44 protein-coding genes are annotated in these 49737 nt (G+C 41.4%); 26 read left to right on the top strand and 18 right to left on the bottom strand.

What is annotated here, in order from left to right:
- Positions 1–54 precede the first annotated feature (54 nt).
- Complete coding sequence (locus tag H5162_RS17735) at positions 55–2211, top strand: YjbH domain-containing protein (protein ID WP_182779168.1); 2157 nt, start codon at positions 55–57, stop codon at positions 2209–2211.
- A 239-nt stretch (positions 2212–2450) separates the two neighbouring features.
- A complete protein-coding gene (locus tag H5162_RS17730) occupies positions 2451–4043 on the top strand; it encodes a hypothetical protein (RefSeq protein WP_182779166.1) in 1593 nt (530 codons plus the stop codon).
- Positions 4044–4529: 486 nt separating this feature from the next.
- Here H5162_RS17730 and H5162_RS17725 read toward each other — a convergent pair whose 3' ends face one another.
- Positions 4530–5909, bottom strand: a complete 1380-nt coding sequence (locus H5162_RS17725; protein ID WP_182779164.1) for an MBL fold metallo-hydrolase RNA specificity domain-containing protein — start codon at positions 5907–5909, stop codon at positions 4530–4532.
- Positions 5910–7685: 1776 nt separating this feature from the next.
- Between H5162_RS17725 and H5162_RS17720 the strand changes: the two genes are divergently transcribed.
- From H5162_RS17720 to H5162_RS17680, 9 genes are all read left to right on the top strand, one after another.
- Positions 7686–8165, top strand: a complete 480-nt coding sequence (locus tag H5162_RS17720; RefSeq protein WP_145236680.1) for a DUF721 domain-containing protein — start codon at positions 7686–7688, stop codon at positions 8163–8165.
- 403 nt (positions 8166–8568) lie between these two features.
- The gene (gene secA, locus H5162_RS17715) at positions 8569–11277 is read left to right on the top strand and encodes a preprotein translocase subunit SecA (protein ID WP_182732376.1); all 2709 of its coding nucleotides are present in this window, start codon (positions 8569–8571) and stop codon (positions 11275–11277) included.
- 696 nt (positions 11278–11973) lie between these two features.
- Complete coding sequence (gene mutT / locus H5162_RS17710) at positions 11974–12369, top strand: 8-oxo-dGTP diphosphatase MutT (RefSeq protein ID WP_149980579.1); 396 nt, start codon at positions 11974–11976, stop codon at positions 12367–12369.
- A gap of 453 nt (positions 12370–12822) precedes the next feature.
- Positions 12823–13278 carry an REP-associated tyrosine transposase gene (locus H5162_RS17705; RefSeq protein ID WP_182779162.1) on the top strand — a complete coding sequence of 152 codons (456 nt, stop codon included), beginning with the start codon at positions 12823–12825 and terminating at the stop codon, positions 13276–13278.
- Positions 13279–13941: 663 nt separating this feature from the next.
- Positions 13942–15489, top strand: a complete 1548-nt coding sequence (locus H5162_RS17700; RefSeq protein WP_182779160.1) for a PAS domain-containing methyl-accepting chemotaxis protein — start codon at positions 13942–13944, stop codon at positions 15487–15489.
- Positions 15490–15727: 238 nt separating this feature from the next.
- Complete coding sequence (locus H5162_RS17695; protein WP_182779158.1) at positions 15728–17797, top strand: M13 family metallopeptidase; 2070 nt, start codon at positions 15728–15730, stop codon at positions 17795–17797.
- Positions 17798–19076: 1279 nt separating this feature from the next.
- Positions 19077–19952 (top strand): NTP transferase domain-containing protein, encoded by an 876-nt coding sequence (locus H5162_RS17690; protein ID WP_182779156.1) that lies wholly within the window; start codon positions 19077–19079, stop codon positions 19950–19952.
- Positions 19953–20001: 49 nt separating this feature from the next.
- The gene (locus H5162_RS17685; protein WP_149980682.1) at positions 20002–21075 is read left to right on the top strand and encodes a phosphotransferase enzyme family protein; all 1074 of its coding nucleotides are present in this window, start codon (positions 20002–20004) and stop codon (positions 21073–21075) included.
- Positions 21076–21481: 406 nt separating this feature from the next.
- Positions 21482–22852, top strand: a complete 1371-nt coding sequence (locus H5162_RS17680; RefSeq protein WP_182719612.1) for a Gfo/Idh/MocA family protein — start codon at positions 21482–21484, stop codon at positions 22850–22852.
- A gap of 561 nt (positions 22853–23413) precedes the next feature.
- On the opposite strand, the gene yjgA is transcribed toward H5162_RS17680, so the two are convergent.
- Positions 23414–23941: a ribosome biogenesis factor YjgA gene (yjgA, locus tag H5162_RS17675; protein ID WP_145236713.1), complete on the bottom strand. Its 528-nt coding sequence runs from the start codon at positions 23939–23941 to the stop codon at positions 23414–23416.
- Between the two features lie 408 nt (positions 23942–24349).
- Here yjgA and pmbA point away from each other — a divergent pair, with 408 nt between their 5' ends.
- Together pmbA and H5162_RS17665 are read left to right on the top strand one after the other, a co-directional pair.
- On the top strand, positions 24350–25699 hold the full coding sequence (gene pmbA, locus H5162_RS17670) for a metalloprotease PmbA (RefSeq protein ID WP_145236716.1): 1350 nt from the start codon (positions 24350–24352) through the stop codon (positions 25697–25699).
- A gap of 214 nt (positions 25700–25913) precedes the next feature.
- Positions 25914–26330, top strand: a complete 417-nt coding sequence (locus H5162_RS17665; protein ID WP_145236719.1) for a VOC family protein — start codon at positions 25914–25916, stop codon at positions 26328–26330.
- Between the two features lie 605 nt (positions 26331–26935).
- Here H5162_RS17665 and H5162_RS17660 read toward each other — a convergent pair.
- A complete protein-coding gene (locus H5162_RS17660) occupies positions 26936–27592 on the bottom strand; it encodes a LiaF domain-containing protein (protein ID WP_145236722.1) in 657 nt (218 codons plus the stop codon).
- Between the two features lie 343 nt (positions 27593–27935).
- Between H5162_RS17660 and H5162_RS17655 the strand changes: the two genes are divergently transcribed.
- The 3 genes from H5162_RS17655 to H5162_RS21435 all read left to right on the top strand — a co-directional run bounded on the left by H5162_RS17655 (position 27936) and on the right by H5162_RS21435 (position 28915).
- Complete coding sequence (locus H5162_RS17655; protein ID WP_145236725.1) at positions 27936–28499, top strand: BON domain-containing protein; 564 nt, start codon at positions 27936–27938, stop codon at positions 28497–28499.
- Between the two features lie 64 nt (positions 28500–28563).
- Positions 28564–28722, top strand: coding sequence for a YqaE/Pmp3 family membrane protein (locus H5162_RS17650; RefSeq protein ID WP_064667813.1), 159 nt, complete (start codon positions 28564–28566; stop codon positions 28720–28722).
- A gap of 58 nt (positions 28723–28780) precedes the next feature.
- Entirely contained in the window at positions 28781–28915 is a 135-nt protein-coding gene (locus H5162_RS21435) for a hypothetical protein (RefSeq protein ID WP_259397404.1), read from the top strand.
- Positions 28916–29658: 743 nt separating this feature from the next.
- Here the strand turns inward: H5162_RS21435 and mgtE are convergent.
- The 12 genes from mgtE to H5162_RS17590 form a co-directional block, all read right to left on the bottom strand.
- Positions 29659–31017, bottom strand: a complete 1359-nt coding sequence (mgtE, locus tag H5162_RS17645; protein WP_145236729.1) for a magnesium transporter — start codon at positions 31015–31017, stop codon at positions 29659–29661.
- Between the two features lie 124 nt (positions 31018–31141).
- Positions 31142–31414 (bottom strand): HPr family phosphocarrier protein, encoded by a 273-nt coding sequence (locus H5162_RS17640; RefSeq protein WP_064667815.1) that lies wholly within the window; start codon positions 31412–31414, stop codon positions 31142–31144.
- Positions 31415–31442: 28 nt separating this feature from the next.
- Entirely contained in the window at positions 31443–32285 is an 843-nt protein-coding gene (rapZ, locus tag H5162_RS17635; protein ID WP_145236732.1) for an RNase adapter RapZ, read from the bottom strand.
- 183 nt (positions 32286–32468) lie between these two features.
- Positions 32469–32921 (bottom strand): PTS IIA-like nitrogen regulatory protein PtsN, encoded by a 453-nt coding sequence (ptsN, locus tag H5162_RS17630; protein ID WP_145236736.1) that lies wholly within the window; start codon positions 32919–32921, stop codon positions 32469–32471.
- Between the two features lie 4 nt (positions 32922–32925).
- A complete protein-coding gene (gene hpf, locus H5162_RS17625) occupies positions 32926–33213 on the bottom strand; it encodes a ribosome hibernation promoting factor (protein WP_145236739.1) in 288 nt (95 codons plus the stop codon).
- A 28-nt stretch (positions 33214–33241) separates the two neighbouring features.
- Positions 33242–34738 (bottom strand): RNA polymerase factor sigma-54, encoded by a 1497-nt coding sequence (locus tag H5162_RS17620; protein ID WP_145236743.1) that lies wholly within the window; start codon positions 34736–34738, stop codon positions 33242–33244.
- Between the two features lie 66 nt (positions 34739–34804).
- Positions 34805–35530 carry an LPS export ABC transporter ATP-binding protein gene (lptB, locus tag H5162_RS17615; protein ID WP_145236746.1) on the bottom strand — a complete coding sequence of 242 codons (726 nt, stop codon included), beginning with the start codon at positions 35528–35530 and terminating at the stop codon, positions 34805–34807.
- On the bottom strand, positions 35527–36060 hold the full coding sequence (lptA, locus tag H5162_RS17610) for a lipopolysaccharide transport periplasmic protein LptA (RefSeq protein WP_145236749.1): 534 nt from the start codon (positions 36058–36060) through the stop codon (positions 35527–35529). Before lptA ends, lptB begins: the two co-directional genes overlap by 4 nt.
- Complete coding sequence (gene lptC, locus H5162_RS17605) at positions 36050–36604, bottom strand: LPS export ABC transporter periplasmic protein LptC (RefSeq protein ID WP_182779154.1); 555 nt, start codon at positions 36602–36604, stop codon at positions 36050–36052. Before lptC ends, lptA begins: the two co-directional genes overlap by 11 nt.
- The gene (gene kdsC / locus H5162_RS17600) at positions 36601–37152 is read right to left on the bottom strand and encodes a 3-deoxy-manno-octulosonate-8-phosphatase KdsC (protein WP_182779152.1); all 552 of its coding nucleotides are present in this window, start codon (positions 37150–37152) and stop codon (positions 36601–36603) included. The genes lptC and kdsC overlap by 4 nt, the downstream gene beginning before the upstream one ends.
- A complete protein-coding gene (locus tag H5162_RS17595; protein WP_145236758.1) occupies positions 37152–38123 on the bottom strand; it encodes a KpsF/GutQ family sugar-phosphate isomerase in 972 nt (323 codons plus the stop codon). The genes kdsC and H5162_RS17595 overlap by 1 nt, the downstream gene beginning before the upstream one ends.
- Before the next feature lie 25 nt (positions 38124–38148).
- Entirely contained in the window at positions 38149–39120 is a 972-nt protein-coding gene (locus H5162_RS17590; protein WP_145236761.1) for a calcium/sodium antiporter, read from the bottom strand.
- Positions 39121–39375: 255 nt separating this feature from the next.
- On the opposite strand from H5162_RS17590, the gene mlaF reads away from it, so the two are divergent.
- From mlaF to murA, 7 genes are read left to right on the top strand one after another with little or no spacing between them, the layout of a single operon-like run.
- Complete coding sequence (gene mlaF, locus H5162_RS17585; RefSeq protein ID WP_182732390.1) at positions 39376–40191, top strand: phospholipid ABC transporter ATP-binding protein MlaF; 816 nt, start codon at positions 39376–39378, stop codon at positions 40189–40191.
- Positions 40191–40970, top strand: a complete 780-nt coding sequence (gene mlaE, locus H5162_RS17580; protein ID WP_145236765.1) for a lipid asymmetry maintenance ABC transporter permease subunit MlaE — start codon at positions 40191–40193, stop codon at positions 40968–40970. Before mlaF ends, mlaE begins: the two co-directional genes overlap by 1 nt.
- 14 nt (positions 40971–40984) lie before the next feature.
- Complete coding sequence (gene mlaD / locus H5162_RS17575) at positions 40985–41533, top strand: outer membrane lipid asymmetry maintenance protein MlaD (RefSeq protein ID WP_182732388.1); 549 nt, start codon at positions 40985–40987, stop codon at positions 41531–41533.
- A 6-nt stretch (positions 41534–41539) separates the two neighbouring features.
- On the top strand, positions 41540–42214 hold the full coding sequence (locus H5162_RS17570; protein ID WP_182779150.1) for a phospholipid-binding protein MlaC: 675 nt from the start codon (positions 41540–41542) through the stop codon (positions 42212–42214).
- A complete protein-coding gene (locus H5162_RS17565) occupies positions 42207–42500 on the top strand; it encodes a lipid asymmetry maintenance protein MlaB (RefSeq protein ID WP_145236776.1) in 294 nt (97 codons plus the stop codon). Before H5162_RS17570 ends, H5162_RS17565 begins: the two co-directional genes overlap by 8 nt.
- Before the next feature lie 5 nt (positions 42501–42505).
- Positions 42506–42763 (top strand): BolA family protein, encoded by a 258-nt coding sequence (locus H5162_RS17560; protein ID WP_145236780.1) that lies wholly within the window; start codon positions 42506–42508, stop codon positions 42761–42763.
- Between the two features lie 12 nt (positions 42764–42775).
- Positions 42776–44035 carry a UDP-N-acetylglucosamine 1-carboxyvinyltransferase gene (gene murA, locus H5162_RS17555; protein WP_145236783.1) on the top strand — a complete coding sequence of 420 codons (1260 nt, stop codon included), beginning with the start codon at positions 42776–42778 and terminating at the stop codon, positions 44033–44035.
- Positions 44036–44081: 46 nt separating this feature from the next.
- Here murA and H5162_RS17550 read toward each other — a convergent pair whose 3' ends face one another.
- From H5162_RS17550 to H5162_RS17540, 3 genes are all read right to left on the bottom strand, one after another.
- The gene (locus H5162_RS17550; RefSeq protein WP_145236786.1) at positions 44082–45164 is read right to left on the bottom strand and encodes a trypsin-like peptidase domain-containing protein; all 1083 of its coding nucleotides are present in this window, start codon (positions 45162–45164) and stop codon (positions 44082–44084) included.
- Positions 45165–45266: 102 nt separating this feature from the next.
- Complete coding sequence (locus H5162_RS17545) at positions 45267–46619, bottom strand: Do family serine endopeptidase (protein ID WP_182732389.1); 1353 nt, start codon at positions 46617–46619, stop codon at positions 45267–45269.
- Positions 46620–46827: 208 nt separating this feature from the next.
- Positions 46828–47268, bottom strand: coding sequence for a YhcB family protein (locus tag H5162_RS17540; RefSeq protein WP_145236792.1), 441 nt, complete (start codon positions 47266–47268; stop codon positions 46828–46830).
- Between the two features lie 150 nt (positions 47269–47418).
- On the opposite strand from H5162_RS17540, the gene zapE reads away from it, so the two are divergent.
- The 3 genes from zapE (at position 47419) to rpsI (ending at position 49642) form a co-directional block, all read left to right on the top strand.
- Entirely contained in the window at positions 47419–48507 is a 1089-nt protein-coding gene (zapE, locus tag H5162_RS17535) for a cell division protein ZapE (RefSeq protein ID WP_145236796.1), read from the top strand.
- Between the two features lie 305 nt (positions 48508–48812).
- Entirely contained in the window at positions 48813–49241 is a 429-nt protein-coding gene (gene rplM, locus H5162_RS17530; protein ID WP_002957960.1) for a 50S ribosomal protein L13, read from the top strand.
- An 11-nt stretch (positions 49242–49252) separates the two neighbouring features.
- Positions 49253–49642 (top strand): 30S ribosomal protein S9, encoded by a 390-nt coding sequence (rpsI, locus tag H5162_RS17525; protein WP_016710054.1) that lies wholly within the window; start codon positions 49253–49255, stop codon positions 49640–49642.
- Positions 49643–49737 lie beyond the last annotated feature (95 nt).

Here is a 49737-nt window from a genome sequence, read left to right as displayed (position 1 = left end):
TAGAACCTAGGGATTGATGGATTTAACAATACTAACTCGGACTCGGATCACACCATGCCTAAATTGAATATGTTGTTTTTAAGCTGTGCAGCTGCATTGAGCTTACCTGTTGCCGCTGATGAGGTAAAACACTTCCAGTCTTTTGCAGGCTATACCGGCTTAATTAACACTCCTAATGCTGAAGTAATGGATTCTGGCGTGGTGGATGTTGGTTATAACACTCAGCTTGATTTTGAAGGCAAAAGGTACATGGATGGCCATAACTTTATAGTCTCCGCAGGCTTATTTGAAGGCTTTGAGGTAAGCGGACAAGTTGCATCTAACTCTATGCATGACAATATGTTTTACTCTGAGGGCAGAGGCCAAACTCGTGATTTATCTTTTAATGCTAAATACCAAATACCTTACATACCACAAGATTGGTTGAGTGTTGCTATTGGTATGAAGGATATGGGGGGCGCGGCAAATAACTATAAAACAATTTATGCTGTTGCCTCAAAAGAGCTGTGGGATTTTAGATTTAGTGCAGGTGTTGGCTCAAGCGATCGTAAAACGGGGCAGATGGATGGGGCTTTTGCTGGTATTGAATGGCAACCGTTCAAGTGGTTTAGTGTACTCACTGAATACGACTCTGAGGCTGTTAATGCCGCTGCGCGACTAACCATTCCTAAAGAATGGTTATATGATATTGGTGAAATCACCTTAACCAGCCGTTTTTATAGCAATACTGAATTATCTGAAGATACCAGTAATTATTGGGGTATCAACTTTACCTTACCACTAAGTGATGAGTTAGGTTACCAACAGCCAGTTAAAGCTGCACCGAATGTGCAAAATAATACTGCTAATGTACCTGTTGCGACTAAAGGTGCGGCATCTATAAACCCTGATGCTGTAAAAATACAAACGCCAAATGATTACACTTTACCTACCGTTAAGCCAGAAGCGCGTACTACTGCAAAGATTACAAATAATACAGAGCAACAAGCTGAGTTAAGTCAGTTGAATTCTCAATCTGTTAACTTGAAATTAGCATTGGTGGAAGATGGTTTTGAAAATGTGAGTGTTGCTTTTAACAATAATAATCAGTTGTTTGTTAAATTTGAAAACTCAATTTTCAATCGTAACGATATTGATGCATTAGGATTGGTATTAGGGCGTGTTGCTGAGTTAATAACACTTGAGGGTGTTGAATTTAGCGTACAACTTAACAAATATGATTTAGCATTACTTAATGTTGTTGGTACCGTTGATAATTACAAAGAATTTATTACTAACAATATTTCGCCTGATTTATTAATTACCCTAGGGGCTGCTCTTGAGCCAAATGGTTTGGTTTGGGTAGGAACTACAGATGCTAGTTCGCCATACTTTAAACCGCGTTTAACTATAGCGCCAACCATAAGTAATACCTATGCAACTGAGCTTGGAGTATTTGATTACTCGGTTGCAGTTAGAGCCGATGTAGAGGTGCCTTTATGGCAAGGCGGCGGCATTATTTTAGGCGGCCAAGTAAATGTTGCTAATAGTGATGATTACGCTGAAAATAAGCCGTTTAAAAATTACCGTAAAGAAACCCAGTTTGATCGCGCTTTGTTCTATCAAACTTTTGAACTACCGTTTGGTTTTTACAACCAAACCCAAGTTGGCTATATCAAAGACTTTTATGACTACCGCGGTATTAGTAATGAAACAGCTTGGCTAAGTGATGCTGGTAGGCATAAAGTTAGCTTTAAATTTGGCTCTTTTCAGTACCAGGATTACCGCGGTAGCCGCAGTTACCAAATGTTTAATTATCAATATAATTGGGTAGAGCAAGATATTACTTTGCATGCCCAAGCTGGTGATTTTTGGTATGAAGATAGTGGTTATAAGCTAGAGTCACGTTTTTGGTTTGGTGATAGCTACTTAGCTGTATTCTTTGAAGACTCAAGTGCGCAAAGAGCCGGTGCTGCGATAAGCATACCGTTATCACCGCGTAAAGATATGTCGGTTACTCGTTTTGGCCAAGTTAAAGGTAATGAGGCTTACCGCCATAATATTGGTACGCAAGTCGGTAAGTCGCATAATCAATTGGTTTTTAACCAGTTATACGCACCAAGTTCAATAGTTGGCTTAGATAAAACATTCTTTAACCAAGGTCGCTTATCGAGTGATTATGTTTATAAACATTTACCAAGGTTAAAAGAAGTGTATTTAAAATATCGGTAACAAATTTTTATTAGACTAACTATTGTACAAATATGTAGTTAGTCTATATTATGTAACGAACTGATTAATTACTATAGAGCGATTAGCTCTATTTTTGACAAAAAGTAAAAAATGTTGTTTTTTTGCTCATTTTTGTTGCGTTAAGGCTATACTTTTCTAAAGTAAACGCTAAGATTGTAACGAGTATAAAAAACCTTAGTTTATTGATTGTTTATTATAAAGGAATAAAAGGACTCCCTATGTTTACTAACAAAAAATCGCTATTGGCATTGTCTGTAGCTTCTGCATTTGCTCTAACTGGTTGTTTTAGTGATGACGATGGTAATGATTACACACCACCTGGACCAGGACCTGATCCAGTAGTGGTTGTTCCACCTCAAACACCAGCTGAGCTTAACTTTATAGTTAATGTAGCAGTAGTTAATGGCGACTCAGATGCAATTGCAGATGCAACAGTAAGATTTGTGGAAAATGGCGCGCCATCAACTAACATCGTTGATGTAGATGGCAACGTGGTTCAAACTGCAACAACTACTGAAGATGGTGGCTTTATTGTTACTGTTAAGAGTGGCTCTGATTTATCAAGTGTAACAGCTGTAGTTTCTGCTGCAGGTTTTATAACTAAATCTTTCAATGTTGACTTATCTAACGAAGACGAACTATCTGTATTACCAGCTCAGTTCCAATTGACCTCAACAGATACTGCTGGCCTTGCAAGCGTTGCAACTGCTTCTACTGATATTAGCGGTTCAACAACAACAGCTGAAGTTAAGGCTGATGCTGTAGCTTCAGGTGCTTCTTTAGCTACTGCAACTCTACCAAGTGGTATTACGCTTCAAAATGCTGCAGGCGAAGCTGTAACTGGTGATTCAGTATCATTGAGTGTTGTAGGTACAGATCCAACATCTTCAACTAAATCATCAGTGATTCCTGAAGGTCTAAATGTTGGTAACACGAGCGCAAATGTTTTAGTGCCAGTTTCGGTTGCTGATGTAAACTTATTAGTTGGTGACACTAAAGTTAAGAAGTTTGCTGGTGACACATTAAAAGTAACACTAGCAGCACCTACCGATTTAGCAGCTGGCGAAACGCTTACTGTTAAGTCGTTCGATGAAGAAACAGGCCTATGGTCTGCAGATGACTTTGCAGTTACACAAGGTGCAGGTACAGTAAGCTTTGCAACAAATCACTTAACGTGGTTCTCTGTTAACCGCAATGCGAATACTTGTACTGACGGCTTTTCTGTAAATGTAACTTCAGGAACTATTCCTGCAGGTGGTTTATATCTATCAGCTTTATCTTCAGATGGATCTGTATCTAGCTTCATCCGTGGTGGTGCAACTTCAAAGACAGTCGTATCAGCTGCAACAACATCACGCTTTGGTATATATGATGGCGCAACTGCTCGAGTTAGACTTTATGACCGTGAAGGTGGAACATGGTTTGACTCACAAACAGAAGTTGGTGTTTGTGGCAGTGTTGATTTAACTCCTGTAGCACCATTTACTTTAGTTAATAAAGAATTAACTCTTACAGGTGCTTGTTCTAACGATGCTGATGTAGCGGTGAATGTTACTAATTCAACTGTTTCATTTAAACGTGCTGGCAAAGCTGCAAGAGCTGCAATTAAAGATGCGAATGGTAACTTCCAGTTAACTAACCTACGTGAAGGTGAAAACTACGATGTTACTGTTAACTTCCGTGGTTTACCTGTTGAAGGCGCGAACACATTCACAATTGAAGGTGCTAATGCTGACGCATTAACTCAAGCATTCCAGTTTACATGTCCAACATCTACTGGTGGAACTGGTGGTACTGGCGGTAATGGTTAATTTTTGTTAGTTCCTATTAGGGATTAAGCCTAAAAGCCGCATTTATGCGGCTTTTTTTCGTTTTGGGTTACCTGATCAACGGGGTATGGGCAGCGGGCTTCGGGGCACGAGCTTCGGGCTACAGGCCTAAAACCTAACACTTAAAACCTAACACCCACCTTTGACCTTTTCGCGGTGGCAAGCCACTCGCCTACACGTAATTAAACATCAGAATACAATTTAACACCGTAGGCGTTAAGCTTGCTGACGCGTATTCATTAACACCTTTATGAATAAATCAATTAAAATCTTTCGCGGCTAAAGCCGGCTCCTACGATAAATTTACCCCCTGTAGGAAATGGCTTTAGCCATGAGTTTTATAAACCACGCGGCATAAAGCCCCGCCTACTCTTAACCCTAACACTGTGCTTGGTTTAATCTCTACCTCACACCTAACACCTAACACCTAACATCTAAAACCTAAAACCTAAAACCTGACTGCCCCCCTCATTTTCCAATCTCAACCTTCATCTCATCTCCTAGTATTTCTTTGTATTTTGCTGCTAGCGCATTTTTGGCGTTATCATCACCGTGCACTATTTTTATATGGCTGGGTTTTTTACGCATACCGGTTACAAATTTTATTAAGCCGTTTTGATCTGCATGAGCACTGTAGCCGCTGATTGTGTGTACTGCTGCGTTAATGGTGATTTTATGGTCATTAATATGCACATAACCATTACTTGGTCCATAGGTTTGAATATCTCGGCCGAGCGTGCCACGGCCTTGGTAGCCAACAAAAATCACATCGGTAGTTTCATCAGGTAAAAATCGCTCTAGGTAATTCACAATTCGTCCGCCGGTGCACATGCCACTAGCGGCAAGAATAATTGCGGGTTGTTTGCGTTTGCTTAGGTAATTAATTACGGCAATATGCTCTTGGTGGCTGTCGATAGTATGCAACTGCGCAAAGTTTAATGGATGGCGACCTTTGGCTAAGCGTTTTTTTGCTTCATCGTCCCAGAGGGTTTTAAATTTTCGATATTCTGTGGTGAAGTTAGCTGCCATAGGGGAGTCCACAATGACCTCTATGCTTTGCCATGGCGAATTTTTAGCTGCGTTGTGAATTATTTGCTCCAGTTCGTACAGTAACTCTTGCGTACGGCCAATGCTAAACGCTGGCACAAGTACAATGCCATTATCGGCAACGGCTTTTTCAATCACCTTTTTCAGTGTTTGCGTGCGTTCTTTTCGGCCTTGATGGTTTTTATCACCATAGGTTGACTCGATCACTAAAGTATCGGCTTTGTAAGGCGCTTTGGGGGAAGGCAGTAGCGGAGTATGCGGCGCTCCTAGGTCACCAGAAAATACTACGCGATGGGAATTTCCCTTGCTAGTTTTAGTTTTTATATCGATTTCAACATAGGCGGAGCCTAAAATATGCCCGGCACGTTGTAAGCGAGCTTTCGCGGTGGGCTTGTTGTTGGTGGTTGGTAAGTCAAACCAGCTATTAAATTCGATAGCGACAATACGCTTGGCAAGTAAGCTTAAACAGGCGTTAATAATTTTTTGATCTCGCGTTACCCCGACTTTAAGTGCATCTTCAATCACTAATGGTAATAGACTTGCCGATGCCTTCGAAGTAAAAATAGGGCCAGTGAAACCAGCAGCAAATAAGTAAGGTATGCGGCCAACGTGGTCAATATGACAATGCGTAACAATCAGCGCTGTTACAGTAGAAATATCAAAGTTGATAGCTAAACTTGGCCCGGCGTCTTCTCCTTGAAAAAGCCCACAGTCAATTAACACCGATGAGTGTTGATCATAATCCAACTGATGGCATGACCCCGTAACCCCATTCACCGCTCCATGATGGGTAATTTTCATGGTTGATCCTTGTTGATTAAATTATACAAATTAGAAACAAGGTTAGGATAAAAAATGTCAAATTAAAAGGTTGAAGAGAGAAGGTTAGAGGTTAAAGGTACTCGGAGGCTTTATGGCTCGGGGATTATAAAATTCATGGTTAAAGCCATTTCCTACGTTTTGTACAATTTGCCTGGCATTAACCTTTTGTGTATATGCTTATGTAGGCGAGTGGCTTGCCACCGCATTTTAAATGTGGCTCCGTGTTGGTGCGTCAGCAAGCTCAACGCCTACGGTGTTAAGGTTTGCCTCGGTGTTAAATCACTTGTAGGCGAGTGGCTTGCCACCGCGATATTCAATATTGTTTCGATATTTATGCGTCAGCAAGCTCAACGCCTACGGTGTTAAGGTTTGCCTCGATGTTAAATCACTTGTAGGCGAGTGGCTTGCCACCGCGATATTCAATATTGTTTCGGTGTTTATGCGTCAGCAAGCTCAACGCCTACGGTGTTAAGGTTTATCTCGGTGTTAAATCACTTGTAGGCGAGTGGCTTGCCACCGGGTTTTAAATGTGGTGTGGAGTTTGTGCGTCAGCAAGCTTAACGCCTACGGGTGTTAAAGTTTGCCTCGATGTTAAATCACTTGTAGGCGAGTGGCTTGCCACCGCATTTTAAATGTGGCTCGGTGTTGGTGCGTCAGCAAGCTCAACGCCTACGGTGTTAAGGTTTGCCTCGGTGTTAAATCACTTGTAGGCGAGTGGCTTGCCACCGCATTTTAAATGTGGCTCGGTGTTGGTGCGTCAGCAAGCTCAACGCCTACGGGTGTTAAAGTTTGCCTCGATGTTAAATCACTTGTAGGCGAGTGGCTTGCCACCGCGTTTTAAATGTGGCTCGGAGTTTGTGCGTCAGCAAGCTTAACGCCTACGGGTGTTAAAGTTTGCCTCGATGTTAAATCACTTGTAGGCGAGTGGCTTGCCACCGCGATATTCAATGTTGTTTCGGTGTTTATGCGTCAGCAATCTCAACGCCTACGGTGTTAAGGTTTATTTCGGTGTTAAATCACTTGTAGGCGAGTGGCTTGCCACCGCGATATTCAATATTGTTTCGGTGTTTATGCGTCAGCAAGCTCAACGCCTACGGTGTTAAGGTTTATCTCGGTGTTAAATCACTTATAGGCGAGTGGCTTGCCACCGCGTTTTAAATGTGGCTCCGTGTTGGTGCGTCAGCAAGCTCAACGCCTACGGTGTTAAATTTTACTTTGATGTGTAATTAATTACTTGTAGGCGAGTGGCTTGCCACCGCGTTTCAAAATGTGGCGTGGTGTTTGTGCGTCAGCAAGCTCAACGCCTACGGTGTTAAGGTTTGCCTCGATGTTAAATTACTTGTAGGCGAGTGGCTTGCCACCGCATTTTAAATGTGGCTCGGAGTTTGTGCGTCAGCAAGCTTAACGCCTACGGGTGTTAAAGTTTATCTCGGTGTTAAATCACTTATAGGCGAGTGGCTTGCCACCGCTAAAAGGTTAAAGGTGCTAGGAAGGCAAAGGTGCTAGGGAAGTGACTAGGACCTAGAGCCTAAAACCTAGCTCCTATGTTTTAAAGCGTAGGCGCGGCTTTATGCCGCGCGGTTGTATTGAACCATCAGTCATTAGATTTCAGGTGTAGCTAATCTCTGCCTTTAACCTTTAACCTAATACCTAATACCTAATACCTATTACCCCGTATCTTTCATTTCTCGAGGTAGCTTTAACCTTTGCATTCAATTAAACTCAGTCTCTTCAATGTAACTTTTGGTGTTTTGCATGGCTAAAGATAGGTTCGCGCCAAAACCTTTAAACGATATTATGGCTGGCCTGAGTGGTCGATTGTCGTCGTATGCAGGTAAAAGCCAAGCATTAGATAAACAACAAACTTTATTGAGTGAGTTTTTGGGCGCTAATTTAGGTGGAAAATGTCGCGTTAGTAATTATCGCGATGGTACGCTGATGATTGAGGCGGTATCTGCACCTATAGCACTGCGTTTAAACTACTTAAAAATGGATATGCTGTCACACTTTCGTAGTGCCGGTATGGCAGAACTTGGGCAAATTAAAATTACCGCTAATCCACAAGCCAGCCAACGATTAAGTCCAAATAATGCGTTAAAAACAGCTAACGCCACTCCCGCGAATAAATTAGCGATGAGTGAACAAACAGCTGATTACCTTAATGCGATTGCACAAAGTGCACCACCGTCACTAAAAGAAAAGCTAGAGCGTCTAGCGAGGCATGGTAAAAAATAAAGGTTTTAGGCGCTAGGAAGAAATAGGCGTTAGGAAAAGTTTACCATGTATATTTAGTTTGCAACTGTATTGAAGAACCTAGAACCTAAGTTCTTATACTCCCCTTGATTTTCTTTTATCCACCTCCATATCTTCATAGTTAATATAATTTTATAGTCTTAATTAAAGTTATGTTTACGGCTTATTTTAAATTTTCTTGCAGAAAACTGATATCTTAACTACGCGATGGTTTGATGTTTCGCAGAGTCTGGTATAGTAGCGCACGTATTGAACGCTGTATTTCACAACGTTTCTCGAAATTGCTAATTAATATGTGCTCGTGTGAGTAATCTATTAATTAGTAATTATAAAAATGGGTTAGCTGATACTCGGCTAGCAAAGAACACATTGTAACGGTTTTATCATGATATCTAATTTATTTACCAAGATTTTTGGTAGTCGCAATGACCGCACTATTAAAAATTTAAGAAAGACGGTCGCGCTGATCAACGCGCTTGAAACGCAACTTGAAGCGCTTTCAGACGAAGATTTAAAAGCCAAAACAGCAGAGTTTAGAGAGCGTTACGATAACGGACAAAGTCTTGATGACATTCTACCAGAAGCATTTGCTGTGGTACGTGAAGCATCAAAACGTGTAAATGGTATGCGTCACTTTGACGTGCAGTTGCTAGGTGGTATGGTTTTACACCAAGGCCGCATCGCAGAAATGCGTACTGGTGAGGGTAAAACCCTTACCGCAAGTTTACCAGCATACTTACGTGGTATAACGGGTAAAGGTGTTCACGTAATTACCGTGAATGACTACCTTGCCAAGCGCGATGCTGAAACTAACCGCCCATTATTTGAATTTTTAGGTTTAACTGTTGGCTGTAACGTACCGGGTATGATGCCGCAACAGAAAAAAGAAGCCTACGCCGCTGATATTACCTACGGTACCAATAACGAATTTGGTTTTGATTACCTGCGTGACAATATGGCGTTTAGCATTAACGAACGCGTGCAACGTCCACTTTACTATGCGGTAGTCGATGAAGTTGACTCGATCTTAATTGATGAAGCCCGTACTCCACTGATTATTTCCGGCCCCGCTGAAGATAGCTCGCAGCTGTATGCTGAAATCAATACCATAGTTCCGCTTCTTGAGTTACAAGAGAAAGAAGACGAAGAAGGTATTGAAGGCGATGGTGATTTCACTATTGATGAAAAAGCCAAGCAAGTTCATTTAACTGAACGTGGTCAAATTAAAGTTGAAGAATTACTGATTGAACGTGGTTTGATAGCTGAGGGCGACTCGCTTTATTCTGCTGCGAGTATTACCCTGCTTAGCCATATTTATGCGGCATTACGTGCCCATAAGCTGTATCAAAAAGACATTGATTACGTTGTAAAAGAAAACGAAGTAATCATTGTTGATGAACACACTGGCCGTACAATGGAAGGGCGTCGTTGGTCTGAAGGTTTACATCAAGCTGTTGAAGCAAAAGAAAATGTAAAAATTCAAAACGAAAATCAAACGTTAGCGTCAATTACATTCCAAAACTACTTCCGTATTTACGATACCCTTGCAGGTATGACCGGTACTGCCGACACTGAAGCATTTGAGTTTCAGTCAATCTATGGTCTAGATACTGTTGTTATGCCAACTAACAAGCCGATGATCCGTGAAGATCGCGCTGATTTAGTTTACTTAACGCAAGAAGAAAAATACGAAGCCATTCTAATCGATATTAAAGATTGCCAAGAGCGCGGCCAGCCAGTATTGGTGGGTACGATTTCAATCGAAAGCTCTGAATATTTATCGCAATTTTTACGTAAAGAAAAAATCAAGCACAACGTACTTAATGCTAAATTCCATGCCCAAGAAGCAGACATCGTTGCCGATGCTGGTTTACCAGGCACAGTAACAATCGCAACTAACATGGCTGGTCGTGGTACTGATATCGTGTTAGGCGGTAACTGGAATAGCGAAGTTGAAAAACTTGAAAACCCAACTGATGAGCAAATTAAAGCGATTAAAGAAGCATGGCAAATTCGTCATGATGCAGTAATTGCTGCTGGTGGTTTACATATCATTGGTACTGAGCGTCACGAATCACGCCGTATCGATAACCAGTTACGTGGTCGTTCTGGCCGTCAAGGTGACGCCGGTTCAAGCCGTTTTTATCTATCGATGGATGACGCATTAATGCGTATCTTCGCTGGTGAACGCATGACTAATATGATGCGTAAACTAGGTATGCAACGTGGCGAAGCGATTGAGCATCCATGGGTTAATCGTGCCATTGAAAACGCGCAACGTAAAGTTGAAGCACGTAACTTTGATGTGCGTAAACAGTTGCTTGAATACGATGATGTAGCAAACGACCAACGTCGTGTTGTTTACTCACAACGTAATGAGTTGCTTGAAGAAGGCGATATTTCAGAGACGATCACGGTTATTCGTGGCGACGTATTGGGCAACACTATTGACCAATACATTGCACCACAAAGTTTAGCTGAAATGTGGGATATTCCGGGCCTTGAAGAGCGCTTAAAACAAGACTTCTTAATTGAGTTACCGATTACACAATGGTTAGCTGACGATAACAAACTTTACGAAGAAAAGTTACGTGAGCGTATTGAAGAGTCAGTAGAGCAAGCTTATAAACAGAAAGAGCAACAAGTTGGCGATTCTGTACTTCGTCAGTTTGAAAAAGCAATCATGCTACAAAGCTTGGATCAACATTGGAAAGATCACCTTGCTGCGATGGATCACCTTCGCCAAGGTATTCATTTACGTGGCTATGCGCAAAAGAATCCTAAGCAAGAGTACAAGCGTGAGTCGTTTGAGTTGTTCTCTGAAATGCTTGAGAACCTGAAAATTGATGTAGTTAGTATTTTAAGTAAAGTACAAGTACGTGCTGAAGAAGATGTTGAAAAAATTGAAGAGCAACACCGCCAAAGTGAAAATGCTCCTCGTGAATATCAACATGAAGAAGTTGAGCACGTAGGCGGCGAAGCACCAAAAGGTGCGGTCGTAACATCACGCGCAGAGCCAAAAGTTGGCCGCAACGAACCTTGCCCATGTGGCTCGGGTCAAAAGTTCAAACAGTGTTGTGGTAAGTTAAAATAACCAAATGTTATAATTAACAATTAAAAAGCGACGCCTGCGTCGCTTTTTTTGTTTGTAAGATTAAATATCGGGCGAGTGGCTTGCCACCGTGATATTCAATATTGTATCGGAGTTTGTGCGTCAGCAAGCTTAACGCCTACGGTGTTAAATTGTATTCTGGTGTTTAATCACTTGTAGGCGAGTGGCTTGCCACCGCGATATTCAATATTGTTTCGGTGTTTGTGCGTCAGCAAGCTTAACGCCTGCGGTGTTAAAGTTTATCTCGGTGTTAAATCACTTGTAGGCGAGTGGCTTGCCATCGCGATATTCAATATTGTTTCGGAGTTTGTGCGTCAGCAAGGTTAACGCCTACGGGTGTTGCATTTTACTCTGGTGTTTAATCACTTGTAGGCGAGTGGCTTGCCACCGCGATATTCAATATTGTTTCGGTGTTTGTGCGTCAGCAAGCTCAACGCCTACGGTGTTAAATTTTACTCTGGTGTTTGTGCGTCAGCAAGCTTAACGCTTACGGTGTTAAATTGTATTCTGGTGTTTAATCACTTGTAGGCGAGAGGCTTGCCACCGCGATATTAAATGTGGCTCGGTGTTGGTGCGTCAGCAAGCTTAACGCCTACGGGTGTTGCATTTTACTTTGGTGTTTAATTAATTGCTTGTAAGCGCGGCTTTATGCCGCGCGGTTTTAATAAAGGTATTATGATGAATAAAAAAATTGTGCATGTAGCGGTGGGGGTTATCAAAGCAGATAACACACTATTTATCTGTAAGCGCCCTGACGATAAACATCAAGGTGGTTTGTGGGAGTTTCCGGGCGGCAAAGTAGAAGCTGGCGAAACCGTATTCGAAGCACTAAAGCGCGAACTTCAAGAAGAAGTAGGTTTAACAATTAATAGTTCAAGCGAGCTGATGGTTATTGAGCATGATTATGGCGATAAATGTGTAAAACTCGACGTGCATTTAGTTACTGATTTTAGCGGCCAAGCCCATGGCGCAGAAGGTCAGCAAAGTGCATGGGTCGCGATTGATAAGTTAGACGATTACAATTTTCCTGCCGCCAACGTAGAGATTATCGAAAAAATAAAAGTGGATGTTTAAATTTACCTAGGCGAGTGGCTTGCCACCGCGTTTTTAAAATGTGGTGTGGTGTTTTGCGTCAGCAAGCTCAACGCCTACGGGTGTTAAATTTTACTTTGATGTTTAATTAATCACTTGTAGGCGAGTGGCTTGCCACCGCGTTTTAAAATGTGGTGTGGTGTTTTGCGTCAGCAAGCTCAACGCCTACGGGTGTTAAATTTTACTCTGGTGTCTAATTAATTACTTGTAGGCGAGTGGCTTGCCACCGCGTTTTTAAAATGTGTTGTGGTGTTTGTGCGTCAGCAAGCTTAACGCCTACGGTGTTAAAGTTTACTCTGATGTTTAATTGATCACTTGTAGGCGAGTGGCTTGCCACCGCGTTTTAAAATTCCGTGTTTATTAAGAAAGCTCAATCTTTACTGGAGGGATCTCGATTAATTGCTATATTTACTTGTAGTTAATTGGGGGAAAGTAATGGTTGATACAAGTAAGTGGACTAAAGGGCGATGCTCGATAATTAATCATTATTACTCAGTTACAATTTGTACTGAAAATAGAATGCAGCTTTTTTGTGATTTTGATAGTAGCTGTTTAATTATGAGGGAGTTACATTTTTTTTCGCATTCGGGAAACCTTAAGACAATTTGTTTTTCATTAATGCCTGATCACTTGCATTGGCTATTTCAGCTTAGAAATACTGATGATTTATCCAAAGTTATTGGTCAATTTAAAAGTATTACTACGATTAAATTGAACCGTTATTTACTTTCTAGCGGAAAAATTTGGCAAGCTAACTTTTATGATCACAAGCTTAGATCTGATGAAGATTTACTTAACCAAGCTAGATATATAGTTGCAAACCCGCTCAGGGCTGGCTTGGTTAAAAGTGTGGGTGATTATCCATTTTGGAATTGTGTATATTTAAACTAATCACAGTACATCTAATCTACTCTTTCGTAATATGCCACCGCGTTTTAAATGTGGTGTGGTGTTTTGCGTCAGCAAGCTTAACGCCTACGGGTGTTAAATTTTACTTTGATGTGTAATTTATTACTTGTAGGCGAGTGGCTTGCCACCGCGTTTTAAATGTGGTGTGGTGTTTTTGCGTCAGCAAGCTCAACGCCTACGGTGTTAAATTGTATTCTGGTGTTTAATTACTTGTAGGCGAGTGGCTTGCCACCGCGTTTCAAAATGTGGCGTGGTGTTTTTGCGTCAGCAAGCTCAACGCCTACGGGTGATAAATTTTACTTTGATGTTTAATTAATTACTTGTAGGCGAGTGGCTTGCCACCGCGTTTTTAAAATGTGTTGTGGTGTTTTGCGTCAGCAAGCTTAACGCCTACGGGTGTTAAATTTTACCTGGTGTCTAATTAATTACTTGTAGGCGAGTGGCCTGCCACCGCGTTTTAAAATGTGTTGTGGTGTTTTGCGTTAGCAAGCTTAACGCCTACGGGAGTTAAGTTGTACTTTGGTGTTAAATTAATTACTTGTAGGCGAGTGGCTTGCCACCGCGAAAAGAGTTGTTTTTTTAGATAATTTGGTGTGCTGTGCTTTTTAGACTATATTTTAAGCAAGGATAATTTTAGGAATAAGCATGCGCGAGAACCTTCCTGTCACGAAGACTGAAAGAACATTTCCAGATGATTCTAAGCTCATTTCTGTAACAGACTTAAAAGGTCAAATTGTTGATTGTAATGATGAGTTTGTAGCCATTAGTGGTTTTACTAAAGAGCAATTAATAGGTCAGCCCCACAATATTATTCGTCATCCAGATATGCCCTCTCTTGCTTATAAAGTTATGTGGGAGCATTTAAAAGCTGGGAAGTCTTGGATGGGCTTAGTTAAAAATCGTTGTAAAAATGGTGATTTTTATTGGGTTGATGCTTATATAACTCCTGTGACTGAGGGTGGTAAGGTCACGGGTTATGAGTCGGTGCGTTCTTGTCCTAGCAGAACTGATGTTAAGCGGGCAGAGGCGCTATATAAAAACATAGTAAAGAATAGCAAACAGCTAAGTTTGCCGATTGCGGTGGAAAATATCGCTTTGATTATTGTCACTATTGCATCAGTGTTGTTATTTACTATGGGTTGGCAAAGTCCGGCATTATTGCTTTTTATTGCTGCTATTTTAGGTTATGTAATATGGGGACTAGTAGCCAAAAAACGTATGGTTAATGCACTTTATGAAATGTTATCAGGGGCATTTTCTCATTCACTGGCGGTTAGCAGTTACACTGATGACACGGGGGAGTTGGGTCATTTAAAAGTGGCAATTAAAAGTCAACAAGCACACTTAGGAGCTGTGATCACACGGATTGAGAATGAGTCAAAAAGAGTGTCGCAGCAGTCAGATATTGGTGAACGCTTAACCAAGACCATGCTTGATAAAATTGAGCAACAGCAAAATGAAACCATGCAAGCTGCGGCGGCAATGAATCAAATGGCCACCACGATTGCTGATGTGGCAAAGCATGTTACTGATACCGCATCACATGCTGATATTGCAAACGAATTGACTATTAAAGGCGGTCAAATTGCGAATGCCACACAGCAAGCTATTGAACAGCTCCGCGATACTGTTCTTGAAATCAGCGAATCCGTACAGCGAGTTTCTGAGCAAACCAAAAATATTGCCGAAGCTGCGCAAATAATCGAACAAATTGCTGAACAAACCAATTTATTAGCACTCAATGCCGCCATTGAAGCTGCGCGTGCTGGTGAGCAAGGGCGTGGCTTCGCAGTGGTAGCCGATGAAGTTCGTAATTTAGCTAAACGTACTCAAGATTCCACTAAAGATATTTATGACATAGTGAATGAATTAACAACACGGGCTACAAGAGCTGTCGATGTTGCAGAAAAAGGTGGTAAAAATGCCCAGCATGGTCTTAATCAAGTGCTGCAAAGTAGCGAAATGCTTCAAGGTGTATCTGAAGCTGTAGGTGAAATTGCGAGTATGTCGACCCAAATGGCGACTGCTGTTGAACAACAGTCACATGTTGCTGAGGACGTGAATCAGCAAATTCTTCGCATTTCAGAGTTAGCTAATTACAGCTTTACTGATGCAAAAGATACCGCTGAGGCTATTTCATTATTAAAAACAGTATCGGAGGCGCTGCACGAGCTAGTGGTAAGGTTTAAATAATCAGCCTGAGCTTCAGATAATAAATTAATACGTTTGTAAGTTTTTTTAACCCAATCTTAGATAATCAATGATTGCTAAAGCAGTGTGATAGATAACCGTATTAGAGTTTTGATACGAATTGTTACATATTCGATTTTATTGTTGCTCCGATGAGGTTTATGATGGGATCAGCGAGCAGCTTATTATTAAGCTGCTTAAACGGTTTGTATTATCAACAATAATGATTTACGGGATTCCCATGAAAAAAATATCGCTCACTGCAGCAAGTATTGCACTTGCGCTGGGCCTAGTTGGCTGTGGTGAACAACAAGATGTTAAAGCGCCAGAAAGCAATGCTGTTAGTGAAGTGAAAACAGCTCTTAATTCAGGTATTGAATTAGCAAATATAGATAAGTCGGTCCGTGCGCAGGATGATTTTTATTATCACGTTAATGGTCAATGGTTGGCGACGACTGAAATCCCTGGTGATAAATCAAATTACGGTTCATTCTCACAATTGTATGACGACTCGCAAGCCGCAATGAAAACAGTGCTTGAACAAGCGGCTGCTAATACAGCTGCTAAAGCTGGAACTGATGAATATAAGCTAGGTGCGTTCTTTAAGAGTTACATGAATGAAGCCAAGCGTGATGAATTAGGTGTAACACCGCTAAATGGCCCGTTAACTGCTATTGATGGTGTTAAAAATAAGTCTGATTTAGTTGCACTTATGGCGCAAATACGTATTCAAGGTGGCGCGGTGCCATTTGGTTGGTATGTAAATAATGATGCTAAGAACTCGAGTGAAAATGCATTATATGCGTATCAATCAGGCCTTGGCTTACCGGATCGTGATTATTATTTAAAAGATGACGAAAAGTTCACTAAAATTCGTGCCGCATACCAAGTTTACATTGCTGACGTTCTAAAACGCGCTGGTGTAGAAAAAGCCGATGAAGCTGCTAAAGCAATTATTGCACTTGAAACCAGTATTGCTGATGCACAGTGGACGCGTGTTGAAAGTCGTGATGCTACAAAGTCTTATAACAAAATGAGCGTGAGTGATGCAAGTAAGCTAACAGGTGAGTTTGACCTTGCTGAATACTTCAAAGCGTCTGGTGTAAATGTACAAGATATTATCGTCAGTCAGCCTAGCTACTTTGAAAAATTTGCCGATATTTATAAAACAACAGATCTTGAAACGTGGCAACAATATCTTAAATTTCATTTAGTAAGTAACTACGCTGGTATATTAGATAAAGATCTGGTTGATTTAAACTTTAACTTTTACAGCACCACATTACGCGGCGTAAAAGAGCAAACACCGCTTTGGAAACAAGCCGTGGATGCATCAAATGAAGTGTTAGGTGAAATTTTAGGAAAAGTGTACGTTAAAGACAATTTCCCGCCAGAAGCAAAAGCGCGCATGGAAGAGTTAGTTGATAACGTGATCAAAGGCTATGGCGTTGCGATTGAAAATCTTGAGTGGATGAGCCCTGAAACCAAGCTTGCTGCGAAAGAAAAGCTCGACAAATTTACCCCAAAAATTGGCTACCCTGATAACTGGAAAGACTATTCACAGTTAAGCATTAATGCGGATGATTTAGTTGGTAACTATATTCGTCATAGTGAATGGGCTTATGCTGATATGATTGACAAGCTAGGCAAGCCAGTGGATCGTTCTGAATGGCACATGACACCACAAACAGTAAATGCTTACTATAACCCGGTGAATAACGAAATTGTATTTCCTGCGGCAATTTTACAACCACCATTTTTTAACCTTGAAGCTGATGATGCGGTTAACTACGGTGCAATTGGTGCGGTAATTGGTCACGAGTTAGGCCATGGTTTTGATGACCAAGGTGCTAAGTATGATGGTGATGGTAATTTACGTGATTGGTGGAGCGAGTCAGACCTTAAACAGTTTGAAGAGCGCACTGGTCAGTTAGTTGCACAGTATAACGAGTATCAACCATTTGCAGATGCCAGCGTTAATGGTCAATTGACCTTAGGTGAGAATATTGGCGATTTAGGTGGCCTAACGGTTGCTTTCACTGCTTATCAGTTATCGCTAGGTGGCGATAAAGCGCCAGTGATTGATGGTTATACCGGTGATCAGCGCTTCTTTATGGGCTGGTCGCAAATTTGGCGTCGTAAATACCGTGACGAAGAGCTACGTAACCGCCTAATGACAGATCCGCATTCACCAAGCCATTACCGCGTGATCGGTATCTTGTCGAATATGCCTGAGTTTTATCAAGCATTTGACGTTAAAGAAGGCGACAAAATGTATATCAAACCAGCTGATCGCGTAAAAATTTGGTAATTAGTTTTTATTAGTTTGATGATTAAACGGTGGCTTAGGCCGCCGTTTTTGTTTTGAGGGGGAGTAAAAGGTTAAAGAGAAAGGGGCTAGGTGCTAGGGAAGTGACTAGGAGCGCGTTGCTCGAAGCCCATGGCATTTACCCTCATTGTCTTCTCTTTGTGCGTCAGCAAGCTTAACGCCTACGGTGTTAAAGTTTACTTTGATGTTTAATTAATTACTTGTAGGCGAGTGGCTTGCCACCGCGTTTCAAAATGTGGTGTGGTGTTTGTGCGTCAGCAAGCTTAACGCCTACGGTGTTAAAGTTTACTTTGATGTGTAATTAATCACTTGTAGGCGAGTGGCTTGCCACCGCGTTTTAAATGTGGCTCGGTGTTGGTGCGTCAGCAAGCTCAACGCCTACGGTGTTAAATTTTACTTTGATATGTAATTTATTACTTGTAGGCGAGTGGCTTGCCACCGCGTTTTAAATGTGGCTCGGTGTTGGTGCGTCAGCAAGCTCAACGCCTACGGTGTTAAAGTTTATCTCGGTGTTAAAGTTTACTTTGGTGTCTAATTAATCACTTGTAGGCGAGTGGCTTGCCACCGCGTTTTTAAAATGTAGCTCGGTGTTTGTGCGTCAGCAAGCTTAACGCCTACGGGTGTTAAATTGTACTTTGGTGTTTAATTAATTACTTGTAGGCGAGTGGCTTGCCACCGCGTTTTTAAAATGTAGCTCGGTGTTTGTGCGTCAGCAAGCTCAACGCCTACGGTGTTAAATTTTATTTGATGTTTAATTAATTACTGGTAGGCGAGTGGCTTGCCACCGCGATATTCAATATTGTTTCGGTGTTTATGCGTCAGCAAGCTTAACGCCTACGGGTGTTAAATTTTACTTTGATGTCTAATTAATTACTTGTAGGCGAGTGGCTTGCCACCGCATTTTAAATGTGGAACGGTGTTTGTGCGTCAGCAAGCTTAACGCCTACGGGAGTTAAGTTGTACTTTGATGTTTAATTAATTACTGGTAGGCGAGTGGCTTGCCACCGCATTTTTAATGTGGCGTGGTGTTTGTGCGTCAGCAAGCTTAACGCCTACGGGTGTTAAATTTTACTTTGATGTGTAATTTATTACTTGTAGGCGAGTGGCTTGCCACCGCGAAAGGTTAAAAAAAGGTACTGGATGCTAGGGAAGTGACTAGGTGCTAGGCTAGAACCTATCCCCTAAAACCTAGCTCCGATAGCTAGATCTGGCGGTTGAAACTGGTAAACTCAGCTTTATTAAACGTTAAAGCTGATTAAAAATGAAAAAACATCATCTAAGTTTAGTCGTCCTCGCGGGTGGCTTGGGTACTCGCTTTGGTGGCAATAAACAAATCGCTGAGATTGCTGGGTTGGGTTGTACCATTATGGAGTTGAGTATTGCTGATGCTGTTGCCGCAGGAGTAACTCAGGTTGTATTAGTGATCAATCAGGCTGTGCGCAGCGAGATTGAGCAAGTGATTTTACCGCGCTTACCAATGGGGATTGATGTTGTGTTGGTTGAACAACGCATTGATTTAGTGCCAGAACAATTCCAATTACTTGCACAACAGCGAAGTAAGCCTTGGGGCACCGGGCATGCTTTATTATGCGCTAAAGATCATGTTCATAACCCCGCGATCGTCATCACAGCCGATGATTATTATGGCGCGTCGTCATTTTTATTACTCGCTGAACATTTTAAAAACCTGACTAGTTGGGCTATGGTGGGTTACCCAATTATTGATACTTTGTCAGATCAAGGAGGGGTGAATAGAGGCGTATGCCAAGTTAAAAATAACCAATTAATTGATGTTGTTGAGTATTTAAATATTCAGCACGAGAACGGTCAAATAATGGGTGACAATCCGCAGGGGCTCCGTGAGAAAATTGCCGTGGATGCGTTGGCATCAATGAGTTTTTGGGCAATTACGCCAACATTTTTTGACTGCCTAGAAGCAGGCTTTGACGAGTTTCTGCAAAAGTATGACAACGGTGTCAGAATGGAGTATTATTTACCCGATCAAGTTCAACAAGCGATCACATCTAATCAACAAATAGTTACCATATATACCGCAAAAGAGTCGTGGTATGGAGTGACTTATAAATCAGAATTACAGGATGTTACAGGTAAATTATATGAATTACGTCACGGATGAACTAGCCCCGATCTTGCCTTTTCCAGGGCACAACAATAGCGAAGTAAGTATGAAGTCAAATTCCATTGCGGTTTACTTGTCTGAGAGTTTTGGTCTTGGTAGTGAAAAAATCAGCATGAAGCCAATTGGTAGTGGTCACATAAATAGCACTATGCTATTAACTGCACCAAAAAAATCATTAGTTGTTCAAAAACTAAATACCGAGGTTTTTCCTGAACCAGATATGTTAGTTAAAAATGCTCGTTTAATTGAACGTCATTTAACTAAAAAACGTCAATTAGGCGAGTATGATTTAGCAATCATCCGCCATGTTCCTACAGTTGAAAATAACTATTTAGTTGATTGTGATAACGGTGTTTGGCGCGCACTCGAATTTATTGGCGGCAGTTATAGTGAAGATGTAGTTTTAAATACTTCACAAGCGCAAACTGCAGCCAATGCATTTGGTCAATTTGCTGTTGCTTTAGAAGATTTTGATGCCAAGCAACTACATCATGTTATTCCTGATTTTCATAATTTAGCGATGCGCGCTGAAAAGCTCAAAGCTGTGGTTGCAAAAGATCCACAGCAGCGCTTAGCCAGCTGCCAAGCTGACGTTGATTTTTGTTTCGCGCAATTTGGCTTAATTGATGAGCTTAAAGCATTGACGGGCATTGTACCGGTTCGACCATGTCATAATGATACTAAAATTAATAATATGCTGTTTTGTAATACATCAAATGATGCCAAAGCAGTGATTGATTTAGACACCTGTATGCCTGGTTATTGGTTGTATGATTTTGGTGATATGGTGCGTACTTTTTGCTCTCCTGAACAAGAAGATTCAACGGATTTAGCTAATGTATGTGTGCGTGAAGAGATTTTTGCAGCGGTAGTCAAAGGTTATGTAGAGCCTTTGAAAGACTTGATTACCGAACAAGAAAAACAAAGCTTTTGGTTAGGCACCAAAGTAATGACCTTTATGATTGGCCTACGTTTTTTAACGGATTACATTGACGGTGATCATTATTTTTCAATCAAGCATGCTAACCATAACTTAGAACGTGCGCAAAATCAGTTTGCTTTATATCGTGATATTCTCGCAAAAAAAACCACGCTTAAAGCTATTTTAAGAGATGTGTGATTTTTTCAGTTAAAGGGCTAGGTTGTAGGTTTTAGGGGGAAGTGAAATATCTTCTCACTAACACTCATTCACTTCTCTTTGTGCAAAAATGGTTTTCGTAGGAGCCGGCTTTAGCCGCGAACGAAAGATTTAAAAGATTCATTCACAAATAGTTTAAGAGGCGCGTTTAAAATTGCGCGAGGTAAACTCCTGCCTACGGTTGGCATTGGTGCTTGGGTTGTCGTAGGCGCGGCTTATAAAATTCATGGCTAAAGCCATTTCCTACATCGTCGATTGAGATTGGTTAAATACCAAGAGTTAAGGTTAATTCTAACCCCTTATTTTCCTATGCTATCCATCCCCATCTGCTTTACCTCCCAAGCTGTTTTAGGTAAGTTAAAACTAGATTAGTTCTAGGATAATAATAATGAAGCAGTTTAATCGTCGAGATTTTTTAAAAGCCGCGAGTGCTACGGCAGCGGCTAGTGTGATTTCAGGATGTGCCACGGGTACTCAAAGTGGCGTTATTACTCCCCCAGCGCAAGGGCGCTCTGTAATTGGTCTTGTCGCGCCAAAAATGGATGTAGTACGGGTTGGGTTTATAGGCTTAGGGCAGCGTGGTTTTGGCCACGTAAAGCGTATGAGTCATATTGCTGGTACAGAAATTAAAGCAATATGTGATACCCATGACGAAGTATTACAGCGTTCAGCTAACTACCTCACTGACAAAGGGTTGACTAAGCCTGCACTTTATACTGGTGCTGATAATGCCTATCAAGCAATGCTTAATCGCGATGATATTGATATTGTGATTATTTCTACGCCATGGTCATGGCATGCACCGATGGCAATCGATACCATGAATAGCGGCAAGCATGCTTTTGTTGAAGTGCCATTAGCATTGACGGTTGAAGAAATGTGGCAACTAGTTGATACCGCTGAGCGCACGCAAAAGAACTGTATGATGATGGAAAATGTCAACTATGGTCGTGATGAGTTAATGGTATTGAATATGGTTCGCCAAGGCGTGTTTGGTGAGCTGCTACATGGTGAGGCGGCGTATATTCATGAATTACGTTGGCAAATGAAAGAAGTGGAGCATAAAACTGGTTCTTGGCGTACCGCTTGGCATGCAAAACGAAACGGTAATTTGTATCCAACGCACGGTTTAGGCCCTGTGTCACAATATATGAATATTAATCGCGGCGATCGGTTTGATTTTTTAACCTCGATGAGTTCACCTGCACTGGGCCGTAGCGCCTATGCAAAGAAAGAATTTCCAGCCGATCATCAACGTAATCAGCTTAATTATATTGCTGGCGATATGAATACCACGCTTATCAAAACAGTAAAAGGGCGCAGTATTATGGTTCAACATGATACCACTACGCCACGGCCGTACTCGCGCCATAATTTAATTCAAGGCACTAACGGTGTGTTTGCTGGTTTTCCAAATCGTATTGCGCTGGAAGATGGTGGTTCGAAGAGCTTCCATGAGTGGGATTACGAAATGGCTGATTGGTATAAAAAATACGACCACCCACTGTGGACCAAAATGGGCGAAGAGGCAGAGCGTAACGGCGGCCATGGCGGCATGGACTTCTTAATGTTTTGGCGGATGATTTATTGTTTACGTAATGGCGAGGCGCTTGATCAAGATGTTTACGACGGCGCGGCTTGGTCTGTTATATCGCCGCTATCGGCACAGTCAGTTAGTAATCGTAGTGCGTCAATTGATATTCCAGATTTTACCCGCGGGGCATGGCAAAGTGCCAAACCGCTAGGAATAGTTGGTTAAATGCTAAGAGCTGCGCGAGGCAAACTCGCGCATATTGTATTTGCGTCAGCAAGCTCAACGCCTACGGGTGTTAAATTTTATCTCGGTGTTAAATTTACTTTGATGTTTAATTAATTACCTGTAGGCGAGTGGCTTGCTACCGCGTTTTGAAATGTGCTCTGGTGTTTTTGCGTCAGCAAGCTCAACGCCTACGGGTGTTAACGTTTATCTCGGTGTTAAATTTACTTTGATGTTTATTACTTACTTGTAGGCGAGTGGCTTGCCACCGCATTTTGAAATGTGGTGTGGTGTTTTTGCGTCAGCAAGCTTAACGCCTACGGTGCTAAAGTTTATCTCGGTGTTAAATTTACTTTGATGTTTAATTAATTACCTGTAGGCGAGTGGCTTGCCACCGCGTTTTAAATGTGGCGTGGTGTTGGTGCGTCAGCAAGCTTAATGCTTACAGGGTTTTAATTTGCTGCGAGGGAGGCGTTACTGCTTACTAAACGGTAACTGCCTATAAATAGCGGGTGTTTCTACCCAGACTGAATATAGGCAATTCATTACTACACTAAATGTAGTTTAGCGCATGATACTTTCTTTAAGATATTGAAATAGCTCTTTATAGCCTTTAGCTGGCTTTTCAATTTTTACTTCTTTTGCCGCATTACGCACCAATTGACGTAACTTTTGACGATCAATAGTCGGGTATTGCTCAATGGTTTGATTGACTAAATCATCACCTTGGGCAATTAAATCATCGCGTAATTGCTCAATCTTTTTAATCATCACTTCGGCTTGATTATTTTTATTCAGCATAATGTCGATAATAGCGTTGATCTCTTCGATATTCTCAACGGTACGTAAAGTTTTTGCGATGTAATTTAAGTGACGACGATATGCATCACTTTTGTTACTGATTTTGTCTGCAACAACCATTGCCGCTTTTAAATCGTCATTTAAGGGTAAGCGCTCGCGCTGTTTTTTCCCCATTTTGGCAATTTCAGCACCTAACTGATGAAACTCTTGCGCTTCGCGCTTGAGCTCACTTTTTGATATATAGATAATTTCTTCTTCAATTTCAGCAGGCTTGCCTTTTTTCTTCGCCATGGGGTACTCATATGATAACGTTAACTGCAGTCATTATACCCAAACCACCTCAAGATGCGAGTTTCAGTTGGAGTTAAAAGCGATTTAGGCAAGGCATTGATTGCAAGTAATAGTGGTTCTATTGTTAAAATCAATAACGCAGTATAAATCGCTTTTAAACCAACCCGTTGGGCGTTTCACAGGCACTTACTCTCATCGTTGTTACTTCTTAAAAGGGATTGCCATTCTTGCAAAGTAACGCCTTGATATTAAGCCCCTGTGAAACGCTGAATTCTGTATCTTGAGGTGGCTTGGGTATATACGTGATTCTTTTAATGATTAATATTAGCTGATGCAATGCAGTGAGTGTGTTAGCATTTAAGTATTATGATTGCGCATGCAAAACGCTCCAAGCTCAGGACTAAAAATATGAAAAGCCAACAGCAAGATCCTATTTATACTCAAATTTCTCAAATAAAAGATGCCGTTGCAGAGGTTTTAGAACACGCGAAAAAACTCGGTGCTACTGGCGCTGAAGCGGCGATGTCGAGCACCTCAGGTTTATCAGTTAGTACCCGCATGGGTGAAGTCGAGACCATTGAATTTAACCAAGATGGTGGGCTGGGGATCAGTGTGTACGTTGGTAATCACAAAGGCTCTGCGTCAACAGCTGATTTAAACCCAAAAACACTGCGTACAGTGGTAGAGAAAGCCATTGATATCGCCAAGTTTACTTCAGATGATCCACATAATGGCGTAGCCGATAAAGACCTACTTGAATTTGCTCCGCTTGATTTGGATTTATACCACCCGTGGGATGTCAGCCCTGAGCAGGGCATTGAATTGTGTCATGCTGCAGAGCAAGCGGCGCTAAATGCCGATGCACGTATTGTTAATTCAGATGGCGCCAGTTTTTCATCGCATCAAGGTTTACGTGTGTATGGTAATAGCCATGGTCTTATTACAGGTTACCCGCGTACTCGCCACAGCATTAGTACTATGGTGATTGGTAAAGATGGTGAGCAAATGCAGCGGGATTCAGCTTATACCGTAGCGCGAGACCAAGCTGGTTTGAAAGATGCTGCGGCAGTAGGTTTAGAGGCTGCGAGTGAAACTCTTGCTAAGCTCAATAGCAAAAAATTAGGTACCATGAAAGTCCCAGTTGTTTTTCGTGCAGATATCGCTAATTCATTGTTTGGTCACTTGGTGTCTGCAATAGGTGGTGGTGCGCTGTATCGTAAATCGAGCTTTTTGTTGGATAGCCTTGGCACGCAAGTATTTAATAAGTGCGTTAATATTTCAGAGCGCCCGCATATTTTAAAAGGTTTAGCGTCTTCACCATTCGATAGTGAAGGGGTAAAAACTATCGACCGTGAAATCATTCAAGGTGGTGATCTGCAAACTTACTTATTAGCGAGCTACGCAGCCCGAAAAATGAATATGACACCTACCGGTCATGCTGGTGGTATTCATAACTGGTTAGTAGAACAAACTCATGCTGACTTAGCTGCGTTGTTAAAAACGATGGGCACTGGTTTATTGGTCACTGAATTAATGGGCCAAGGCGTTAATACCGTAACCGGTGATTACTCGCGTGGTGCTGCCGGTTTTTGGGTTGAGAATGGCGAAATACAATATCCTGTAAGCGAAATTACCATCGCTGGTAAACTGCAAGATATGTTTAAAGGCATCAGCGGTATAGGTGGTGACATAGAGCGTCGTGGTGGAATTCAAACCGGTTCGGTATTGATTGAACAAATGCAGATTGCGGGAAGTTAGGTTAAAGCTTTAAGTCTTAAGCTATAAGTTTTAATTTGCGTAGGCGCGGCATTATACCGCGCTGTTTTATTTAGACGTTAGATGGAGCTAGTCTCTGCCTTTAGCCTTTAACCTAGTACCTTTCAATTATTAAATCTTTTATAAAAAACACTTTACCTCAACGTTGCTTGAGGTTTTATTGTGGCTTTAATTACTTAAATAAAGGAATTTAATTATGTATTTAGAGCATGTAAATTTGGTAGTCGATGATGTTGAAGCTATGCTGCACTTTTATAAGGCGGCTTTTCCGTACTGGTCTATAAGAAGTCAAGGCGAAGGGGAGTGGTACGGTAAACCACGAAAATGGTTACACTTTGGCGATGATTTTCAGTATTTAGCATTGAGTGATCATGGTGAACAACATAACCGTGACTTAACCGGACATCAAGTTGGCTTAGCGCACTTTGCTTATGTTACGAATAATATTGCTGCAGTAATTTCGCGTTTAGAAAGCGCTGGTTACAGTATTGATAAGCCAGGTGCGGTAAATCCCTTTCGTAAAAATGTGTATTTTATTGACCCCGCAGGGTTTGAAATAGAGTTTGTTGAATATTTAAGTGACATTCCTAGTGAGCGTAATAATGATTTATAACATTAGTTTCGCGTCAGCAAGCTTAACGCCTACGGGTGTTAACGTTAATCTCAGTGTTTAATTACTCACTTGTAGGCGAGTGGTTTGCCACCGCGTTTTGAAATGTACTCTGGTGTTTGTGCGCCAGCAAGCTCAACGCCTACGGGTTTTAACGTTTATCTCGGTGTTAAATTACTTGTAGGCGAGTGGCTTGCCACCGCGTTTTGAAATGTGCCCTGGTGTTTGTGCGCCAGCAAGCTCAACGCCTACGGGTTTTAACGTTTATCTCGGTGTTAAATTACTTGTAGGCGAGTGGCTTGCCACCGCGATATTCAATATTATTTCGGTGTTTTTGCGTTAGCAAGCTTAACGCCTACGGGTGTTAACGTTAATCTCAGTGTTTAATTACTCACTGTAGGCGAGTGGGTTGCCACCGCGTTTCAAAATGTGGCGTGGTGTTTTCGCGTCAGCAAGCTTAACGCCTACGGGTGTTAACGTTAATCTCAGTGTTTAATTACTCACTGTAGGCGAGTGGCTTGCCACCGCGATATTCAATATTGTTTCGGTGTTTTTGCGTCAGCAAGCTTAACGCCTACGGATGTTAAGCTTTAACTGTGTTTTATCCATTAATGTTTATTGATATCTTGCCAACTGGTTTTAAGGCTGTTGGCGAATGAGACAAACTTTTCTTTAATGGTGCGCTTAATTTTAATTTCCACAGAGCCCAGAATAACTTTTCCTTCGATAGTAATGGTTGGCCCTTGGTGTTTATTCAGTGACACTGATTTGTTTTCAACACTACCAATAATACTGAACAGTTTTGATACAACATTGACGTGTTCTGGCACATAAATTTCATCATTGCCTAGTAAGCAATTGACATGGATGGTGATATTTTGATGCTGAAATATGGCGTCAGTGAAATCAAGTTCAATAGATCCAAGTAAGTTCGTCAGGTGGATTTCTTTTGGTACTACCCATTGCCCACTGCGCTCGTTTGATCCTAAGATACTTCGCAAGTGCAATGTTTCATCGCTGCTTTTATTACTATAGTTTGGGCTAAACTGCGCACGTTTTTCCCACTGGTAATTACTATCGGTTGTTAGTTCTAGGTCACTTACCAAATCAATTAAGCTTTGGTTATCTTTCGCAGCCATTGCCTGATCTAATCGACGTTCAAAAGCATCAGCTGAAATAACAGCATGACTGTAGTTATATATTAATTGATCAATAACTTGTTCACGCACTTGCTCAATTGGGCGATCTTCTAATTTTACAGTCATGATGTATTCCTTATAAGTGATGCTGTTGGTGTATTTTACGATTGCTCGGTACTGCAATAGTTAAAGCAAAGCTTAGGCCATTTATTAATTAGCTTAGTAATCAATAATTTAAATTTATTTTCGTTAGGTGCGCTTGTTATATTAACGACAGATTAACGAATAATGCTATTAAATGGTTAATTTTGCAACGACCAGAATAAATTACCGAGCAGTCTGTAAATAATTACCAAGACTAAAGCTAGTACTATATAAAAATAGATGTAAGCGATTGATTTTAATTGTTTTAAAAGTTGGCTTGATGTTCGCATTAATCATATTGTCTTTAATCAAAAGGAGAAAGATTATGAAAACATTTAACAAATCTATTATTGCAGCGTTAGTTCTTGGTACAACCGCTATGGGGGCTCAAGCAAATAGCTGGGAAAATGAAAGTAAAGATGCTTGGATTGATGGTAAGGCAGAAACGGTTCTGTTAATGAACACTAACTTAAACAACTTTGACATTAACACTGATGTAAAAAATGGCAAGGTTGTACTAACTGGTAAAGTTGAAAGTGAGCTTGATAAAGAGTTAGCGGAAGAGCTTATCTTAAGTCTAGATGGTGTAACTGATGTGGATAACGAGCTAACGGTCGTTAAAAACACGGATACAAAAAGCAAGAAGATGAAATCAGATAGCACAGAAAGTGATTTAACGGATGCTAAAATTACTACCGTTATTACAACACGCTATTTGTTTAACTCTGAAGTAGGCGGTACGGATATTGACGTAGATACCGATAAAGGTGTGGTAACGCTAAATGGTACTGTTGGTTCGGATGCTGAAAAACAGCTAGCGGTGAAAATTGCTAAGAATGCTGAAGATGTTCGCGATGTAGTTGATAACTTAACTATTGTAGCTGAATAATCTATAAGCCACGAATGCCCAGTTATGCTGGGCTTTCTTATACAAATTTCAGGGAGTGAGAGTCATGGATTTAATACGAATTATATTTTCAGTGCTTATTCCACCACTTGGTGTATTTTTACAAGTTGGTTTAGGTGCTCAATTTTGGATTAATATTTTGTTAACATTACTAGGGTATATTCCTGGTCTAATACATGCAATTTATATAATCGCACGTCGTTAGAGTCACAGTGTTAAATATAACAAGGATGAACAGCCAATAGATGGCAAGGAGTAACATTATGGATAACGTATTAAGGAAAAACCAACAAGGGATCGTAAAAAGCGCAAAGCCACTTTGGACGGCACAACAATGGAAGGAGCTAATGAATAGCGCATCAAGGAGCGAAGTAAAAGCAGCAAGGAATGGGCTTTAAATATCAGAGTATATAAATATCAAATACTAGAAGGATTTTGCTAGGATGTTATATATCAAAATTATAAGTGCATGTTGTTATTTTCATTAAGAACATCCACTTATAACCTTCCCCAAGAATGTTTAACCTCTCATTTTATTATAGTCATAGACTGGTCAATCACCGCGTTTTGAAATGTGCCCTGGTGTGTTTGCGTCAGCAAGCTCAACGCCTACGGGTGTTAACGTTAATCTCAGTGTTTAATTAATTACTTGTAGGCGAGTGGCTTGCCGCCGCGTTTTGAAATGTGCTCTGGTGTTTGTGCGTCAGCAAGCTTAACGCCTAGAGGTGTTAACGTTTATCTCGGTGTTAAATTTACTTTGATGTTTATTACTTACTTGTAGGCGAGTGGCTTGCCACCGCGTTTTAAATGTGGCTCCGTGTTGATGCGACAGCAAGCTCAACGCCTACGGTGTTAAGGTTCATCTCGGTGTTAAATCACTTATAGGCGAGTGGCTTGCCACCGCGTTTTAAATGTGGCTCGGAGTTTGTGCGTCAGCAAGCTTAACGCCTACGGGTGTTAAATTTTTGGGTTTATCGTAGGCGGGGCTTTATGCCGCGCGGTTGATAACATTCATGGCTAAAGCCATTGCCTAAGTTGGCGGGTGAGGTTGATGTAACGCTAAGAGATGCGCGAGGTAAACTCGCGCCTACGATGGGTCAATTTTTTAACCTTGAACCTACCACCTTTAACTAATTTTTAACTACACCAACAACCATGTCGCAGTGCCTAGGAAGGCGAATATCCCTACAATATCGGTTACGGTTGTCAGTACCACGCTGCCAGCTAATGCAGGATCAATTTTCATTTTTTTCAATAGCAGCGGAATACTGGCACCGGCGATACCTGCGGCTACTAAGTTCATAAACATGGCAAAGGCGAGTACGCCGCCAAGCTTAAAGTCCCATTGCCAAATAGCAACAACACCGGCAATTAAAATAGACCAAACAATCCCGTTTATTGCGCCGATTGCAAGCTCTTTGATCAGTAAAAAGCGTTGGTTAGTTTGGTTGATATGACCCACTGCAATACCACGTATTACGAGTGTTAATGTTTGGCTGCCCGCAACACCACCCATGGATGGCACTATACCGTTGAGTACTGCTAGAATAGGTAAAATTGCTAAAGTGTTTTCAAAGAAGCTTGCCACAATCGCAGCAAGTAGCGCGGTTAACAAGTTAACGCCAAGCCAAATTGAGCGCTTTTTCGAACTTTTTAACACCGGAGCAAAGGTATCTTCTTCATCATCAAGACCGGCTAGGCTTAATAAGCTATGCTCGGCGTCTTCACGGATAACGTCAACGATATCATCGATGGTGATACGGCCAAGTAGATGGTCATTATCATCAACCACTGGGGCTGATATCCAGTTATGACGTTCAAACAGTTGTGCTACATCGGTTTCATCCATCGAAATGAGGATAGATTCACAATCTTCATCCATTAAGTCGCGAATGATTTTATCTGGCGAGTTAGTCAACAAGGTCGTTAACGACATGGCACCTATAAAGCAGTTATGTTTATCAACAACATAAAGATCATCGGTACCTTCTGGTAGCTCACCACGTAAACGTAAGTAGCGCAGTACTACGTCGATAGTGACATCAGGGCGGATGGTCACTGTATCGGTGTTCATCAGCGCGCCAGCAGAGCGCTCTTGATAAGAGAGTGCTTGAGTTGCACGTTCTCGATCTTGGCTGTCCATGGCACTAACAACGTCTTTGTAGACGGTATCAGGTAGGCTACGTAGTACTTCCCCTAGATCATCGTGACTCATGTCCTCAGTTGCCGCAGCGATGTGCTTCGGCTCCATTTGGGCAATGATCCCTAAACGAACATCTTCTGATAGTTCTTCAAGTACGTCACCTTGTACATCTGGATCAACCAGTTGCCATAATAAGGTACGAATCTTATGCGGGGATGACTCGAGTAATAATGCGGTGTCACACGGAGCTGTTTTTGCCAACATACGCCTTACTTGAACAAATTGACCACTGTTAAGTGACTTGGTCACTTGTTTTAGTTGTTGTAGTGGGTAATCTTGTTCAAAAGCTTCTGGCATTGGCGTCCTTAAAAAATTAATACACTTGATAGGTAGGGTAACTGTTGTTGATAATTAACGCGCTTGGTCTGTTTAATTAACGACTTTATTCAGTTTAACGCAATTTAGTGGTACTGACTACGAGCTATTCTTGTTCGTTAAAGCGTTGTGCGATCAACTCACCAATTGCTGCAAGAGCAGGTTCAGCGTCCGGGCCCTCACATACAACTTTAACTTCTTTGCCTTGGCTACTTTCTAATAGCATTAAGCCCAGTACGCTATCGCCTGCGGCTTGTTTGTCATCTTGATGAAGTGTGATGCTGGCATCAAACTGCACAGCTAATTGCGCTAATACGCTGGCTGCGCGAGCATGTAAACCGAGTTTGTTTTTTATTAAAAATGTATCTTCTAAGCGCATCAACATTCCTTACTGTAAACGTGAGTTGTTATTCTTGTTCACGATGGCGAATTTTCACATTACTGTGGCTCATCGAGAAGCTTTCACCTATAGTTTGCGCTAGATAAACTGAGCGATGTTGACCACCGGTGCAACCAATAGCAATTGTTAAGTAACTGCGGTTATTACGTTCTAAGTGCGGTAACCAAGTTTGTACAAAGGTTTGGATCTGCCAAGTGAATTTTTGCACGATACTGTGACTGGCTAAATAATCTTTTACTGGTTGATCCAGGCCTGTGAGCGGTTTTAACTCAGGCTCCCAGTGTGGATTAGGTAAAAAACGTGCATCAAATACATAATCGGCTTCTTTTGGAATACCATGCTTAAAACCAAATGATTCAAAGGTGATGATTAGTTTTTTATCTTTTTTCCCTAAAATCTTTTCACGGATTGACTCAGCAAGCTGGTGGACACTGAGATCTGTGGTATCAAGCATGAAATCAGCACGAGTAGTTAATACATCAAGCAACACTTTTTCTTGCTTGATGGCTAAATCCAGTGGCAAAGAATCCAAAGATAATGGGTGTAAGCGGCGGGTTTCAGAAAAGCGTTTGATCAGGGTTTGATCATCACTGTCTAAATAAAATAGCGTCGGATTTGCAAAACCAGGCAAGTATTCAAGAATGTCGTTAAATTCTTCCTGCTCTTTCGGTAAATTACGAACATCGATACTGACGGCAATTTTGTCGTAATTATCAGAGACACTGCGTACTAATGACGGTAATAAGTTAACTGGAATATTATCTACACAATAATAGCCAAGATCTTCTACTACACGTAAAGCAACAGATTTACCTGAGCCAGAACGCCCACTGATGATGATTAACTCCATGTAAATTCTCCTTCATTTAATACCAATTTTATTAAAAACATGCTCATTCTTGCTTGTTAAATAACCCACTAACTTTGTTTAAAATTATTTATATAGAACAACTATATCTCATAATTTCCACCTTGTTCTAGAGCTATTTTCCTGTTGCAATAATTACTCTCTAATTCAATACAATTGGTATGACTACGATTGAGCTGCAATTACATGATACAAATCTTGGTCTGTTTTTGCGCTACGTAGTTGTTTACAAAAATCTTTGTTATTGAGTTTATCAGCAATTGTGGCTAACGTCTTCAAATGAAGTTGGCTGTCACCATCTGGTACGATGAGGGCTACAAATATATCAACTGGGCGATTATCAATCGCATCAAAATCAACCGGTGATTCACTCACTAAAATTATTGCTAGCGGGTTTTCAACACCACTCATACGGCCATGAGGGATAGCAATACCACGACCAATACCGGTACTACCTAGTTTCTCTCTCGATAGTAGTGCGTTGAGGATTTCTTGTTGTGATAGCTGAGGGAGCTGTTCATGAGCCAATTGGCTTATAAATTCAATGATCCGTTTTTTGCTATTAAAAAGGACCGCAGCTTTACTGCAGTCCTGACAAATAAGTGAGCTTAATTTCATAGTGTTAGTGTCGAGCGTGCTTCTCTTTGTGTTTAATTACTTGACGATCAAGTTTATCGATTAGTCCGTCAATAGCTGCATACATGTCTTGGTGCTCAGTCGAGGCAAATAATTCAGCGCCACTGACATGTAATGTGGCCTCTGCTTTTTGGCTTAGTTTTTCTACATCAAGAATAACATGGACATTATTGATATGATCAAAATGCCTTTCAAGCTTGGCAAACTTATTGTTTACATAGTCTCTTAATGAATCAGTAATTTCTACGTGACGACCAGTTAAATTTAGTTGCATAAGCATTTTCCTCTTGTGATTTTACGCCTTAAATCAAACTTTTACGTTGATTTGACGGTGGAATAGCCAGCGACTCGCGGTATTTTGCAATAGTCCGTCTAGCTACTTTGATACCTTGCTCTGCCAATATATCTGCAATCTTACTATCACTCAATGGTTTCGCTGAGTTTTCTGCACTGATCAATTTTCTGATCAATGCTCGAATAGCTGTCGAAGAGCATTCGCCGCCGTTCTCAGTGCTTACATGACTTGAGAAAAAATACTTTAACTCAAAAATACCACGGGGGGTATGCATGTACTTTTGTGTCGTTACGCGAGATATTGTTGATTCGTGCATCTCAACCATTTCAGCAACGTCGTTTAGTACCATAGGTCGCATTGCTTCAGGGCCATGCTCAAAGAATCCCTGCTGTTGTTTTACAATGCAGTTAGTTACTTTGAGTAACGTCTCGTTACGACTTTCTAGGCTTTTAATAAACCATTTAGCTTCTTGCAAATGCGAACGTATAAATTGGCTGTCAGTGCTTGATTTTACTGAGCGTGACATTGCCGCATATTGGCTGTTCACTCTAATTTTTGGCATGCTGTCTGGATTAAGTTCAACCACCCAGCGACCTTTAATTTTTTTCACCGAAACATCAGGTATAACATACTCTGATTCTTCGCGTACTATAGTATCCGCAGGCTTTGGATTAAGGCTGTGGATCAATGTCATTACTTCTTTCAGCTCATCTTCTTTAAGCTTAGTCTTTTTCATCAAAGTGCGATAGTCACGACTAGCTAATAAATCGATATGATCAGTTAAAATCATTTTAGTCTCGCTAATCCAAGGAGTTGCAGGATCAAATTGATTTAATTGAATACATAAACATTCTTGTAGGCTGCGCGCAGCAATACCAACAGGGTCAAATAACTGAATGCGTTTTAACACTGCTTGCACTTCGTCTAGTTCGATTTCTTCTTCGTTATTACCTTGATTTAAGCTCTCTGCGATGTCTTCGCAGCTCAAGGTTAAAATACCTGAATCGTCAACAGCTTCAACAATCGCAATGGCAATAGCTTCATCGGTTGGACTAAAAGGTGTGAGCTGTAATTGCCACATCAGATATTCGTGCAGGGTTTCAGTTGAAGCACCTTGATAAATTGACTCATCTTCAGGCATTGGGCCGGATGACGTATTTGGCGCAGCACTCATGTATTCGTCCCAGGTGACGTCCATAGCCATTTCGTCACTTAAAGTCTCTTTACTTAATGCTTCGCTACTTTCTTGTTCATATTCGCTGGGCTTGTCGTCTGCTGATGCACTAACAGTTAAGTCATCGTTGTCTTGTTTTTGTTCGTTTTTACCAGCCGTGTCGTCTGAATATTCATGCTCTTCTAGCTCTAACAATGGATTGCTGTCGAGTGCTTCTTGAATTTCTTGCTGGAGATCCAATGTACTGAGTTGCAATAAGCGAATTGCTTGTTGCAGCTGTGGTGTCATTGTAAGTTGCTGGCCCATGCGCAGCTGGAGTGATTGCCTCATGTATCTCTAACAATCCTTTTATTGTTATCATCGTTAAGTCTAGCAGATACTTAGCCGAGCGTGGCTTTATAGCCTAAATTGCTCGCCCAGGTAAACATCGCGGACTGTTTGGTCGGCAAGTACATGCTCAGGGGTACCTGATGCAATTAACTCCCCATGAGAAACTATGTAGGCTTTTTCACAAACATCAAGGGTTTCTCGTACATTGTGGTCGGTAATAAGTACGCCAATACCACGGTTTTTAAGGTGTTCAATAATCTTCTTTATATCTAACACTGAAATAGGATCAACGCCAGCAAAAGGCTCATCAAGTAAGATAAATTTTGGATTTGCGGCTAAAGCGCGTGCAATTTCAACTCGACGACGTTCACCACCAGATAATGCCATACCTTGGCTGTCGCGAATATGTTGAATGCTAAACTCATCAAGTAAGCTGTCTAGTGCTTCTTCTCTGGCTTGTTTATTCAGCTCTTTACGAGTTTCTAAAATAGCCATCAGGTTTTGATAAACAGTTAACTTACGAAAGATGGATGATTCTTGTGGTAAGTAGCCAATCCCTAACCGTGCGCGACTGTGCATTGGCAGTAAAGTGATGTCATTATCATCAATACTTATTTTACCTTTGTCGCTAGGTACTAAACCCACAATCATATAAAAAGTGGTGGTTTTACCTGCGCCATTAGGACCCAGTAAGCCAACAATGCTGCCTGCGCTAACTTCTAAACCCACGCTTTTTACAACTTGGCGACCTTTATAGCTTTTTGCTAAAAATTCAGCTTTTAATATACTCATGGCTGCCCTTTAGGTTTGTCTTTTTTACTGTCAACAGGTACCAAAATAGTGTGTACGCGATCGTTTGAGCTTGCGCCTTTTTCAGCACTGATCAGCTGTTGGTCCATATCATAGGTAATGCTTTTGGCATTAATTTTTTGACCTGCTTGAGTGACTTGTGCATTACCAATTAACGTTAAATAGCGCTTGGCGACATCGTAACGGACTTCATCAGCACTGGCGCTCATTATTGTGCCATCAGTTTGTTTTTCTTCAAAGTAAGCAGGGTTACCAGTTGCAACAAGCAATTGTTTGTTATTGCCTAAATCTTCGCGCTTATGGACTTCAAGTCGATCCGCTTTGATACGGCGGTTACCATGAATGATTTCAACATTTTTTTCAAAAATACCGATATTATCTTTCAGTTGGGCAAGCTGCTTTTCAGCACTGATAGAGACTTGATCCGCAGGTGGTGCCGTATTTTCAGCAAAGCTTGCAAAGGCAATGAATAAGCTTGGTATCACAAGCAAGTGAGCAAATTTATTGGTCATAATATATGGTTCGCGTATGGTTAATTAGTTCTACCACTTCGGCTTTTAAGTCGGCATGGAGGCCGCGCCCAGTGATCTTTAAATTTGGTCCGATTAATTCAACTGGTTGTTCTGAACTCATGGTTTGTAGTTCAATATCAACCTGAATATTATCTGCGTTTATATGTTCAATCATGGCATTATTGGTCAGGTTTTTAGCAACCACATTACCTTCTAAAATTAATTGATGATTTTCATATAGGGTGGCTTCATCGGCATTAATTTGCCACGTTTGCTGTTGATTATAGAGTGTAAAAATAGGTTGTTCAAAGTAAGTAAACCCTAACTGTTGGTAAAGTTCCATTTTTGCAGCTGTTACTTTGTGGCTAATTTTACCTTGTTCATCAAACGCGGTTTGTTTTAATGCCACCGCAGTATAATCAGGTTTTGCTATTATATCTTCTTGGTTTTGTGTTATGGCAGTGCTTTGATAAAAATACGGATACCACAGCCATACCATACAGCCGACAAATAATACGCATAATATTAAACGCGCACTATTCATGAGCTTGTGCCTTCGCTAGTTAATGATTTACCATTTTCGAGCATTAATAAATCAGTGAGTTCACGCACCGCTCCAAAACCACCAGGGAGCATGGTTGTATAATGTGAAACTCGCTTGATCAAAGGGTGAGCATCATTTACTGCCACCGCAAAACCAACTAATTCCATTACCGGCAAGTCAGGTCCGTCATCGCCTATGTAAGCGATTTGTTCATCGGTTAACTGCAATTTATCTTTGAGCTGTTGATAAGCTTGCAACTTGTTTTCTTGACCTTGGTAAATATGCGGTACTGTCAGGCTAGTCATCCGTTGCTGAACTATCTGTGAATGACGACCGGTGATCACGGCAACTTCAAAACCGCTATTGATCAGTGCTTTGATACCAAAACCATCTTTAGTATTAAACGCTTTGAGTTCTTCACCTTGATTGCCAAGATAAATGCGGCCATCTGAAAACACCCCATCGATATCACAGATCAGGAGTTTGATTTTTTGTGCTCGCTCGCTCGCATCATCTGAAAGTGGCTGATATAAGTCAGCAAACTGCATTATAAAACTCCTGCTTTGAGCAAATCTTGCATATTAAGAGCACCAATAGGGTGGTGTTTATCATCAACTACAATTAAGCCATTGATACGCTTATTCTCCATAATATTGAGTGCCTCGGCGGCAAGCATATCCGCGGTTGCTGTAGTGCAAGAGCGGGTCATGACAGTGCTTATCAAAGTGCTATGAATATCTATTCGTTGCTCTAAAATTCGGCGTAAATCACCGTCAGTAAAAAGCCCCGCAAGTTGCCCTGTGTCATCAACAATGGCCGTCATACCTAAGCCCTTGGCCGACATTTCGATTAATGCATCTTTGATACATTGCTTGTCATTGATCATAGGCGTTGCTGGGCCACTGTGCATAATATCTTTTAAACACAATAGTAAACGTTTGCCTAAGCTTCCCCCAGGATGCGATAGCGCAAAGTCATCGGCAGTAAAGCCTCGGGTTTCTAACAGAGCAACGGCTATTGCATCACCCATCGCAAGCGTTGCAGTCGTGCTCGCAGTCGGGGCGAGTCCTAATGGGCAGGCCTCTTGACTTACTTTGATGCATACATGAGCATCAGCCCAATTTGCCATTGATGATTCAGGGTTACCTGTCATGGCGATCATTTTTGCGCCAATACGTTTAATAACCGGAATAATATTCAGTACTTCGCTGGTTTCGCCTGAGTTAGAAATAAGCATAACCACGTCATCACGAGTGATCATCCCTAAATCACCATGACTTGCTTCACCCGGATGGACAAAAAACGCAGGCGTGCCAGTGCTTGCCAGTGTTGCAGCAATTTTATTACCAATATGCCCAGATTTCCCCATACCGACTACTATGATCCTTCCGTGACATTGATACATCAATTGGCAAGCTTGATTAAAGTTTTCGTCTAGATATTGGGTTATATCAAGCAGTGCTTGGCGCTCTATTTCTAGCACCCGCTTACCTTGTTCAATAAAATTTAACTGCGTCATTGTGTTATCCATTTTGTGGGTAGCATTAAGCAACTTGGCTAAAAATATAACTCTGATATGCTAAAAATGCGACCAATAACAGGCCACCTTCAACTCTATTAATGCGTCTTGTACCTTTAAAGCTCAAGGACATAGCTATAAGGGCTATGGTAGCACCAATCATAATTAAGGCATCACGGTTTGCAGCTGAAGGGTCAATAATTGAAGGGTTGATAATCCCAGCCAGTGGCAACACAGCTAAAATGTTAAAGATATTTGAGCCAACAATATTACCCAGTGCTAAATCATCTTCGTTTTTTAATACCCCAGCAATACAGGCTGCCAGCTCAGGCAGACTGGTGCCAATAGCAATAATGGTTAACCCTATTACTAAATCACTTAGGCCAAAGTATTTGGCTATATCAACTGCTGAGCCAACTAAAAAATGTGAGCTCACAGGCAGTAATATCATACCAATAATTAACCAAAATAAAGCCGATTTGGTGGGCACGTTATCTGGTACGTCTTCACAGGCTTCACTTACAAATGGGTCATCAGCTTGGTTTTTAGCGCGAATAGAAATAATAACTAAGCCCGCAATAAAGACCACAAAGCCTATGATTAATGCAACGCCTTCAGCAAATGAAAAGTAGTTATCCGAAAATATATACCAGGCGGCGATTGACACTAGCAGCACAAGCGGCATTTCGCGTTTTAATGTCATTGATGATACTGATAGTGGGCGCAATAGCGCGGTAATACCTAAAACAAGTAAAATATTAGTGATATTTGAGCCAACGGCATTACCCACGGCAGTGTCAGTTTTACCTGCAAGCGCAGCTGATGCTGAGACCATCATTTCAGGGGCTGACGAGCCCATAGCAACAACTGTTAAACCAACAATAAGAGTAGGAACACCGAAATTTTTTGCCAGTGCCGCAGCACCATATACAAAGCGATCTGCACTCCAAACGAGAGCTGCAAATCCGAGAATTAAAATGACAAAAGAAGTCACCATTACGTTACGCCAATTATTCAAAATGAGATGGCTGCAAATAGTAACAAAAGCCAACCTGAAAGTATAAATAAAAGAATCTGCGAAGCTTGTTAGATTATGGACAGATTTGGACTGAGAAAAATTATTTAAGCGACGGTTAAGCCAACGGCTGTAAGCTTTGCAGCGCTATTACATAGAATATTACAAAATTTTACGATTTGTTTTTTCCATCTTGGTGTAAAAACGCTTAAAATAGGTGAACTAGTGAAAATAGTAATGGAGAGCGACTTGTCGCAACCAATAGTAGAAATCAAGGATGTAAGCTTTTCTAGGGGCAATCGCTGTATATATAAAAATATGAGCTTTAGTGTCCCTAAAGGAAAAATTACGGCAATTATGGGGCCAAGCGGAATTGGTAAAACCACCATGTTGCGTTTAATTGGTGGCCAATTAAAACCAGATAGCGGCACTATTTTATTCGAAGGTAATAACATTCCTACCATGTCGCGCAAAGAGCTTTATGCGGCGCGAACCAAAATGAGTATGTTGTTTCAAAGCGGCGCATTATTTACCGATATGTCAGTGTTTGACAATATCGCTTTTCCGCTGCGTGAGCACACTCGTCTAAGTGAAGATTTAATTCGCCTTGTGGTGCTAATGAAATTACAAGCTGTTGGCTTGCGTGGCGCACAAGATCTAATGCCTTCTGAGCTGTCAGGTGGTATGGCACGTCGTGCTGCATTAGCGCGTTCAATCGCGCTTGATCCTGAATTAATTATGTATGATGAGCCATTTGCAGGCCAAGACCCTATCTCCATGGGAGTGTTGGTTAAGTTGATTAAGTCGCTTAATCAAGTGCTTGGGTTATCATCATTAATCGTAACTCACGATGTAACAGAAGTAATGAGTATTGCCGATCACGTTATCATTATTGCCGATCAAGGCGTTATTGGTAGCGGTACACCGGATGAAATGCGTAATCATGAATCGGCCCTAGTTCAGCAGTTCTTAAAAGGATTATCTGATGGCCCAGTGCCGTTTCATTTTCCTGCTCAACCTTATCAAGAAGAATTACTGGGAGGGCGCCGCTGATGTTTGATTTTTTGCAAATGCTAGGTCATAAAACGTTAGGACGGTTTGCTGCACTTGGTCGCTCTACTCAGATGTTGATAGGTGCGTTGTGGAGTTTGCCTAATTTTAGAAAAGGCACGCCGCTTTTAATACGTCAATTATATATGGTCGGCTCGCAGTCACTATTGATTATCATGGTGTCGGGCTTATTCATTGGTATGGTGTTGGCGTTGCAAGGCTACACCGTACTAGTTGGTTATGGTGCAGAGGATAGCTTAGGCCCATTAGTAGCATTGAGTTTACTTAGAGAGTTAGGCCCTGTTGTTACTGCATTATTGTTTGCCGGGCGAGCTGGTAGTGCATTAACCGCAGAAATAGGTTTAATGAAAGCGACTGAGCAGTTATCAAGTCTTGAAATGATGGCTATTGACCCTCTTAAACGTATTATCGCGCCACGCTTTTGGGCGGGCTTTATCAGTATGCCATTACTGGCGTTGATATTTTCAGCAGTTGCAATTATTGGTGCTCATTTAGTGGGGGTTGATTGGTTGGGTGTTGATACGGGGAGTTTTTGGTCAATCATGCAGTCACAAGTGTCATTCCAGCAAGATATTTTAAATGGCATGATCAAGAGTTTTGTATTTGCCATCGTGGTTACATGGATTGCGCTTTATAAAGGCTACGATTGTATACCGACCTCTGAAGGGATCAGTAAAGCAACAACAGAGACAGTTGTACACTCATCTTTGGCTGTTTTAGGGTTTGATTTTATTTTGACAGCGGTAATGTTTACTAGCTAATAAAGGTATAGATAATGAATTCACGGAAATTAGAAATTTTAGTTGGTTTTTTTGTTGCGTTAGGCATAGCAGCTTTTGCTATGTTGGCGTTAAAAGTTGCCAATGCAGGGATCAGCGGCAACGGCGAAACCTACTTATTGAAAGCCAAGTTTGAAAACATTGGTTCATTAAAAACACGTGCGCCGATTAAAGTAGGTGGTGTAGTGGTTGGTCGAGTTGAGGGAATTTCAATTCACCCACAAGAATTTGTGCCAGTTGTTGATATGACGATTGATGCGCAATATCAATGTCGTTTTTCAGATACCAGCTCAGTTTCAATCCTGACATCAGGCATTCTCGGTGAGCAATACTTGGGGATTAACCCTGTTATTGCCCCAAAATCAGCTGAACAAGCGTGTTTAGGTGTTGCGGTAACGAGTGATGATAAAAACTTAGGGTTAGACGAGTTATTTGGTGTTGAGAGCAAAGCCTTAAATGATGGCGACTATATCACTGACACGAAATCAGCATTGGTGCTTGAAGAGTTAATCGGGCAATTTTTATTCAATCAAGGCGGCGAGTAAGTAATTATGTTTAAGAAATTTTTAATGGTAGTTGCGCTGACTTTCAGTGCCACTAGCGTAGCAAGCGATGCGGTCAATTTAACAGACCCATATAAAATGGTCCGCCAAGTATCTGATAATACTTTTCAACGTATTACTCGTGACCAGCCTTTAATCGAAAAAGATAAGGAGCACCTACGGGTTATTGTCAAAGAAGAGTTGATGCCTTACATTGATTATAAATATGCTGCACTGCGTGTATTAGGAAGTCATGTATCAAAAGTACGTGCGATTAAAGATCCTGCCGAGCAAAAACAAGCAGTTGAGGATATTAAACATTTTATTGATGTGTTTCAAGAATACTTAATCGCTACTTATGCTGGTGTGTTTACGCAATACACCAACCAAAAAGTAGAGTTTGGTGCAAGCAAAGAGTTTACAGGACAAGACCTAGTATTAGTGAAAACCAAAATTGTCGAGCCAGGCAAGCCGGAAATTAAAATTGATTTTAAAGTACGTGAAGATCGCGATGGCGAATGGCGTGCTTATGACATGGTTGCCGAAGGCATTAGTTTATTAGATGCCAAGCAAAGTGAATTTCAAGGCATTTTGCGCCAGCAAGGTATTAACCATGTAAGTGACCTACTTGAACAGAAAAGTAAGTTGCCAGTGCAATTTAGAGGTGACGGCGGTAATGAGTAAAGTAACGGTTACTCAGCTTGACGAACAGCACTATCGAGTCAGTGGTGAATTGACTCGAAATTCAATTTCCGCTGAACGACTTCTGAATAAAAACTCACAAAGTAACCATAAAAACTGGTATTTTGACCTTTCTGAGGTGTCTAGGGTTGACACGGCGGGCTTAGCTTGGTTAATTCACTCTTTCGCAGAATTAAAGCAGCAAGGTATTCACCTTGAATTGCAAAATATTCCTGAACAACTGCAAAAGTTGATGCAGTTGGGACAGGTTACCAACCTATTTGAGTGAGAGTTATGGAAACAAGCCAAGTCGAAACCTTATTGCGCGACGCATTGCAATTAGCTGAAGTACATGTGAAAGCCAACGGTAGTCATTATGAAGTTATCGCAGTCGGCGATTGTTTTGATGGTTTAAGCCGAGTGAAAAAACAACAGCTGGTATATGGTCCGTTGATGAACACCATTTCTGACGGCACAATTCACGCAGTTTCGATCCGTGCATTTACGCCAACTGAGTGGAAGCGCGAACAAAAATTCATTTTACCTCAATAAAAAGGTTTCCTCATGGATCAATTTGTAATTCAGGGTGGAACCGGACTTGCCGGTGAAGTCACTATCTCTGGCGCTAAAAATGCCGCTTTACCTATTTTGTTTGCAGCATTATTAGCTGACGGTAAAAGTACCTTTAATAATGTTCCTCGCCTGCGTGATATCGGCACTACTGAAGCATTATTAAAAACCCTCGGCGCAGAAATACACTGGCACGGCGAACAGCTCGTGATTGATGGTGGGAAAGTTGATAAAACATTAGCCCCTTACGAGTTAGTCAAACAAATGCGTGCTTCAGTATTAGCATTAGGTCCATTGGTTGCTCGTTTTGGTCAAGCACAAGTATCGCTTCCTGGTGGTTGTGCAATTGGTGCTCGCCCGGTTGATATTCATATTCAAGGTTTGGAGCGCATGGGCGCTGTTATTAGCGTTGAAAATGGTTATATCAATGCCAAGGTAGATGGGCGTTTAAAAGGTGCTGAAATCTACATGGAAATGGTCAGCGTTGGCGCGACCGAAAATTTATTAATGGCCGCAACCTTAGCTGATGGCAAAACCGTATTAGAAAACGCGGCGCGTGAACCAGAGATTATAGATTTAGCTGCTTGCTTAACAGCAATGGGGGCAAAAATTAGCGGTGCAGGCACTAGCCGTATTGAAATTGAGGGTGTTGAAAAGCTGCATGGTTGTGAGCATCGCATCTTGCCAGATCGGATTGAAACTGGCACATTTTTAGTGGCCGCAGCAATGGCGGGTGGTGAAGTGCTATGTAAGCTTACCGATTTTCATAGTTTAGAGCCTGTAATTGAAAAATTGCGTGCGACTAATGCTTTGATTGAAGTACATAAAGATAGTATTTATCTTGATATGCGTGGCCGTGAGCTTAAAGCCGTTAATATCAAAACCATGCCACACCCAGGTTTTCCTACCGATATGCAAGCGCAGTTTACTGCGTTAAATGTAGTCGCTAATGGCAGTGCGACCATTACCGAGACGATTTTTGAAAACCGTTTTATGCATGTACCAGAACTACAACGCATGGGTGCTAACATTCGTTTAGAGGGGAATACGGCAATTTGTGGTGACACTAAGAGTTTGAGTGGCGCACAAGTAATGGCAACTGATTTACGTGCATCAGCGAGCCTAATTTTGACTGGTATTGTGGCACAAGGTGAGACGGTTGTTGACCGTATTTACCACGTTGATCGTGGTTATCAACGGATTGAAGATAAACTCAGCGCGTTAGGTGCTAACATCAAACGTCGAAGTAGTTAATAGCCTAGGGCCTAGAACCTAGGTCCTAGCTTCTAGGCCCTAGGTTTTATAGTTTAGTCTCTAACTCTGCAACCTTCACCATCACTTTTAGTACTTCTCCGCTTCGATAAAGTTCAAACTCTATTTCATGCCCCGGCTCTGAATTACCAATTGTGGTCAAGGTTTTTTGCGGGTTAGTGACATCTTCACCGGCAATTTTAATCACAATATCTTGTTCTTTAATACCAGCTTGCCATGCTGGACCTAATGGATCTAGATTGGTTATACGCAAGCCCGCAACAGGGGTGAATTTATCGCTAACTTCTTTACCCGTACTATCAACGGCAGTACCGGTGAAGCCCAAATAACCACGTACAACACGGCCATGACGGATCAGTTTATCCATTACCTCTTTTGCTAATGAGTAAGGTACTGCGAAGAATATGCCTTGGATATCGAGGTTCTCTCGGGTTTTAAATTGTGCAGAGGTGATCCCAACCAAGTCACCGTTAGAGTTTACTAGCGCGCCACCTGAATTGCCGACATTAATTGCCGCATCCATCTGTAGTAGGCTATTGTAAGGACTATCGGTAATTTTTTGTTTACCCGTGGCACTGATGATCCCTTGGGTGATTGTTTGTCCTAAATTAAGCGGATTACCAATCGCCAGTACCACATCGCCCACACGTGGCGTAAAACGCTCACTAATTGGAATAACGGGCAAATGCTCCACGTTAATTTTCAACAGTGCTAAGTCGGTGATGGTATCAAAGCCGATGAGCTGAACATCAAAATAACGGCGGCCATCAGTAAGCAGCACCATAATTTGATCAGCATTATTGATCACATGATAGTTGGTAAGAATATAGCCATCACTTGACATGATTACACCGGAGCCAAGTTCTTGCACGGTGTTTTGCCGTTTATAACGAGGTTCCTTTGAAATGCTCTCAGAAATGATTGTCACAACAGATGGCGCTGCGCGCTGTACTGCATCGGCAAAGCTCAAATGGTCAATACTCATAGCACTTGGTAAGGGTACATTGGGTAACAGCGTTGCACGCATATTTGGGCTAAAAAATACTACCAAAAATGCGATACCGAGTCCGGCAAATAGCGGGGGGAGGACAAACTTAAAAAATTTCAGCACAATTTTCTTATTCTTAATGAGCGATCTTCTAATGATGGCACAAAAAAAATAGCAGCGGCAAGTACCACTGCTATTATTTATGTTATTTACCTAATATTTATTTTATTGGATTAAAACAAATACCGACTCACGACCGCGTTGTACTCCAAGTACGATGTTACCTTTAGTATTTTCGATGATCTTATTCATGTCACTAATTGTTTCAACACGCTGACGGTTTACTTGCATTACCACGTCGCCTTCTTCAAGGCCTACTCTAGCCGCTGGTGAGCGCGGATCAACAGTTGTCACCTCAACCCCTTTATTACCATTCTTTTGGGTGTTTTCAAGTGTTGCACCTTGGAAGGCTGGATGTAGTTCATCACCGGCTGCGGTTAGTGCTGATGCGCCATCAAGGGTCACTTTAACGGTTTGCACTTTACCATCACGATAAATGCCTAATTTTACCTTTCTGCCTTCACCTAGCGTGGCGATTTTACTGCGCAGTTCATGGAAGCCGCTGATCTCACTACCATCAATACTAATAATTACGTCACCTGCTTTAATACCGGCTTCACTGGCGGCAGAATCATCCATTACTTGCATAACATAAGCGCCTTGTTTTACATCAAGCTGTTGTGCTTTAGCAAGGCCAGCATCCAGTGGGCGCCCAGAAATACCTAGTGAGCCACGGCGTACTTCACCATGTTCAATAATTTGGTCAACGAGATTTTTCATCATATTGGATGGAATCGCAAAGCCGATACCAACATTGCCACCCGATGCACCTAAAATGGCCGTGTTAATACCAATTAGCTCACCGTTTAAGTTAACTAGCGCACCACCTGAGTTACCTTGATTAATTGCAGCATCGGTTTGAATAAAATCTTCATAACCTTCAATATTTAAACCACTACGGCCCAGTGCACTAACAATCCCTGAGGTAACAGTATGGCTTAAACCAAATGGGTTACCAATTGCTACTGCAAAGTCACCCACTCGTAGTTGATCTGAGTTTGCCAGTTTAACGGCGACTAAATCCTCGGCATCAATTTTTAATAACGCGATGTCTGATTCTTTATCGCTACCGATTTTAGTTGCTTCGTATTCACGACCATCTTCAAGAGTAACCAACATTTTTTCAGCATCTTGAACTACGTGGTTATTGGTAACGACATAGCCTTCTTTGGCGTCAATAATAACGCCTGAGCCTAAACCACTAAATTCACGCTTTTGGCTACGCGGTTGCGGATTGCCAAAAAAGAAATCAAGCGGATCAGCGCGACGACGGACTTCCTTTGAACCGGAGACTTGGATACTAACAACGCCTGGTGTTATTTGTTCTAGCATCGGCGCTAACGTCGGTAATTGTTGACCATTGACTGCGATAGGCATCTTAGCCATTGATACTGCAGGGGTTAATAATAAACTGGCAGATAACATTGCTGCACTGATTAACGATAATTTCATTTTCATAGTCAGGGTTTACTCCACATCACAGGAAAAAGCACAAACAAAAAAGGCTGCATAAGCAGCCTTTTATCAATTTAGTTCAAAACATTTTAAAGTAGGTTCGCTCTTTAGAATGTTTTGAAATGCATGTAAAACATAAGCTGCTTTATAAACAGACTATGGGGTCAAAAAAAAGTTCATCAAGAAGCTTTAGAAATTTCTGAAACCTTAATTAAACTTTGTCCGGCTCGGCTACTTTTGGTTCGCCGGCGAATAAGCCTGATTCACCTGATACATAATCAGCAGGTTGAGCATGTGCCGATGAACGGTCACTTTGGCGTTCCTTTAGTGAGCGCTGTAGCTGCTCAGTCGTTTCTTTAGAAAAAAATGGTTCGTTAGGATGCTGTTTTTTATCAGCTAGTAGCAGCTTGTTAGTTTCATCAACATGATTTAACAATTGGTCGTAGTTGTCTTTCATTTTGTTGACGAGTCTACCAGTGCTTGCTAAATGATCTGCAACATCTTGACGGTATTGCTCTAATGCATTTTTAGCTTGTTCTGCTTGTTGCTCTAATTCATCTTGCTTAAATTGCTTTTTAGTGACGAAGGCGCCAAGGAAAAATGCAGCTACTGCCACAATAACAATAATGCCGATCCAAGTAACTGTACCCATAATTCTACCCCTTTGGGAATTAATACATAAAAATAAAATAACGCCTAGATTGCGTACTCAAGAATAAATCCTGTTGCTGCTAATATACCCCGAGTTACGATGCGTGTTAACATATTGCGTAAATTAAACCGTGTTTTATTGTAACTATCTATGACTCCTTGGCAAAAGTACCAACAAGATTTACAGCGTGAAGACTTTGTTTACGATGCTGCGCAAGAAAATGCAGTACGTCATCTACAAAGGCTCTTCGATGACTTAACAGCACAAAAGCCCGCAGCTAGAGGCTGGTTCTCTAAACTATTTAATAAAAATAGCACGGCGCCTATAAAAGGTTTGTATTTTTGGGGGGGAGTAGGGCGTGGTAAAACCTATTTGGTAGATACCTTCTATGAGGCGCTGCCGGGAACACGCAAGATGCGCGTGCATTTTCATCGTTTTATGCACCGTGTTCACGAAGAGCTAAAAAAATTAGACAAAACTGCTAACCCCTTAGAAGTTGTGGCTGATATTTTTAAAGCTGAAACCGACATTATCTGCTTTGACGAATTTTTTGTGCAAGACATTACTGATGCCATGCTGCTTGGTGGTTTAATGGAAGCCTTATTTGCGCGCGGCATTGTGTTAGTGGCAACGTCTAACATTATACCTGATGAGTTATATCGAAATGGTTTGCAGCGTGCTCGCTTTTTACCTGCAATCGCACTTGTTAATGCAAACACTGAGATTGTGAATGTGGATTCTGGCATTGATTACCGATTGCGTACTTTAGAGCAAGCAGAGATATTTCATAGCCCACTAGATGAACAAGCCGATAAAAATCTGTTTGAGTATTTTGATAAGTTATCTCCAGAGCCGGGTAAACTCGATCACCCCATCGAAATCGAAGGGCGAATGATCAAAACCCGTAAGGTCGCTGATTGTATTGTGATGTTTGATTTCTCTCAGTTGTGTGAAACCGCACGTAGCCAAGTCGATTATATGGAAATAAGCCGTTTATATAACACTGTTATTTTATCGAACGTAAAACAGCTTGGCCAAAATAACGACGATGCCGCCAGACGCTTTATTGCGTTAGTCGATGAGTTTTACGAACGCCACGTCACACTTATTATTTCTGCTGAAAAACCTATTACGGAACTCTACACGCAAGGCAACCTTAACTTTGAGTTCAGACGTTGTATTAGTCGATTGCAAGAAATGCAGTCGTTAGAGTACCTAGCAAGAGAGCATTTGGTTTAATGTAGCTGTAAGTTATAAGCCGTCAGGTAAAGAGAAGATTTTCTTGACTCTTAAGTTGATAGGGACAAAGTTTTGATAGCTGATAGAACAATTTTCTTGTGGAAAAAACAACCGTCGAGTAGCAATGTGATAAAAGTGCTGGTATACTCCCGCGTCTGCCACGTTGCGTTCTATTGCCTTCATTAGATTAGCCTCTTTTGAATGGCGCAAAAGTCTTAAACTCGAAGGGGTTGGAGCAAACATTTAGAGCGGTAATTAATAATAATTACCTGTGGTTTTAATTGAAAAACATTGGATTTTTATAAATGAAAACGTTTGTTGCTAAACCAGAAACAGTAAAACGTGACTGGTACGTAGTTGACGCTGAAGGTAAAACTTTAGGTCGCATCGCTACTGAAATCGCTCATCGCCTACGCGGTAAGCACAAAGCTGAGTACACTCCACACGTAGATACTGGTGATTACATCATCGTTATCAACGCGGAGAAAGTTACTGTAACTGGTAACAAGTTCAAAGATAAAGTGTACTATGCTCACTCTGGTTTCCCAGGTGGTCTTAAGTCTACTACTTTTGATAAACTTCAAGCTGCAAAGCCTGAAATGATCATCGAGAAGGCTGTTAAGGGCATGTTGCCACGTGGTCCTTTAGGCCGCGCAATGTACCGTAAACTTAAAGTTTACGCAGGTACTGAGCACAACCATGCTGCACAACAGCCTCAGGTTCTAGACATTTAAGGAGCACTAACATGGCAAATCAATACTACGGTACAGGTCGTCGTAAAAGTTCAAGTGCTCGCGTATTCTTACGCCCAGGCACTGGTAACATCGTAATCAACAATCGCTCTTTAGAAGAGTATTTTGGTCGCGAAACAGCACGCATGGTTGTTCGTCAAGCTTTAGGGCTTGTTGATATGACTGAAAAGTTTGATCTTTACATCACCGTTGCTGGTGGTGGTACTACTGGTCAAGCTGGTGCTATCCGTCACGGTATCACTCGTGCACTTATGGAGTTTGACGAGTCACTACGTCCACAACTTCGTAAAGCAGGTTTCGTTACTCGTGATGCACGTAAAGTTGAACGTAAGAAAGTGGGTCTTAAGAAAGCGCGTAAGCGTCCACAGTTCTCAAAACGTTAATATTTACGTTATCAAGAATTTCAAAAACCCAGCTTCTGCTGGGTTTTTTGTTTTTGGAGTTATAAAAGTTAGCGAAAGTAAAGTTAGCGAGAGTA

Source organism: Pseudoalteromonas sp. SR41-8, assembly GCF_014163915.1.
In the GTDB taxonomy this organism is placed as follows: Bacteria; Pseudomonadota; Gammaproteobacteria; order Enterobacterales; family Alteromonadaceae; genus Pseudoalteromonas; species Pseudoalteromonas rhizosphaerae.
This window is presented reverse-complemented; position numbering and strand designations above follow the sequence as displayed.

Bases quoted from the DNA above. Each gene is read 5' to 3' on its own strand.
- H5162_RS17540 (WP_145236792.1), bottom strand. From the start codon at position 47,268: ATGGGTACAGTTACTTGGATCGGCATTATTGTTATTGTGGCAGTAGCT.
- H5162_RS17690 (WP_182779156.1), top strand. From the start codon at position 19,077: ATGAAAAAACATCATCTAAGTTTAGTCGTCCTCGCGGGTGGCTTGGGT.
- rapZ (WP_145236732.1), bottom strand. From the start codon at position 32,285: ATGGAGTTAATCATCATCAGTGGGCGTTCTGGCTCAGGTAAATCTGTT.
- lptA (WP_145236749.1), bottom strand. From the start codon at position 36,060: ATGACCAATAAATTTGCTCACTTGCTTGTGATACCAAGCTTATTCATT.
- H5162_RS17725 (WP_182779164.1), bottom strand. From the start codon at position 5,909: ATGAAAATTACCCATCATGGAGCGGTGAATGGGGTTACGGGGTCATGC.
- ptsN (WP_145236736.1), bottom strand. From the start codon at position 32,921: ATGAAATTAAGCTCACTTATTTGTCAGGACTGCAGTAAAGCTGCGGTC.
- mgtE (WP_145236729.1), bottom strand. From the start codon at position 31,017: ATGCCAGAAGCTTTTGAACAAGATTACCCACTACAACAACTAAAACAA.
- yjgA (WP_145236713.1), bottom strand. From the start codon at position 23,941: ATGGCGAAGAAAAAAGGCAAGCCTGCTGAAATTGAAGAAGAAATTATC.
- H5162_RS17570 (WP_182779150.1), top strand. From the start codon at position 41,540: ATGTTTAAGAAATTTTTAATGGTAGTTGCGCTGACTTTCAGTGCCACT.
- H5162_RS17720 (WP_145236680.1), top strand. From the start codon at position 7,686: ATGGCTAAAGATAGGTTCGCGCCAAAACCTTTAAACGATATTATGGCT.
- H5162_RS17640 (WP_064667815.1), bottom strand. From the start codon at position 31,414: ATGCGCTTAGAAGATACATTTTTAATAAAAAACAAACTCGGTTTACAT.
- pmbA (WP_145236716.1), top strand. From the start codon at position 24,350: ATGAAAAGCCAACAGCAAGATCCTATTTATACTCAAATTTCTCAAATA.
- mlaD (WP_182732388.1), top strand. From the start codon at position 40,985: ATGAATTCACGGAAATTAGAAATTTTAGTTGGTTTTTTTGTTGCGTTA.
- H5162_RS17590 (WP_145236761.1), bottom strand. From the start codon at position 39,120: ATGGTGACTTCTTTTGTCATTTTAATTCTCGGATTTGCAGCTCTCGTT.
- H5162_RS17705 (WP_182779162.1), top strand. From the start codon at position 12,823: ATGGTTGATACAAGTAAGTGGACTAAAGGGCGATGCTCGATAATTAAT.
- H5162_RS17665 (WP_145236719.1), top strand. From the start codon at position 25,914: ATGTATTTAGAGCATGTAAATTTGGTAGTCGATGATGTTGAAGCTATG.
- H5162_RS17680 (WP_182719612.1), top strand. From the start codon at position 21,482: ATGAAGCAGTTTAATCGTCGAGATTTTTTAAAAGCCGCGAGTGCTACG.
- H5162_RS17655 (WP_145236725.1), top strand. From the start codon at position 27,936: ATGAAAACATTTAACAAATCTATTATTGCAGCGTTAGTTCTTGGTACA.
- hpf (WP_145236739.1), bottom strand. From the start codon at position 33,213: ATGCAACTAAATTTAACTGGTCGTCACGTAGAAATTACTGATTCATTA.
- H5162_RS17660 (WP_145236722.1), bottom strand. From the start codon at position 27,592: ATGACTGTAAAATTAGAAGATCGCCCAATTGAGCAAGTGCGTGAACAA.
- H5162_RS17560 (WP_145236780.1), top strand. From the start codon at position 42,506: ATGGAAACAAGCCAAGTCGAAACCTTATTGCGCGACGCATTGCAATTA.
- zapE (WP_145236796.1), top strand. From the start codon at position 47,419: ATGACTCCTTGGCAAAAGTACCAACAAGATTTACAGCGTGAAGACTTT.
- H5162_RS17565 (WP_145236776.1), top strand. From the start codon at position 42,207: ATGAGTAAAGTAACGGTTACTCAGCTTGACGAACAGCACTATCGAGTC.
- kdsC (WP_182779152.1), bottom strand. From the start codon at position 37,152: ATGCAGTTTGCTGACTTATATCAGCCACTTTCAGATGATGCGAGCGAG.
- mlaE (WP_145236765.1), top strand. From the start codon at position 40,191: ATGTTTGATTTTTTGCAAATGCTAGGTCATAAAACGTTAGGACGGTTT.
- H5162_RS17730 (WP_182779166.1), top strand. From the start codon at position 2,451: ATGTTTACTAACAAAAAATCGCTATTGGCATTGTCTGTAGCTTCTGCA.
- murA (WP_145236783.1), top strand. From the start codon at position 42,776: ATGGATCAATTTGTAATTCAGGGTGGAACCGGACTTGCCGGTGAAGTC.
- H5162_RS17695 (WP_182779158.1), top strand. From the start codon at position 15,728: ATGAAAAAAATATCGCTCACTGCAGCAAGTATTGCACTTGCGCTGGGC.
- H5162_RS17595 (WP_145236758.1), bottom strand. From the start codon at position 38,123: ATGACGCAGTTAAATTTTATTGAACAAGGTAAGCGGGTGCTAGAAATA.
- H5162_RS21435 (WP_259397404.1), top strand. From the start codon at position 28,781: ATGGATAACGTATTAAGGAAAAACCAACAAGGGATCGTAAAAAGCGCA.
- mlaF (WP_182732390.1), top strand. From the start codon at position 39,376: ATGGAGAGCGACTTGTCGCAACCAATAGTAGAAATCAAGGATGTAAGC.
- rpsI (WP_016710054.1), top strand. From the start codon at position 49,253: ATGGCAAATCAATACTACGGTACAGGTCGTCGTAAAAGTTCAAGTGCT.
- lptC (WP_182779154.1), bottom strand. From the start codon at position 36,604: ATGAATAGTGCGCGTTTAATATTATGCGTATTATTTGTCGGCTGTATG.
- rplM (WP_002957960.1), top strand. From the start codon at position 48,813: ATGAAAACGTTTGTTGCTAAACCAGAAACAGTAAAACGTGACTGGTAC.
- H5162_RS17735 (WP_182779168.1), top strand. From the start codon at position 55: ATGCCTAAATTGAATATGTTGTTTTTAAGCTGTGCAGCTGCATTGAGC.
- H5162_RS17545 (WP_182732389.1), bottom strand. From the start codon at position 46,619: ATGAAAATGAAATTATCGTTAATCAGTGCAGCAATGTTATCTGCCAGT.
- H5162_RS17700 (WP_182779160.1), top strand. From the start codon at position 13,942: ATGCGCGAGAACCTTCCTGTCACGAAGACTGAAAGAACATTTCCAGAT.
- H5162_RS17685 (WP_149980682.1), top strand. From the start codon at position 20,002: ATGAAGTCAAATTCCATTGCGGTTTACTTGTCTGAGAGTTTTGGTCTT.
- secA (WP_182732376.1), top strand. From the start codon at position 8,569: ATGATATCTAATTTATTTACCAAGATTTTTGGTAGTCGCAATGACCGC.
- mutT (WP_149980579.1), top strand. From the start codon at position 11,974: ATGAATAAAAAAATTGTGCATGTAGCGGTGGGGGTTATCAAAGCAGAT.
- lptB (WP_145236746.1), bottom strand. From the start codon at position 35,530: ATGAGTATATTAAAAGCTGAATTTTTAGCAAAAAGCTATAAAGGTCGC.
- H5162_RS17650 (WP_064667813.1), top strand. From the start codon at position 28,564: ATGGATTTAATACGAATTATATTTTCAGTGCTTATTCCACCACTTGGT.
- H5162_RS17620 (WP_145236743.1), bottom strand. From the start codon at position 34,738: ATGAGGCAATCACTCCAGCTGCGCATGGGCCAGCAACTTACAATGACA.